Consider the following 57,671-nt stretch of genomic DNA (forward strand, 5'->3'; position numbering starts at 1 on the left):
TAGAAACAGCTGCACATCGTTTTGTATCCCCTTGGGCGGTTTCTTTCTCTGCTGTCTGTTCGAGCCAGTACACCAGGAGAATTTCGTTGAACGATCGTTCGTCGGTCCCGCCGTTCGCGAGAATCAAGAGGGCAGCGCGGGCGGCCCTCAGGCGTCAGCCGACGCACATCCACACTCTCATCTGCCCCTCCTGCAAACGCCTCATACACGAAACCTTCATCGCCGCTTAGCCTTGATCCACCGACGGGTCTTTGGTGTGGTCCGTGCGCCTGCGGCGCGCGGACCATGGGGGTTTCGGGCGTGAGGTAGTCGCTGGTCTGCCCAGCTTTTCCACTGTTGTTCCTGGTCGTAGGGACTGTTTGCGTGTGTTCAGCAGGTCGAGAGTGTGGCGGTGGTGGCGTGCCATAACCGCTGCCAGGCAGCGACCCAGGGCCAGTGAGCGGGCAAGTGCAGCACGGGTTTTCGCTGCGGTCGTGTGAAACGAGCGGGAACGGCGATGATCTTGCGGCACAGTGTGGCACCGCGGGCTTTGCCCAGTCGCGGGTCGGCGAGCGTGCCGGCGGCGCGCAGCAGGTTGTGCGCGATCGCTGCACACAGCACCCAGGCGGAATTCGCGCCGAACCGTCCCGAGGGCATGTGCGCCAGCGGGCCATCGATCAAGTCCGCGAACACGGTCTCGATGACAGCGTGGCGGCGGTGGGTGATATCCGCGTCGACAGTCGGCTCGGCCGAGTCGGTGAAGAACGGGTGATACCGCCAGACCGGGAACAACTCGTCCTGGCGGGCGGCATCGCGGACGCGGCGCACGATCAACCGGGCGGTGATGCGGTCGGGCTTGGAAGCGAAAGCGGTATACGGGATTTCGGCGACCTCCGCGTCGGAAATCCACTCGCCGGTATCCGGATCCCGGACCGCGCCCGGATATCTCACCGGTGTCCACGCATCATCGCCGATCGCTGCGATCGCCCGCTGCACGGCACTGTTTTTCGTCAACACCAGCGAGAACCGGACATCCGCGCGGCGGCAGGCACCGACGACCGCGCGGATGCCATAGGCCGAATCGCCACGGACCAGAACCTCACCGGTGACCCCGGCTGCCCGCGCGGTCGCGACAGCTTGGGCGACCATCCGTCCGGCGCCCTTTCCCGAGCCGGTCTTCCCGGCCCGCAGGCGCATCCCCGCGATCACCGGCGCGGCGAGATCAGTGCTGATCGTGGCTGCCAGCGGTGAAAGTCCCTTGCGGAGAATGCGTTTGCCCGCGATCTTGGTGTGTCCATAGGAGGCGCCCTGCTTGGCATACCCATACACCGGGCGCAGCAGCGAGTCGATATCCACGAACGCCCGCACCCCGGCGCCCGGCAGCAACTCCACCCGCCGACACAGCTGGGCCAGATGCGCGCGCAGCACCGCCTCGAGCTGGCGAGCGTGGCCGAAAGTGAACTCCCGCAACAACGTTCCGATCGTCGAGGGCGCATACACGCGATCGAACAATGTCTTCATCCCGCCGCTGCGCAGCACGCCGACATCGTCGATGCTGTCCGCACCCGAACACATCCCCGCGATCAATGTGGCCAGCTTCGGCGCCGGATTCGCCGACCCCGACTTGATCCGTGAACCAGTAATCACCACCTTCTCCGACAGCGCCTCGACCAGCCCTGTTTGCTCGGCCAGCCGCATCACCGGCACCAGCCCGGCCAGCGACACGAGATTCTCATCGTCGAACACCGCCGACTCCGCGGCGAACCTGTGCGAAACTTGCACCCGAAGTGCCTTTCTGAACTGCACGATTGTTGCCTAGACAACAGCAATCATCGCAGCTCGAAGGGCACTTTTTCATTCAAACCCCACCAACGGACGCAAGCCCGTCGGTGAATCCAGGCTTAGTGAATCCCCCGGTGAGTCCGGAGACCTTCTGATGTGACAGCTCAACATTTTGCTCGGCTGAGTTCTGAGCGTAGTGGGCGGCCTCCATCTCCGCGGGCGTGATGTCCCCGCAGTACTGGTAGAGGCGCCACGACGATGCCGCGCCGCGAGCCGGCGACACGATCCCCGAATCCGAGCCGTCCGCCCATGCCCAGGCGGCGTCAGCAGCCCCGCCAGTGAATCGAACCTGCGACCGACTCGCCCCGCCTGCCGACCGCTGCTGGAAGCTTCCGAAAGCATAGTCCCTGAGCTGGTTGGCGGTCAGGGCGCTCGACGGACTTACTGTCGAATCAGCACAGCTACGGAGCGCCGCGCCGGTGGCGCAGCATTCCGCCGAAGTCGCTGACCAGCTGATCCATGGTGTGCAGGATCGGGCAGCGAGGATTCGGGTCAAGTCGGCTTGTTCGGACTCGGTGCGTATGTCGGCGCGGCAGATGATCCAGCCAGTGACCTGGCGCGACTTGGGCGCAGTGACGGGTGTTGCGGCGCACCGTCTTCTCGTCGAGGTTGAGCGCCCTGCAGATCGCTGTATTCCCTATTCCCTTGTCCCACAACGTATGTACCTCGGATCAAGATCAGCTCACCCGGATCATGATCGATCATTTCCCGCCAGTCTCCCAAAACATCGGCGCGCCACCAACTTTGTGCCATAGCCCGGGAGCTCCGGACGGGTGGACCCGACGAGTCCGGTAATCAGACGACTTCACCAAGTGCCGACACATCACCGCCGCGTGCCTCGCCCGGGCACTTCCGGACTCGGTTGAGGACGCCACGAAGCAATTGCCCAGGTGCTCAATCGAAGGGTCGCGGAAGGTGGCATAGAAAGCTGTTGTGGGGCAGTGATTTAAAGACAGAGAGGACAAGCAGGAAAATGGCGACCATCGAGCCATATCGCACCACAGTATGCACGAAGTCCTGCGGACTGGACATCGCGGCATGCCGCAAGCAAGGGCATACGAAGTATCGGGTGCGGTATCGCAAGCCGGACGGTAGGCAAACCGACAAGCGCGGGTTCAAGCGCAAAGAGGACGCGAAGACGTTCTCGAACACCGTCGAGGTCGACAAGCTGACCGGCAACTACATCGCACCATCGCTCGGCCGGATAACATTCGGCCAGCTGGGGACAGATTGGCTCGACGGACAGGTATTCGACAAGAAATCGTGGGAGACGCGCGTCGAGAGCATCTGGCGCGTGCACGTCGAGCCCTTCTGGGGTGCACGCAAGGTGGCATCGATCGATCGGACAGAGGTTCAGGCGTGGGTCGCGGGTATCGACCGGGCCGCATCCACAGTCGGCGACATCCACTCGGTGTTCGCGTCGATCTTGGACAATGCCGTGACACAGAAGCGGATTCCAACGAATCCTGCTCGGGGGGTGAAGCTTCCGAAGCGTCAGGGCCTCGATCACAACTACCTCACGCATATGCAAGTAGCCCAGCTTGCCGCAGAGTCCAAGCACCCGGAGATCGTGATGTTCTTGGCCTACAGCGGGTGCCGATGGGGCGAGATGGCGGCCCTGCGCCCGAAGGATGCCGATCTCGACCGCGGACGCATCACGATCACCCGGTCGGCCTCCAAAGTGAACTCACGAAGCGTGATCGGCACCCCGAAGACCTGGGAGATTCGGACCGTCGTCATACCGGCCGAAATCGCCGATCTCCTGCGACCGGTCGTCCAAGCGCAGCGTGATCCGAACGGCCTCCTGTGGGCGCGCCCCGATGGAGAGCCGATGCGTCCTCCGACCACTACTCACTGGCTCGGCGGTGCTGTGCGGCGATGCATCAACGCATCCTCGCAATGCGATCAGGACGGCACACCGAACGGCCCGGCAACGTTCCCGCGGGTGACTGCGCATCAACTCAGACACACTGCGGCGTCGTTGATGATCGCCAGCGGCGCGCACGTGAAGACGGTCCAGAGACAGTTGGGACACAGATCAGCCGAGATGACCCTCAACCGGTACGGACACCTGTTCGACAGTGACCTCGATGACGTAGCTGCCAGGATGGGCGCAGCGATGCGTACCGCCACCGGACGTGGTCAAAATGTGGGCACCGAACCACCGCAGGCATAAAAAGGACCCCTCACCTGCAGCGCAAACAAGCAGCTCACTGGAGCTGCCGGGAACCCGGCCTTGTTGCGCGAATCCGCAGGTAGAAGCATAATTCCGAATCGATCCGGTCAAGAAAAAGAAAACCCGCAGGCCGTTGACCTGCGGGTTTCCATAACGTGGAGCTGCCGGGAATCGAACCCGGGTCCTCCGCCGCTTCTCCAGGGCTTCTCCGTGTGCAGTTCGCTGTGTCTCTGCTTGGATCTCTCGGTCTTGCGAACGAGCCGAGATGACGATCCCAGTCGCTGTTGGTTGTCCCGTCCTACTCCGCGACCGAGCAGGACGGTGAGCCTTCTAGCTGATGCCAGGGGCCGGGCCGAAGGCGAACCCGGGCTGACAGACACGCTCTACTGCTTAGGCAGCGAGAGCGTAGTCGCGCTGATTGGAATCGGCGCTTATAGGGTTGCAGCGACGCTTACGGTGGTCTCTTGCCTGCACCGACACGCTTCCCCTGAATCGACGTACGCAGTCGAAACCGTTCAGCCCCGTACTTCAATCCAGTTGCCCGGCTGGTGACCGGGCTGTTCATAGTAACACCTTGCGCACACAGGCCATTCCCGACCACACCGGCGGGTCGGCGGTCGCGACCGGCGTCGGCGGCAGTCCCCCGTGCCAACCGCCTCGGCACACATGTCGCCGTGGAGACGAACCGCTCCCGGCGCACCGGTCACACCCAGCACACCAGCCATTCCCAGAACTCTGGACACCCCAGGCAGACCTGTCACTTCAGAGCACCCTGGCCACCAGTCACCGCAACCTGGCAGCCCCCGCCACTCCCCGCATCACCGCCACCGAACACGTCCACGCGACTACATACCGCGAGTCAGAGTCGCGATCCGCAGCCTCCAGCGCGGGCACACCTCAGAAATTACGATAACCGTACTATATGATTCTCGTACATCTGAGCGTACGATCGGTCGCATGAACGCAGACAGATACCGTCGGATGACCAACACCATCAACAGGCTCATCACCGGATTGCAGCGTGTGGGCATCGCCTTCGGGCCGATGCAGTTGCTGACCGTGACAGGGCGGCGCAGTGGACGATTGCTCACCTTTCCGATCGCGGTGAACGAGCTTGACGGAGGGCGATACATCTTCCAGGCGTTCCCGAAAGCCGCCTGGGTCGCCAATGTGCGCGCGGCCGAGACCGTCACCCTGACCCGTGGACGCAGGTCCACCACTGCCCGCCTGGTCGAGCTGCCGGTGGATCAGCGCGGTCCGGTCCTGCGCAATCTGGTTGCCGCCAGTCCGGCGAGTGTCGGATCGCGCTTCGTCACCACGGGACTGGCCGACGAGGCGACGCCGGAGGGGGTCGCTGCGGCCGCGGACCGCATCGCGGTATTCCGGGTCGAACCGGCCTGATTCGATTCGCCCCGGCCGGATCGGTGCACTGCCGGGTGCTCCGGTGCGGCCCCGACCGGATCGATGCGGGCAGCCCGGTTCGACCCGGCCCGATTCGTGCACTGCTGGGTGCTCCGGTGCGATCCCGGCCGGATCGGTGCACTCCGGGGGCGGATCGGCGCGACGCCACCGACGCACGCCGCGATATCGTATGAGTTTCATACGATCCGACGTGAGGACAGCAGATGGGCGAGCGAAGCTTCGGCGAACCCTCGTTCGAGGGTGTCGCGGAACCGAGTACCGGCGAGGCACGGGGATGAGCTCGGATGCCGACCGGACCGCGACGCGACAACACCGTCAGCTCACCGTCGCGGTTCGGGATGCTTTGCGCGACTTGAATATTCAGCTGTCGCTGCTCAATCGTCGCTTCGGCAACCGGGTCGAGCTCCGCGACATCGATTGGACCTGCCTGGATCTGATCAACCGGCACGGCCCGCTGTCCCCCACCGCGCTCGGCCGCCTGGCCGGGGTGCACCCGGCCACCCTGACCGGAATCCTGGACCGCCTACAGAAGGCGGGCTGGATCGTGCGCGAGCGCGACCCCGAATCGGCCGACCGCCGGGCGGTCACCCTGCGCCCGGTGCGCGACCGCAATCCTGTTCTGTTCCAGCTCTTCTCGGGAATGACCCAGCGCATGGACGAGGTCTGCGCCGAGTACACCGACGCCGAACTCGAGGTCATCGCCGACTTCCTGCGCCGCGCCGGCGCCGCCGGTCACGAGTCCGCGGAGGAATTGGGGCACTAGCCGCACGGCCGGACAAGCGATTCAGGCCGTGGCGATCAGCGCGACGGACCCCAGCGCCATCGCCATACCGATCTTCTGCAACGGTCCGGCGCGTTCACCGAGCAGGACCATGGCCAACAGGACCGTTGCCGCCGGGTAGAGCGAGCCGATCACGCTGATCAGGGACAGCAAGCCGGAGTGGAAGGCGTACTGCATGGCCACATTCGCCGCCACATCCAGAACGCTGACGTAGCACGCCAGCCGCAACGGCTCGCCGCGCGGCGCCCGGAACTGACCGGTGACCAGCGCCGCCACCCAGACGACCACGGTCGCCGCGACGCGCGCGTACAGCACCGGCCATACGCCCGACGCGGGCGTGGTCTCGTGCAGGCAGACGAAGGCGAGCCCGAACGCCACACCCGAGCCGATCGTCAGCAGTGCGACGCGACGATCGAAACGCAGTTTCCGGCCGCCGGTTATCTCCTCGGTGACGTCATCGGGCGATTCCTTGCTGACCAGCACCACCGCGATCAGCGCACAAGCGATCCCGACGTAGGCCGGCGGACTCGACCGCTCCCCGGTCACCATCCCGACCAGCACCGGAATACCGGCGACCAGCACCGCCGTCAGCGGTGAGACCACCGCCATCGGCCCACTGGCCAGTGCCGCGTAGAACCACCACACCGCCAGCCCGCTCGCCACCCCCGAGGCCACCCCCCACAGCGTCGAGGCCGTGTCGGAATGCCCGCCGACCAGCGGCGCGACGATCAGCAGAATCACCACGGAGAGCGGATAGGACACGATCACCACACGCAGCGCGGCAACCCGCCGAGACGCCACCCCACCCGCGAAATCGCTCACGCCGTACCCGACCGCCGCCAGCAGCGCCAGCAGAACTCCGATCAACGCATGCCCTTCACACGCCGCCCGAGCTCCCGAGTCACCTCCCGCTCGACCGTGCGGCGCGCCAGATCCTGGCGCTTGTCGTAGTCCTGCTTGCCCTTGGCCAACGCGAGTTCCACCTTGACCTTGCCGTCGGAGAAGTACATCGACAGCGGAACCAGCGTCTGGCTGCTCTCCTTGATCTTGCCGAAGAGCTTGTCGATCTCCCGGCGGTGCATCAGCAGTTTTCGGGTGCGGCGCGGCGAATGATTGGTCCACGTACCGTGCCCGTACTCGGGGATGTGCAGGCCCCGCAGCCACACCTCACCGTCGTCGATGGTGGCGTACGCGTCCACCAGCGACGCCTTACCCTCGCGCAGGCTCTTGACCTCGGTACCGACCAGCGCGACCCCGGCCTCGTAGGTGTCGAGGATCGCGTAGTTGTGCCGCGCTCGCCGATTGGTGGCGATAACCTTGCGCCCCTGCTCCTTCATGTACACCCTTCTAACACATCCGCCCTGGTGAGCGGCAATCGATTAATGCCCGCCCCACCGCGCGGTCACCTCGCCCGACCAGCTTACGGACCCGCGCGAACCACACCCACTGATCAACAACTCGTCGGCCCGAAAACGTCCGGGATACGAACATCACGTTGTCGGCGCAGAGCGCGAGGCCCGTGATCGAGTTACCCGCGATCCTGGCAGCCGCTCGAGGAAGCCGTCGCCGACGAAGGTACCGGTCGGAGAGGTCGTCACCCGCGAATGCGCTCGCTCGGGCGTGTGCGGCAACGACCTCAACGGACGACGGAACCCTCAGCAGACCAATACTTTTCGCGATACCGGCACAGTTCGAAGACTCGTTCCACCAGCGGGTAGTCGCGGCATTGACCGGTCCGCGAACCCCAGATCGCCGATCCGGTCGGGAATCAGGACGCGATCAACACGCCGGCCAGGGCGATCGTCGCCACCCAGACGGTAGAGGCGACGGCCAGGACCAGCGGGCGAGCGCCGACCTTCGCGATGGTGGATGCGCGGACTCCGCAGCCCAGGGCGAACATCGCGGCGGTCAGCAGGACGCTCTGCACGGTTTTGGCATCGTCCAGGATCACGCCGGGAAGCAGTCCGGACGAGCGGAGCAGAACGCAGACGACAAACGCGACGACGAACAGCGGGACGAGCGGCGGACGTTTCACCTCGACGTCCGCACCGAGCCGATTACGTTGGCGCACACTGAGAATCAGCATGACCGGTGCCAGCATCAGCACGCGCGCGAGCTTCACCACCACCGCCGCGCCCAGTGCCGCACCACCGATCGCGCTGCTGGCCGCGACGACCTGAGCGACCTCGTGAATCGAACCGCCCGCCCAGAGACCGGCAGTTCTGCCGGACAGGCCGAACGCGTGCGACAGCAGCGGTATGGCCGGAATCATCAGGGTGCCGAACAGGATGACCAGCGCGACCGCGGCGACCACCTCCTGCTCACCGGCATCGATGACGCCGTCGACGGCGGCGACCGCGGCGGCCCCGCAGATGGAGAATCCGCACGCGATGAGCACTCGCTGCGTCCAGCTCAGGCCGAGAAGTTTTCCGGCGAACATCGTTCCGGCGATGCCCAGGAAAACGATCGCGATCACGACGACGATCATGCCCCAGCCGAGATCGACGATATTCCTGAGCATGAGCTGAAGGCCGAGAAGTGCCACACCGACTCGGAGAAGTCGCTTGGCGGAGAACTGCAATCCGGGTTGAATGTGTTCGGGAATTCGCACTGCGTTCGTCAGTATCGCCCCGAGCACGATCGCAATGAGCAACGGACTGATGGTCGGCAGGAAATAATTCACCGTCACCGCGATCGCCGTGGCGAGGACGCACAGCGTCACCCCGGGAAGCAACGCGGCGATCATACGCGAACGGTGTGCTCGCGTAACGTCCCCGACCGCTCTTGCCTGTTCACCATTCACGCGAGTGCTCATGAATTCACAGTGGAGCATTACCGGTGGATCCGGAAGACCAATTTTTTACATGAGGCCATATCAGATGGACATACCCCCGGGCCGGGCTATATCGTCGACGCATGTCGAGGCGGTTCCCTGATTTCAGTGCGCTGGAGCTGCTGGTAGGCGTAGACGATTACGGGAGCCTGAGCGCCGCGGGCCGCAAGCTGGGGATTCCCCAGCCCAATGCGAGCCGAGTCGTCAAGCGGCTGGAGCGGCAGTTCGGTGTGCCCCTGGTCGAGCGCAAGCCCAGCGGATCGTCACTCACAGCGCAGGGGACCGTCGTCGCGCACTGGGCGCGCATCGTTCTGGCCGACGCCGATAAACTTCTCGACGTCGCGGAGGGACTGCGTATCGGACATTCCCCGGAACTCACCGTGGGCGCGAGTATGACGGTCGCCGAACATCTGCTGCCGCGCTGGCTCGGCCGACTTCGCGGATTGCATCCGGAGATAACCGTTCATCTCCAGGTCTACAATTCTTCCCGGGTATTCGAGCGAGTGATCAGCGGTGAATGCGGAGTCGGCTTCGTGGAGTCGCCGACGGTTCCAGCCGAACTGCACAGTATCGCGGTAGCCCGGGACAGACTAATCGTCGTCGTGCATCCGGAACATCCGTGGGCTCGAACCGGAAAACCGATTCCGATCGCCGAATTGGCCGCGACGCCGCTGGTGGTTCGAGAACCCGGTTCGGGTATGCGGAATACGCTGGACACGGCGCTACAAGAATACGACCGGGCAGAGCCGCTATTGGAATTGGGCAGTGCCGCCGCTATTCGCACCAGCGTATTGGAGGGCGTCGGGCCCGCGGTTCTGAGCACCTTGGCCGTCGGCGATCACGTGAGTTCCGGCGCCCTGCGAACCGTCGAGGTCGAGGGCTTGGACATGTCCAGACTGCTCAGAGCGGTGTGGCGCTCGCCGCGCCGCCTGGAGGGCCCCGCGGGCGAACTCGTTCAGCTGGCGTGCGGCGGGGCCCGGGACGGCGGGGATCCGGAATCGGAGTCCGACCGATAACCGACTCGGGACCGTCCGCCACCGGCGTCCCTGCTTTACTCTGGGGGACATACATGCGAACAATTCGGGACACCGAAAGGCGGGCATGAAGCCACTGGCGCGGTACGCGGCCTTGAACGATTACGTGGCTCTCGGGCAGTCCCTGGGCCTGGATCCCGCCCGGCTGCTCCGCGAGGCAGGGCTCGATCCCGCGAGTCTGAGCATGCAGGATCGGTGGGTGCCAGCCTCGGCCGTCACCGAGTTGCTGGAACACTCCGCCGCCGAATCCGGCCGCGAGGATTTCGGGCTGCTGCTCGCCGAACGGCGACGCCTGTCCAATCTCGGCCCGCTCGGCCTCGTCATCCGCGAGGAGCCCGATGTGCGCAGCGCACTCGAACTGATGGTCCGCCACCAGCATGCCTACAACGAAGCGCTGTACATCCGGCTCACCGAACGCAACGGCATCGCCAGCGTCCGCCTGCGTCTGGACACCGGCGAACGCCGCAGCACCCGCCAGGCCACCGAACTGGCGATCGGTGCGACGCACGGCATCCTGCGCGGATTTCTGGGAGCGAACTGGCAGCCCGCCGAAACCACCTTCACCCATCCCGCGCCGCGCGATCGCACCACCCATCGACGACTGTTCGGCCCGCAGGTGAAATTCGATCACGAGTTCACCGGAATGACCTTGTACACAACGGATCTCGACACCCCGAACCCGATGTCGGATCCGCTGCTGCGTCCCTATGCCCAACAGTTACTCGACTCGGTGAGCACGACGGCGGAGACGGCGGTTCGCGATCGGGTGCAGGAACTCGTGGAACTGCTGCTGCCGACCGGGCGTTGCTCCGCCGATCAGGTCGCCCGCAGCCTGGGCGTCGACCGCCGTACCGTGCACCGCCGCCTGGCCGACGAGGGGTGCACCTATTCGGAGATTCTCGACACCACCCGCATCGATCTGGCGCGCCGGGCGGTGGGGAATCCGGGACGCTCGTTCACCGAGATCGCCGGAATGCTGGGCTTCTCCAGCCCCGCCGGCTTCACCCGCTGGTTTCGCGGTCAGTACGGGTGCAGCCCGACCCAGTGGCGCCGGGATGCATCGAAAGACGCTGCCCACGAAGGGAATAGGTAGTCGGCCGAATTCACCTCGGCCACCCCGCCCCGCTCAGGCGTGGTGGGTGAAACCGACCTGCCCCGGCTTCCGGTTCGGCGCGAAACCGATCTTCGCCAACGTCTCGTCGGCATCGCGGTAGCGCTCGTCGAGCCGGTAGATCTGACGCGCTTCCTTACCGGTCGCCACCTCGCGGCCAAGTTCTCCGGCGATGCGGACGAGCTGCTCGATCTGCCGCACCGAGGTCATCTTCTCGCCCTTGCGGCCCCACAGCGTGTCCTCGTTACCGCAGCGGGTGTGCAGTCCCATGGCGATGGCCATGGTGTTGACCGGGAGGCAACTGCGCATGAGCGTCTCGAGCGTCAGCACGGCGCCATCGGGAACACGGCGGATGAACTCCATCATGTTGTACGGATTCGGGCCGTCGAAGCCGCCGCCGATGCCGACCCAGGTGACCATCATCGGACCGGTGTACCCGCCGCGCCGGATCAGCCGCTCCACGGTCTCCAGCTGCGGAATGCTGGAGAGCTGGAAGTGCGGCTGAATCCCGTTGGCCTGCAACCGCATCAGATGCTCCTCAACCCAACCGGGCCCCGCCGGGACGTACATTTCGCGATACGCCTCGTACACCTCCGGCCGGGTGAACGACGTACCGGCGATATCGTCGTCGGTCATCAATTCCACGATGTTCATCTGGCTGGTATTGATGGCGATGGTGACCTGATCCGGCTTCGGGTCCAATTCCGCGAGCATGTGACGGGTGTCGTCGGACAGCCATTTCGCATCGGCGCCCGCGCCCTCCGGCGCGAACGAGATGGACCCGCCGACCTGCAGGATCATCTCCGGAACAGCCTCGCGCAGGCGACTCAGCAGCTCGTTGAACTGCGACAGCCGCTTCGACCCCTTGCCGTCCAGCTCGCGCACGTGGATGTGCAGGACGGTAGCGCCGGCCTCGTAGCAGTCGACGGCCTGCTGGACGTGCTCGTCCATCGTCAGCGGCAGGTCGTCGCGGAAATCGCCGGGTTCCCATTCCGGGCCGTAGGGCGCGACGGTGATGACCAGCTTCTCCTGGTTCTCGGGGAACAGGGCGTCGTCGTGAAAGAACATGATGCTACTCCTTGCGAAATCTGTTGTGGTGAAATAAATTTCAGAACGGCTTGTCGCCGATGATGCCCGCTCGCTCCATCTTGCGAACAGCGGGGAAGTAGTCCTGGACCGCGTAGTGCTGAGTGCAGCGGTTGTCCCAGATGGCGAAGCTGTTCTCGGTCCACCGCCAGCGGACCTGATATTCGGGAATGCTCGCCTGCCGGATGAGATAGTTCAGCAGTTCGGACGCGCCGGGCGAGTAGTCGATGCCGAAGCGCACGTTCTCCGGGGTGTGGTAGTTGACGAAGTGCGTGGTGAAAGCGTTGACGAACAGCACTTTCTCACCGGTTTCGGGATGCGTGCGCACCACGGGATGTTCCGCGTCGGGGAATTGTTCGTGCAGCCGGAGGCGTTCCTCGGTCGAGCGCATCGCACCGAAACTGGCCTCCATGGAGTGGCGCGCCCGCAACCCTTCGATCCGCGATCGCACCCGGTCGGGCAGACGCCGGTACGCCTCGGCCATATTCACCCAGATGGTGTCGCCGCCGACCGCGGGCGTCCGCACGCAGCGCAGGACGCATCCCATCAGGGGCGCCTCCCGGAAGGTGGCATCGCAGTGGAAGGAGTTCTCGTAGTGTTCGGGTGCGCTGTCGAGATCCTTGTAGATGCGAACGAGGCCGGGGTACTCGGGATCGCTGCCCAGCACCGGATGATCCTCCAGCGGACCGAAACGTTTTGCGAGAGCGACATGTTCGGCTCGGCTGATGTTCTGGTCGCGGAAGAACAGCACCTTGTACTCGAGCAGCGCAGCTCGCAGCGCGGCGAACAGTGCGTCGTCGCGGGCTACCTCGCCGAGATCCAGATCGAACAGTTCCGCGCCGATGGTACAGGTCAGCGGCTGTATGCCGAACGGCGCAGATCTGGTCGAAATATCTTCGGGGGCAATGCTTGTCATGAGAATCCCTCCTGGTCAACGGTGAGTACCGACGAGCCGATGCTCGTTCCCTTCGCCAGATCGCGATGTGCGGCAACAGCATCCGCGAGTTCATAGCGTTGATGGATGCCGATGCGGATACGCCCCTGCGCCACGTGGGAGAACAGTTCATCGGCGAGTTCGGCGCGTTCGGCGGGATCGGCGATGTAATCGGCCAGGGCCGGACGGGTGACGAACACCGACCCTTCGACCGCCAACCGCATGGCATCGATCGGCGGGATGGGGCCGGACGAGGTTCCGAAACACACCAGAAGTCCGCGGCGCGCCAGCGAATTCAGCGATGATTCGAAGGTGGTGCGGCCGATGCTGTCGTAGACCACCCGCACGCCGACGCCATCGGTCAGCTCGCGAACACGTTGTGCGATATCCTCTTCGGTGTACACGATGACGTGATCACAGCCGTGGGCGCGGGCGATCTCGGCCTTGTGGGCGTTGGACACCGTCCCGATCACGGTGATACCCAACAGTTTTGCCCACTGGATGAAGATCAGGCCCACCCCACCGGCCGCGGCGTGCAGCAGCACGGTGTCACCGGATCGCAGTGGGTGGATGCGGCGCAGCAGGTATGCCGTCGTCAGCCCGCGCATGGTCATCGCCGCGGCGGTGTCGAACGCAACCTCGCGCGGGAGCCGGATCAGATGTTCGGCAGCCATCACCCGCTCGGTGCTGTAGGCCCCCAGCGGGCTGCCGGTGTAGGTGACCCGATCACCCGCGGCGAAGTCGGTCACACCGGGTCCGACGGCCTCGATCACGCCCGCCGCTTCCACGCCCATCCCGGCGGGCAGCGGCACCGGGTACAGCCCGGTCCGGAAATAGATGTCCGCGAAGTTCAGGCCCACGGCCAGGTGCCGAATCCGCACCTCGCCCGGGCCCGGCTCACCGACCTCGACGCGCTCCCATCGGAGCACCTCGGGCGCACCGGTCTCGTAGAAGCGAAAAGCTTGTGCCACAGCGTATCTCCTCGTTCGCCGAGTGGGGGCGCTCGCGCCCGCACGGCCGATGTCACCCGGCGCGCCCGCCCATCGGGCGGGTAGCGAATCTCGGTCCGCCGACCGCGTTGCCCGATGCGATCAACGGTAGAGGTCCGAACGAGGATTTTCTTACCTTTCCGGGACGCAGTTCTTTTCATATCGGGACAGCAGGTGCGTCACAACGGGCAGCCTTCATTCGCGCGCCCTGTCGGATCAGTTCGCGGACCCTGTCGGGTCAGCGAATCGGGAACAGCGCGCCCAGGTCGGCAATGGCGATTAACCGAGGCAGGCTGGACGAACTCGCCCATTCGATTCATTGATCGTCAGCCGATTTCATCCCTGGCTGCGTAAATTCCCCCGAAATCATCGAGTCCGCAATCAGGCTCCGGCTTGAATCGGCTGAATATGAGCGGCGGCAGCCCCGGACGCTTTGTCCGCATTGTCGACCGGATTACCGACGCTCCACGGCACCGAGATCTGCGTGGTTTCGTTCGGCGGGGTGACCGATACCTTCGTCGGAGTCCACAACGTCGTCTTCTCGCCCGGCGGCACGCTGCCCGAGGGGTCGATGTAGGAGATGACGCTGTGCGCGCTGGCCCCCGGTACGAGTGTCACCGGCGACGGGTCGCCGACCCGCGGAAGCGAGTAGGTCGACCCCGGTCCGACCAGATCGACGCCCGGGAAGCCGGACAGCACGCAGGCGTGCGCCGAGCGATTGGTGAAGATGAGCGGCAGATTGTAGTGCGTACCGGCGGCTCCGAGCTCGCCCTGAACGTTCACGGGAACCTCTTCCTGCGAGCCGAGCCGGGCCGAGAGCTCAGCGGTGTGGCAGGGCGCGGACGCATTCGACTCGTGCGCGGCCGACGCCGCGGGGGACGCGGCCTGCTGGGCGGTCGACATCTGCGGCGTCGTCCCCGGCACCGCCGAATCGTTCCCCTGACATGCCGAGACCGACAGCGCGAGCCCCGCCACGGCCACAACGATCCCCACCGAATTTCCGAATTTCACGCCACTCCCATAGATATTCGAACGAGGTTGCGCCAACCCCACGTAATTCCTGAATCCGTCGCAAACCTTACCGCCTCACCATCGAATCCACGGTGCAACGACCTGTTCGGACGGGAATTACTATATGCGCGACTTTTCACAGCCCCGATCTGTAAACGGTTTGTACCCGGCACGCGATATAGGCCGTCCAGCTGTGAGAAATATCGTGCCCGGAAGGTTCGCTCGGATACCGATTCCCGAAGATTCGCCGGCCGCGGCGAGACCGATCAGCCGGGATGGACCTCGAGATACAGGACCAGCAGCGCGATCCACACGATCAGCAGAACGATCGTAGACACTCGGGGGCGACCCGAGCGGCGGTAGGTGTGCGGCCGCAACCAGCCGGTGTCGACGATTCCTTCGATGGCCCGCGCGCGAACATCGCCGGGCTCGGGTGCATCTGATTGGTCCCGATCGGAACCACTCGATTGGGAGTCGCCGCCATCGGACTGATGGCTGTGGTGGTCCATGCCGGAACGCTATCCGGGCGCGCCCGCACGCGTGCGGAATTCGTGCGAATCGGAATGGGTTCGTGTGGTGACCGCGGGCGCGGGTCGGCTCATGCCGGGCGTATCTCCAGGTAGAGGGCCAGCACCGCGATCCAGACCGACATGAGTACCAGGGTGGACACCCGGGGCCGACCGAGTTGCTGCCGACGCGGCCACAGCCGGTGGTAGCGGGAGTGCCCGGGAGCGTCCGAATGCGACTCGGCATCGGGCCCTGTCACCGAGAGGGTCGGCCCCTCGGCGGGGCCTGCGCCACCACCTGTCACATCATCGTTACCGAGCGTCATATCAGAACGTTACCCACATTCCTGGTCGTGATAAACGGATGGTCCGTGCCACATTCAGTACGCATCGTCCGGCGGGGGCTCGAAATCCCAGTCCGGGGGCGGTTCGTGATCCCAGCCCGACGCCTCCGAAACCTGCTCCCGGGGCGGTTCCGGCCGGTCCGCGGCCCGGGTGCGCGACGACGCGGGAGCCGTGCGTGCGGTCGAACCGCCACGGGGACGCGCCGGGGCGGGAGTCTGGCTCGCCGCCGCGGGTGCGGATTCACCCGACTCCGGCTCCCCCGCGACCGTCTCCAGCACACCCTCGCCGTATTTGGCGAGCTTGTTCTCCCCGATGCCGCTGATCTCGCCGAGCTGAGCCAGACTCGCCGGTCGGCGGGCGGCGATCTCGCGCAACGTCGCGTCGTGGAATACCACGTACGCCGGAACGCCCTGTTCCTTGGCGGTGGCCCCGCGCCAGGCCCGCAGGCGCTCGAACAGACCGGCATCGGCCGGAGCCAGATCGGCGGCGGCGAGACGAGATGCCTTGGCGCGCGGCGCTTTCGCCGGCTTGACCCGCTCGGGTTCCCGCCGCAGCGCGACCTGACGGCCCTTGAACAGCACCTCCTCGCTGGCCTCGGTGAGCACGAGAACGCCGTAGTCACCGTGCACGGCCAGCAGGCCCTGCGCCAGCAGCTGGCGGATCACCCCGCGCCATTCGACATCGCGCAACTCCGCGCCGACTCCGAAGACCTTGAGCTCATTGTGCTTGTGCTGCAACACCTTCGGATTGGATTTGCCGACCAGGATATCCACGATGTGCCCGGCCCCGAAGCTCTGCCCGCGCTCGCGCTTGAGGCGCAGCACCGCGGACAGGGCCTTCTGCGCGGGCACCGTGCCGTCCCAGGATTCGGGCGGATTCAGGCAGGTGTCGCAGTTGCCGCAAGGCTCGCCGCTTTGACCGAAATAGGCCAGCAGCTGGGTGCGGCGGCACTGCACCGTCTCGCACAGCGCGAGCATCGCGTCCAGATGGAGGTTCAGCTGGCGGCGGTGTGCGGCATCGCCCTCGGAGGAGTCGATCATCTTGCGCTGCTGGACGACGTCATTGAGGCCGTACACCATCCACGCGGTGGACGGCAGTCCGTCGCGACCGGCGCGGCCGGTCTCCTGGTAGTAGCCCTCCACCGATTTGGGCAGGTCGAGATGGGCGACGAAGCGCACATCGGGTTTGTCGATACCCATCCCGAACGCGATGGTCGCCACCACGACCAACCCGTCCTCCCGCAGGAAACGCGACTGGTTGGCCGCGCGGGTGCGGGCGTCGAGCCCGGCGTGATACGGCACCGCCTCGATGCCGTTGCGGGTGAGGAATTCGGCGGTCTTCTCCACCGAATTGCGCGATAGGCAGTAGACGATGCCCGCGTCACCGGCGTGCTCGGAGCTGATGAAGCTGAGCAACTGCTGGTCGGCCCGGTTCTTCGGCTCGATCCGGTACTGGATGTTGGGGCGGTCGAAACCCGCGACGAAATGTTTCGCACCGGTCAGATCCAGGCGCTCGGCGATCTCGCGGCGGGTGGCCTCGGTGGCGGTGGCGGTCAGCGCGATACGCGGCACATCGGGCCAACGCTCGTGCAGCACCGACAGCGCCAGGTAGTCGGGCCGGAAATCGTGGCCCCACTGCGATACGCAGTGCGCCTCGTCGATCGCGAACACCGACACCTCGGCTCGGTCCAGCAGTTGCAGCGTGGATTCCAGGCGGAGCCGCTCGGGGGCGAGATAGAGCACGTCGAGGTCACCGGCGAGGAACTGCTGTTCCATCGTGCGGCGCTCGTCGGGGTACTGGGTGGAATTCAGGAAGCCCGCGCGCACGCCGAGGGCATTGAGCGCGTCGACCTGATCCTGCATGAGCGCGATGAGCGGTGAGATCACCACACCGACACCGGTACGCACCAGGGCCGGAATCTGATAGCACAGCGATTTACCGCCACCGGTCGGCATCAGCACCAGCGCATCGCCGCCCTCGATGACCTGCGTGACGATGTCGTGCTGTAGCCCGCGGAAACTGTCGTACCCGAATACGCGCCGCAGAACCTGTTGCGCCGCATCGGGTTCGGCCCCCGCGCCGGATTGATCGATCAGCGAATCGGCCACCGTCTCGAGCGTCTCCTGCGAACTCACCCCCGACATCCTACGGATCCGCGCCGCACGCGCGAGCACTCTCCCACAGCCGCACCCGCTCCATACCCAACGCACCCGCTCCGAAGGCCCGAGCGGGTGCGTGAGAGTGCAAGGGGTGCGGCGCTATTCGCGCACGTAGTACCGCAACGTGCCGTACGCGGTCGCCGCGGCGAATACGATGCCGACGGGAACGATCGTCATCGCGACCAGCATGACGTCGTCACCGGTGATGCGCGGGAACACCTTCGATTCGAACAGTGAACCCAGTGCCTGATCGATCACCAGCGGCCGCGCCACGAGCAACCCGACCACCGCCAGCGCCGAGCCGACGATCGCCGCGGCCACCGCCTCGAGCAGGAACGGCAACTGCGTATACCAGCGGCTCGCGCCGACCAGTCGCATGATGCCGACCTCCTCCCGCCGGGTGAACGCCGCGATCTGCACCATGTTCGCGATCAGCAGCACCGCCGCGAACGCCTGCAGCACCGCCAGGCCGAACGCCGCGTTGCGCAGACCGTCGAACAGGCTGACCAGGCGGTCGACCACATCCTTGTCGTTGCGCACGAACTTCACACCGGGCCGGGCCTGGAATTTCTGCAGGATGCTCGGATACGCGCCGGCGTCGGTCATCTTCACGCGCATAGAGGCCGGAAGCGGCGACTGTGCGACGTAGGCGGCCAGCTCCGGCTGATCCTTGAACGTCTTCTCCTTCGCCTCGCGGATCGCGTCCGCGCGGTTGAGGTACTGCACCGACACCACACCCGAGGTGTCCTTCAGATCCGCCAGCAACGTCTTGCAGGGATCCTTCGAGCAGTCCACGTCGGTGGCGGACACGGCGTCATCCAGGTACAGCCGCACCTCGAGCCGGTCCAGGAAGTACTGCTCGGTCTTGTCGGCCATCTTCACCGCGAGCAGACCGCCGCCGAGCATGGTCAGCGAGACCGCGGTGGTCAGGATCATCGCGATGGTCATGGTGACGTTGCGGCGCAGGCCGTTGAGGACCTCGCTGAGTAGGAAGGCTCCGCGCATCTACCGGCCCACCCCGTACACGCCGGTCGCCTCGTCGCGGACCAGGCGACCGCGATCGAGCTCGACCACGCGCCGGCGCATCGCGTCGACGATGTGGTTGTCGTGGGTCGCCATCAGCACCGTGGTGCCGACGCGGTTGATCCGTTCGAGCAGGGTCATGATGTCCTGACTGGTATCTGGGTCGAGGTTGCCGGTGGGCTCGTCGGCCAGCAGCACCAGCGGCCGGTTCACGAACGCCCGCGCGATCGCGACGCGCTGCTGCTCGCCGCCGGACAACTCGCTGGGCAGCCGGTCGGCCTTACCGGACAGACCCACCAGATCCAGCGCCTCCGGCACCGCGCGATTGATGAACTTGCGGTTCTTGCCGATCACCTCGAGCGCGAAGGCCACGTTCTGCTCGACGGTCTTCTGCTGGAGCAGCCGGAAGTCCTGGAATACGCAGCCGATCCGTTGCCGCAGCTTGGGCACCTTGCGCCCGGCCAGCCGGTCCACCCGGAAGTCCGCGACGTGGATCTCCCCCTCGGTGGGGCGCTCCTCCTTGAGCAGCAGCCGCATGAACGTCGACTTACCCGATCCGGACGGCCCGATGATGAACAGGAACTCGCCCTTTTCCACCTCGACCGAAACATTGTCCAACGCGGGACGCGTCGAGGTTTTGTATGACTTGGTGACGTTCCGCAGGGTGATCACGAGGTGTCAGTGTAGCCAGCAATGCAAGTCCACTCTCGGCACACACCCGGTAATTGCCCCGTGGCGCATTCGGGTCACCTGGCCTGCGTGGATGAAATCATCGATTTCTGAATAGTATTGGCAATTGGTGAGAACCCGCTGTGATCCGGCGTAGCGGGCTTGACGAATACGTACAAAACGAACGTGGCGAACCAGACGGCGATCAGGGCCGCGGTGGATTTACGCAGTTTCACTCATGCCCTCCCGGCGCAGGGCCGCGGCCACCCGTACTCTGAGCTCGCGGCCGACTTCGAACTGTTTCCCCGGCAGCGTCCGGGCAACCATACGGATGTTCATCTGGTCGACGGTGAGATCCTCGAGTCCCATCACCGTGGGCTCGTCCAGCAGCAGCGATTTCAGTCTCCGGTCGGCGAACGCCTTCGAGCCGACGTCGTGCAGGATCTCGTTGACCCTGGTGATGTCGGAGGTCACCGGAACCGGCACGTCGATCGCGGCGCGCGCCCAATCCTTCGACAGATTGGTCACTTTCACGATCTGACCGTTCGGGACGATGATCACCTCGCCGTCCGGATTGCGCAATGTGGTGATACGCAAGGTGATGTCCTCGACGGTCCCTTCCGCGGGGACGGTCTGACCGGTGACCGCGATGCTCACCACATCGCCGAATCCGTACTGCCGCTCGGTGATCAGGAAGAATCCGGCCAGCAGGTCCTGCACGATGCGTTGCGCACCGAAACCCAGCCCGGCGCCGATGACCGCGGCCGGAGCCGCCAGTCCGCTGATCGGAAAGTCCAAGCGCTCCAACACTTGCAGCGCCACCAGGAAATACATGATGGACAGCAGGACCCAGGTGACGACCTGCGCCAGCGCGTGCCGATGTTTGGCGGCCTCCGAGCGGACCAGCGAATCACTGCCCACGAAGCCCGCATCGATCCGCCGGATGATCCGATCCCGGACGAACTGGGCGAAGCGGCCGAACAGCACCGCCCCGATCACGTAGAGCACGATCTCCAGACCGCCCGAGCGCGCCCAGGCGCCCACTCCGGCGATCGATGTCCCAGCGGCGAGACTCGCGGTCATCCCCTCACCTCTGCCGGCCCGAGACCGCTCCCGCCAGAATCTGCCATGCTGCCACCGAAACACACGCCCAACAGGTTACTACGCCACTCCCGCCGACCGAAACGTCGTGATTGTGCCGTGATTGGCGCGAAAGCGAGCAAACCGCGGATTACTCCTCCGCGCCCTGACGCATCCGCCAGCGGATTCCCTCTTCGATGAAGCCGTCGATCTCACCGTCGAGTACTGCTGTCGGATTGTTCACCTCGTAATTGGTGCGCAGATCCTTGACCATCTGATAAGGGTGCAGCACATACGAGCGCATCTGGTTCCCCCAGGACGCGCCCTCGGTGGTCTTGAGCGCGTCCATCTGGGCGCGCTCCTCCTGACGCTTGCGCTCGAGCAGCTTGGCCTGCAGCACGCGCATCGCCGAAATCTTGTTCTGCAACTGCGACTTCTCGTTCTGACACGTGACCACGATGCCGGTCGGGATATGCGTGATGCGGACCGCGGAGTCGGTGGTGTTGACGCTCTGTCCGCCGGGGCCCGAGGAGCGGTAGACATCGACGCGGATGTCGCCCTCGGGAATGTCGATGTGGTCGGTGGTCTCCACGACGGGCAGCACCTCGACCTCGGCGAAGGAGGTCTGGCGGCGGCCCTGGTTGTCGAACGGGCTGATCCGCACGAGCCGGTGCGTGCCCATCTCCACCGACAGCGTGCCGTAGGCGTACGGCGTCTTGACCGCGAAGGTGGCGCTCTTGATCCCGGCCTCTTCCGCGTAGGAGGTGTCGTATATCTCTACGCCGTACTTGTGCCGCTCGGCCCACCGCACGTACATCCGCATCAGCATCTGCGCCCAGTCCGCGGCATCGACGCCGCCCGCTCCGGAACGGATGTTGACCAGCGCCTCGCGCTTGTCGTACTCACCCGACAGCAGCGTGCGCACCTCCATCGCCTCCACGTCGGCGTGCAGGGCGGCGCGTTCGGCGTCGGCGTCGGCGAGGGCCTCGACGGCCGAAGCGCCCTCCTCGGCCTCTGCGAGTTCGTACAGCACCGGCAGATCGTCCAGGCGCTGGCGCAGATCGCTGACGCGGCGCAACTCGCCCTGGGCGTGCGAGAGTTCGCTGGTGACCTGCTGCGCGTGCTCCTGGTCGTTCCACAGGTCCGGATCGGCGGCCTGGTGTTCGAGTTCATCGATGCGACGACGCAGCTCGTCGATGTCGAGCACCGACTCGACCGTCTTGAGAGTCGTGTCGAGTTCGGCGAGATCAGCGGTGACGTCGGGATGCACGATTTCCCAATCTACCGTCCGTGCTCGGCACGATGAAATACGACGTCGGCGGCGCTGTCCGGGACGCGGTACGCGCGGTGCGCGGCGATCGGATCCACCACGCCGCACGTGTGCCGGATCAGCCGCGCGGACAACGCATTCCGATTGCCGGGACGGTCCCGGTGAGTGAGATCGAATCGCGTGCGGCGCTTGTAACCTCGCAGGGTGGAGGGCGGAATCGCCGTCGACGAGGAGGTTGTATGAGAGCGATGGGCACAGCCGCACAGGTATCCGGCACCGGTGGGGCGAGTTCGCTCGCGCCGCGCACGACGGAGCCGAGCGCCAGCGAGGTGGAGTCGTGAGTGTTCTCGCGGTCACCGGCAGCGCGTCGGGTATCGGCGCGGCGGTCGTCGCGCATCTGGAGAAGGCCGGACATCGCGTGATCGGGGTGGATCTGCACGACGCCGACGTCACCGCGGATCTGTCCACCGCCGAGGGACGCGCGCACGCGATCGCCGAGATCACCCGGCTCAGTGCGGGCGCCCTCGACGGTTTCCTGCCCTTCGCCGGGGTCGCCGCCGCCACCGGACGGCCCGCCGATCTGGTCGTCTCGGTCAATTACTTCGGAGCGATCACCGTCCTCGAGGGCGTGCTGCCGCTGCTGCGCAACTCCGACTCGGCCTCGGTCGTGCTGGTGTCCTCCAATTCCACCACGACACAACCGAATTGGCCGGTCGACCTGGCCGAGGCGTGTCTGGCCGGAGACGAGGAACGCGCCCGCGAGATCGCGAACTCCTTCGGCGAGTGGGGGGCGATCCAGTCCTATCCGGCCACCAAGGCCGCCCTGGCCTGGTATGCGCGGACCCGGTCGGCGGAGCTGATCAAGGACGGCATCCGGATCAACGCCATCGCACCCGGCATCATCGACACCCCGATGACGCAGGAGGGCGCCACCGATCCGCTGACCGGCGAGGGCATGAAGGGTTTCCTGGGCGCGACCCCGATCGGCCGGGCCGGGCGGCCGGAGGAGATCGCCGAACTGGCCGGATTCCTGGTCTCGGATCGGGCCTCGTTCTTCGTCGGCTCGGTGATCTTCTGTGACGGCGGCATCGACGCGGCGTTCCGCGGTAAGGACTGGCCGGCGGTGTGGAGCTTCGAGCAGTCCTGATCGCCCCCGGTAGCCTGAGGCCGTGACCGACCACACCGCCGATCTGGATCTCGCCCTGCATCTCGCCGAAGAGGCCGACGCGATCACCCGCGCCCGCTTCGGGGCGCTGGACCTGAGGGTCGACAGCAAGCCCGATCTGACGCCGGTCTCCGACGCCGACCTGGCCGTGGAGAAGGCGTTGCGGGCGACGCTGGGCCGGTACTGCCCGCAGGACGCGGTGCTGGGCGAGGAGTTCGGCGGCAACGCCGAATTCTCCGGCCGCCAGTGGGTGATCGACCCGATCGACGGCACGAAGAATTTCGTGCGCGGCGTTCCGGTGTGGGCGACGCTGATCGCGTTGCTGCAGGACGGCGTCCCGGTGGTGGGCGTCGTCAGCGCGCCCGCCCTGTTCCGGCGCTGGTGGGCGGCCACCGGCTCCGGTGCTTGGACGAGCGTCAATTTCGGTGAGCCACAAGCGATCTCGGTGTCCAGGGTCGCCGAACTCGGCTCGGCCAGCCTAGCCATCTCGAGCCTGTCCGGCTGGCGCGATCTGGGCTTGCGCGATCACCTCGTCGGGCTCACCGACGAGGTCTGGCGCACTCGCGGCTACGGCGATTTCTACAGCTACTGCCTGCTCGCCGAGGGCGCGGTCGACATCGCCACCGAACCCGAGGTCTCGCTGTGGGATCTGGCCCCGCTGGACGTGCTGGTCCGCGAGGCGGGCGGCACGTTCACCGCGTTGAACGGCGCTCCCGGCCCGCACGGCGGCAGCGCCGTGGCGACCAACGGCCTGCTGCACGACCGAGTGCTCGAGCGCCTGGAAAAGTGAGCGATCGCCCGACCGGTTCAGTCGTCCCAGGGGGTCCACTGTTCGGTCGAGATGTCGAATCCGAACGGGGCACCGATCCGGATCGTCTCCCCGAAATCCCAGGATCGAATTTCTTTGTACATGCCGGATCTGCGCTCGGGCATGCCGTACAACGTGGCCTTGGCGGCGCGTGGGTCGCGGTCGATCAGCAGGTAGTACGGGATTCCCGAATGCGCGTAGCCGCTCCATTTCGTGCCCGCTGGGCGCCGACCGGCCTTCGGCTCCCGGTCATTGACGGCCGTGGAAATCGACGTCACCTCGACCACCAGGTCCACCTGATGCGGCAACAGGTGTTTGGCCTCGCTCGCCCGCGCCTCACGCAGGATCGGCTCCTCGAGCAGGATCAGGTCCGGAATGTAACCGTCGCCGATATCGAACATGTTCAGATCGGTTGTCTGCACCGAGCGCCAGATGAATGCCGGATCGGCGAGTTCCGCCGCGAATACCCCGCGCTCGACATCCCGCACGATCCCGTTGTGACCAACGGTCGGACCAGGTGACACAACGATCTCCCCACCGATAATTTCGACCCGGGTGCCATCCTTCGGCAGATGCAGATAGTCGACCAGCTCATCGCGAACCCACATCAAGTAGGCAGAGTCCGGCAGAACATAGTGAGCAATCGCCTCGACGCCCATGTCCTGTACCCCTCTCGCAACAGCCGGACCCGCACGAAGCTTACCGTCCCCCACGACAAGCCACCCCGGCCCGGCATGCGCGACCGACAACAGCATGCCCCCTTTTCGCGCACTCACCGCGTGCTGGACCTGCTGGCCGAGCTCAAACCCGGGCGAACCCTGCCGGTGAACGTCGAGTACTACGCAACCGATCCCGTAGTCCGGCGCGATCGGAGGCCGCGGATCTCCGATCACAACCTGCCCGATCGCTCGCCTGTGAGTTGCTCCAAGGTGCCTGCGGCGTCACCGTGGCCGCTGACACACCGGGGCCCGCCGATCGCAGGACCGAACTGTCCGAAACCCTCCGGCCGGATCCCGCCCACGGCGATCCGGCCGGAATGCGACGGCGGGCCGGCCGTGATCACCCCGGGTTCCGGCCGGTCGGAAGGTTCAGTGCGGCCGCTCGGCAGGCATGAAACCCCGCAGGGGAATCAGCCGCGCAATGGGCCCGGACCGGGGTGTTGTGGTCGAGATCGCGGTGAATGTGCTCCCGGTTGGCCTGGTTCTTACTCTGGAGTAAGATAGACTTACTCACAAGTAAGAAGCTGGGACCACCCGATCACCCCCACCACCCCGAAAAGACTGGTGATTATGAGCACTCGAGACACCGCAACGAAGCGACGTCCGGATTCCGCCGTCGGGCTGAACCCGGTCAAGCGTGACTGGATGGGCGCGGCCATGCGGGTCATGACGACCATCACGGGCTCGGAACTGGCCGAGAAGTACAACTTGCGCAAGCCCATCGAGCGGATGACCTACGAGGGCACCAAGACCGGATTCCGCACCCTGGGCGCGGCCACCCGCGCCTTCGGCAAGGTCGCCGGTGGCGGCAAGCCGAAGCGCCTGCCCGCCAACGAATCCCGGCACAAGGACTACTTCGACCTCACCCCGTCCGATGAACAGCAGATGATCGTCGAGACGGTGCGCGACTTCGCCGGGGAGATCCTGCGCCCGGCCGCCCCCGACGCCGACGCCGCCACCAAGGCGCCGCAGGATCTGCTCGAGCGCGCAGCCGAGCTGGGCATCACGCTGATCAATGTGCCCGAGGAGCTCGAGGGTGCGGCCACCGAACGCGGTGCGGTCACCAATTCCCTTGTGGCCGAGGCGCTCGCGCACGGCGATATGGGCCTGGCGCTGCCGATCCTGGCCCCTTCGGGTGTCGCGGTCGCCCTGTCCCAGTGGGGCACCGACGCGCAGCAGAAGACCTATCTGGGCGCGTTCACCGGCGAGAACGTGCCGCAGTCCTCGGTCGTGATCAGCGAGCCGCGGGCGTTGTTCGATCCGTTCGCGTTGTCCACCAAGGCCACTCGCTCGCCCAGCGGCTACCGGCTCAACGGCGTCAAGAGCCTCGTCCCGGCCGCCGGTGACGCGGAGCTGTTCATCGTCGGCGCCGAACTCGACGGCCGCCCAGCGCTTTTCGTTGTCGAGTCGAACACTCCCGGCGTGGTGATCGAGGCCGATCCGAGTATGGGTCTGCGCGCCGCGGGCCTGGGCCGGTTGATCCTGGACAACGTCCCGGTCGCCACCGACGCGCTGCTGGGTGACGGCGATGCCGCACAGCACGCCGAGGACTACGCCGACGCGGTGCGCCTGGCCCGGCTGGGCTGGGCCTCGCTGGCGGCCGGCACGAGTGGGGCCGTGCTCGACTACGTGAAGCCCTACGTGAAGGAGCGCGAGGCGTTCGGCGAGCCGATCGCGCATCGCCAGGCCGTGGCCTTCATGGTCGCCAATATCGCCATCGAACTGGACGGCATCCGGCTGATCACGCTGCGCGGCGCGTCTCGCGCGGAGCAGGGCCTTTCCTTCGCCCGCGAGGCGGCCCTGGCCAAGAAGCTCGCCACCGACAAGGGCATGCAGATCGGCCTGGACGGTGTGCAGCTGCTCGGCGGCCACGGGTACACCAAGGAGCACCCGGTCGAACGCTGGTACCGCGATCTGCGCGCCGTCGGCGTCGCCGAGGGCGTCGTATTGGTCTGACAAGACCCCGAAACCGAAGTCGTGCGGGTAGCCCCGCGACCCCCAAGCCCCTTGATGGAGCCGAATCCATGATCAATCTCGAACTTCCGAAGAAGCTGCGGGCCAGCGCGAATCAGGCCCACCAGGTCGCCGCGCAGATCTTCCGCCCGGCCTCGCGCAAATACGACCTCGCCGAACACGATTACCCGGTCGAGCTGGACACCATGGCCGCCATGGTGGAGGGCCTGGCCGACTCCGGCACCCAGGACATCTCCGGGGCGACCGGCGGCCGCAAATCCGAGACCAAGGCCGACGGCGAGGACAACTCGCATGCCACCGAGCTGCTCGGAAACTCCAACGGCGGCAATATGTCCGCACTGCTCAACGCCCTGGAAACCTCCTGGGGCGATGTCGGCCTGATGCTCTCGATCCCCTACCAGGGCCTCGGTAACGCCGCCATCGCCGCGGTCGCCACCGACGAGCAGCTCGAGCGGTTCGGCAAGGTGTGGGCCGCGATGGCCATCACCGAGCCGTCCTTCGGCTCGGACTCGGCCGCGGTGACCACCACCGCCACCCTCGACGGCGACGAGTGGGTTCTCAACGGCACCAAGATCTTCGTCACCGCCGGTTCGCGCGCCACCCACATCGTGGTGTGGGCCTCGGTCGACCGCAGCAAGGGCCGCGCGGCCATCAAATCGTTCGTCGTGCCGCGAGATGCCCCGGGCCTGTCCGTCGCCCGGCTCGAGCACAAGCTCGGCATCAAGGCTTCCGACACCGCCGAATTGCGGCTCGAGGACTGCCGGATCCCGAAGGACAACATCCTGGGCAGCCCGGAAGTCAACGTGGAGAAGGGTTTTGCCGGGGTCATGCAGACCTTCGACAACACCCGCCCGCTCGTTGCCGCGATGGCCGTCGGCGTCGGCCGCGCCGCACTCGAGGAGCTGCGCACCATCCTGACCGAGGCCGGTGTAGAGATCTCCTACGACACTCCGGCGATGAACCAGCATGCCGCCGCCGCGGAATTCCTTCGGCTGGAAGCGGATTGGGAGGCCGCGTACCTGCTGTCGCTGCGCGCGGGCTGGATGGCCGACAACAAGAAACCCAACTCGCTCGAGGCCTCCATGTCCAAGGCCAAGGCGGGGCGCATGGGTACCGATGTCACCCTCAAGGCAGTCGAACTGGCCGGCACCCTGGGCTATTCGCAGCGCACCCTGCTGGAGAAGTGGAGCCGCGACTCCAAGATTCTCGACATCTTCGAAGGCACCCAGCAGATCCAGCAGCTCATCGTCGCCCGGCGCGTGCTCGAACTCAGCAGCACAGAGCTGAAATAGTCTGTTGCACAAGACTAACCGGTGCGGGCGACTACGTAGCCCGCACCGGTTTCTCATTCCGGCGAACTTCGACCGGATCGTGATCCGGGCCAGGCCGTTGTGATTCGGCAACACCCGGACGCTCCCAGCCGCCCCAACCGCTGGTGTTCCCTTACAGGACAACATGATTACCGGCGACGGTCGATGCTTCCCGGCCGGATTCGGTCACCGCAGCGGTAGCCGAGAGTCAGTCCTGTGACCGTATCGGCACGGAATCACCGGTCGGGCTGTCCACTCCGATCTCCTCGGTGGCTGGGAAGTCGGTGGACTCCGATGCCGACGCTGACTTGCGCTGCGCGATCGCGACGCCGAGCAGGCACAGGATTCCGCCGAGAAGGGCGAGGGCCGGCGGGAACTCACCGAGTACGGGCCATGCCATCAGTACGGTGAGGGACGGGACGATGTAGGTCGTCGCGGCCAGGCGGCCCACCGGCATGTGCGACAGGGCGTAGGACCAGGTCCAGAAGGCCAGCGCGGTCGGCAGAAGGCCCAGATACACGACTGCCGCGAGGTTTTCCGCCGACGCGTGGCCCACGTCGGTCACCAGCTGACCGCTGAAGGGCAGACAGGCGATCGCGCCGATGGCGCTGGCGTATGCGGTGACCTGTAGGGGCGAGGCATGCGCGAGAGCGGGTTTCTGGAGGATGGCGCCGAGAGCGTGACCCGCGGCGGCGGCCAGGCACAACAGCGCGCCGGTTATCGCGGTGCTTCCGCCGCCGCTGGCGACCCCGGCGAGTATCGCGCCGACGAAGGCCACCGCGATACCGATGAGCAGAGGGCGCGGAAACCCTTCGCGGAGAAACAGACCCGCGAGCAACGCGACGAACAGCGGGCCCGTGCCGACCAGCAGGGCGGCAATTCCGGCATCCGTATGCTGCTCACCCCAATTCAGCGCGACCATGTAGAGCCCGAACCAGAACACGCCCATGCCCACGATCCCCGGCCACGCGGCACGTGGCGGCAGTCCCTCCCGTCTGGCCGCCACCACGGCGAGCAGCACGATGGCTCCGATCAGCAAGCGCCCCAAGGCCATCGAGCCGGGGCGGAAGCTCTCGCCGGCGTGGCGGATCGCCACGAACGCCGAGGCCCACAGCACCATGGTGATCAGCGATGCGGCCGTCGCCCGGACAGCGGTCGTCTTATCGCGCGTCATTCGTTACCTCCCGCAGCTTTCGACGGAGAATTTTTCCTGTGGCGTTGCGTGGCAGAGCGTCGACGAATTCGACATCTTCGGGGACCTTGTACCAAGTCAGCGATCCCTCGGCGGCCGAACGGATCGCCTCGGCCAGTTCATCTTTCGAGTCCACGTCGGGCTCGGCGACGACGTAGGCACGCAGGCTCGTCACACCGCTGTCCCGCCGCACGGCGCATACCGCGGCCTCCCGGACACCGGCGACACCGGTGATCAGATCCTCCACCTCCGTAGGATGCACATTGGCTCCGGCGACGATCTCGATATCGTCCACCCGGCCGAGCAGCCGCACCACGCCGTCGTCCACCCGCGCCGCGTCACCGGTCGTGAACCACTCGTCGGGACCCAGCCGAAGCGGCGGCGCACTGCCCCGTCGCACGCCCGGACCGATTGTCGGACCGCAGATCTGGAGCTTGCCGACCGAACCGTCCGGCACCGGCTGCCCGGCGTCGTCGATCACCCGCAGGCCGTACGGCGGCAGGATGCGGCCGAGGCTGTGCGGATGGCTGTCCTGCGGACCGTCCGCCAGCACCGCGTGCCCGATTTCGCTTGTGCCGCAGATGTTCACCAGCCGGGTCCCGAGCAGTTCGCGCAGCCGGTCCTCGATGGGACGGGGCAGCATCTCACCGGCGACGAGCGCCAGACGCAGTCGGCTCAGGCGAGCGGCGTCGGGGTGGGCCAGCATCCGGGCGTAGAAACTCGGCTGAGCGTAGAACACACCGACCCGATGACGTTGCAGCACCGACAGTGCGCTGGCCTCGTCCGCCCGCTGCGGCGTGAGCACCACCGCCGCACCGCGCTGCAACGGCAGAAGCACCGAATTGCCCAGGCCGTAAGAGAAATACATCCGCGACACCGAGTAGCAGACCTCGCCCTCCTGCAGTGACAGCACACTGCCGATCGCCTGATCGAAGTGCAGCGCATCGCCGTGGACGTGGAAGCACAGGCGGGGCGCTCCCGTTGTGCCGGAGGTGAATACCGCGAAGGCCGGGGCATCGGCCGAGACCGCCTCGGGAACGTTGTCCAGATCCGCCGGGCCGCCGTGTTCGGTCAACTCCGGCACCGTCACCGTGCGGCCGTAGAAGGCATTCCGCAGGAAGGGATCGACGACGACCAGCGCCGCTTCGGCTATGTGCTCGGCCGAGCGCAGTTCCTCGGCGTGGAAGAAGGTGTTCACGGGCACGGCCACCGCACCGATGCGCAGGGCGGCGAGAAACGTCGTCACGAAGTCGATTCCGTCCGGCAATGCCAGCAGCACCCGGTCCCCGTGCCGAATGTCCTGCTCGCGCAGGCCCTCCGCGATCCGGCGCGCCCTGTTGTAGACCTCGCCGTAGGTATAGTGTTGCGTGCCTTCGATATACGCGGTCCGTTTCAGCCAGCCGTTACGCGCCGCGAGGTACTCCAACCACACGGCCAGGTTGCCGACGTCCACGCCGGCCGCGGGCACGGCTGCGGATATCTGCGTCGAGGCGGTCATCTGCACACCCCCTCGATCTCCACGAGCAGATCGGCCCGGCACACGTCGACGTTGAAGTACGCGATCTCGGAGTGCGCGGGGAACACCAGGGTGCAGATGTCGCGTACGACCGGAACATGTTCCCGATCGCGCACGTAGACCTTGATCTGGTCGAGGTCCCGGACGCCGTACCCGCCGCCCTTCACTCCGTATCGGCTCAGGTTGTCGCTGCCGACGAGCACATCGATATTGCGCAGGGTCTCCACGGTCTGCCATGCGACGTCGTCCACGTGCGCGGTGTCCTCGCCCAGGATGCTCGCCGTACCCGAGACGAACAGGCTTCCCGCGCCCTGCCCCTCGAGGAAGGTCGCCCGTGCGAAACTCGGAGACTTCGGCCCGTACCGGGACGGATACTCGTAGGCCGGCGTCTGCCGCGGATTCTCCAGGTGCACAGTGCGACCCGGCTTCGTGGCGAAGAAGCACAGATCGACGCCGGGGCTCAGGGTGCCGATTCCGGTGGCGGCCGGCAACTGCGGAAATCGTTCGTTCCAGGCGGCGAACGCCTCGGACCTGCCGACACAGAAGTCGCGGTAGATCTCGACCCCGTCCGCGTTCGGGCTGGTGATTCCGCCGATGAGGTTCCACATGCGGACCAGCTCGGTGTAACCGCGCTCCCAGGTGAATCGCAGGGCGTTCTCGTACATTTCGCGCACCCGATCGCGGTAGACGGGTTGCGGCTCGAGACGTGCCGCGTAGAACAGATGCTCACCGTCCTCGGCGAAGACGGCCGAACCGTCCTGGCCGACTCGAACCGGCAGTTCGGTGCGCCAAATCTCTTCGGCCGGAACATCATTCCCGCTGGCCATATGGGTGGTCAGGCGCGGGGCGCCGCCGACCAGAGCGGGCGCGGCGGGCGCGGCGGCGAACTTGATCCGCCCGAGGATATTGCCCCGCGCTGCTCGGGCCGGTTCGAGCGGTTCATCGCAGCGGACCAGGTCGGACCACAGGCCCTGCACACGGTCGCCAGATCGTTGGTGACTCATGGAAAACTCCCGATACTCATGACATGAAAAGATTCTGTAATGGTCAGAGCGGAAAGCCATGACCTATCGCCTGCCATTGATGTTTCAACAGCAGGTCGTTCCGGATACGATCCGACCGGTATTCGGCCGTCGGGCGATCAGTCGTTCAAGATTTCATCGTCCGCATTCTGGTCAATTCCGGCGACGCGCGACGACGCGTCGCCGACGCACCGACGTGGCGAGCACATCGAGCAGAGCGACAGTTTCGGGAAATCCGATACACGCGTCGGTGATGCTCTTTCCGTATTCGATCGGTGCGGATTGCTTTCCCTCCAGCAGGAAGGATTCGATCATGACGCCGACGATGCCGCTCTGCCCGCTCGCGATCTGTTCGCCGATATCGGTCACGACGGCCGGCTGGCGTCGATGGTCTTTACCACTGTTGCCGTGCGAGGCGTCGATGACGACTCGTTCGGGCAGCGCGGATTCGCCCAGGGCATGCAGCGCCGCCTGCACCGAGTGCGCAGTGTAGTTCGGCCCGGAGGAGCCGCCGCGCAGTACGAGATGCGCGTACGGGTTGCCCTGGCTGCGGTGCACGACGGGGATGCCGTTGACGCCGATACCGGGAAATATGTGCGATTGAGCGGCCGCCTGCATGGCGTTGATCGCCGCCTCGACATCGCCGTCGACGGTGTTCTTGCAGCCGACCGGCATCGGCAGCCACGAGGCGAGCTGCCGGTGCGGCTGACTGGTGACGGTCCGAGCCCCGATCGCGGCGTAACTGAAGACGTCCGCGAGATAGGAGGCGACCAGCGGATCGACGAACTCCCCGGCGAGGGGCAGCCCGGTCGCGGCCGCGTCGATCAGGAATTGCCGGCCGATCCGCAACCCTTCGGAGAGGTCGCCGCTGCCGTCGAGACCGGGATCGTGCACGAGCCCCTTCCACCCGACGATCGACCGGGGTTTCTCCAGATAAGCCCGCAGGACGACGATCAGGTCGTCGGTGAAGGACTGTGCCGCCGCGGCCAGTCCGCGGGCATAGTCGAGCGCGGCGACGGGGTCGTGGATGGAGCACGGGCCGACGATGACGACGATCCGGTCGTCGGCCTTGTTCAGGACGTCGCGCAGCGCGGCGCGATGCAAGCGGATCTCGGCCGCCCGCGCGGGTACGAGCGGGATATCGGCGGCCACCGCACCCGAAGTGGGCAGGAATGTGAGCACAACGGGTGAATCCCGGGCCGTTCCGATGGAAGGTTCACCAATGCGACTTTCGGCGAACATGAGGACTCCCTAGATGAAATTATGATTTTGCAGGACGATCGATCAACGAGCTGATGACATTCGGCGATAAATGGCTTCGAGCAATATGCGGGCAGGGCAGGCCTCGCCGACCACCCGGATTCGCCGACAACCGGAGAAAATGGCACGACAAAATCGCGTACCCACCCTGCGACTGTACAGCCGCATTCAGAGGAGCGAGCCGCGCACGGGCGGATCGTCACCGAGGCCGTAGAACAGTAGAGCTATCCGATACTCCGGAATCAACAGCATTGAATCCTCCAAGTGTGCCGCTAGCACCGGCGCCACATATGACGGCTTGGCAGGTCTTCAGGGATGTTACGCCAGTCAGCGTAACATGCCATCATTCGGTGTAACAGAACAAAATTCAACGTGCCATTATCTAGCGGCATGACGCGTCAATTCTCCTGCGCCGGAGAGGGATTGCCGCTCCTGGGGTTCGTCGACCGATCTGCCGACGCCGCGAACGAAGTCCCCACGGGAGCATCCCCGATCAACCATACAATCCGAAATACCGTGTGCCACAAGAAAAAACCGGCGCGAGTCCAGTTCTCGACCCACGCCGGTTCGCTGCGCCCGAGATCATGCGATCGACTCGGACCGTCATGCCTATTCGATCGGAGCGGTGCTCCTGCGCCGGTAACACCGCACCTTCACTGAACACTCGAACCCTCTGGACGCCAACAGTTTTCGCTCTCAGCAACCGTAGAGTTCACCGATGCCCTCGGTGGGAGTCTGCTCCCTCAGGCAGCCGAAGGGCAGTATGCCGGCGTCGCTGATGCGGACCGCTGACTCGGTGGACTTGTCCTCGCAGACCAGTCCGCTGGAATCCATGCGACAGGTGTAATCGCCTGCGGCGATGCGTGATCCGTACGGGAGCTTGTTGCCGTAGCCGCGCACGAACGGTCCCGGATCACCGTGCATGGACCCCACCGACGCCTTCGTACCGGTGAAGTCGATCCAGTTGGCCACGTACTCGCCCTCGCCACTGCGGGACGGTTGGGCGGGCGGGTTCCGCAGATCCACCAGACAGGACAGGCCCGGCATGCCCTCCTCGGAATCGGTGGTGCACTTGATCTTTCCGGTGGGACTGGTGAACGCGACATCACCGCCCTTCAGCGGTGTGGCCGTGCCGTCCTGGGTCGTCGCGGTGGCGTACTGCGCCGCCTCGGCCGCGCGACCGCCCCGCACCCAGGCATCGACCGCGGCGAAGGACGCCCCGCGCCCCGGCGCACCACCGGACGACGCTGTGGTCGAGGCCGCCGCGGAGGAGGTGGCCGCCTGGCTCGGCGGAACGGTGTGCGCGTGCTGATCGGTGGGCGTCGAACAGCCCGCCACCAGAAGTACGAGCGCTGTCAATGCCGCGATACGCATGAGCCCACCCTAGAGGCACAGCGCAGTCCCAGCGAAAGCGCCGCGCGGCACGGCGAACCTGTCGTACCCACCTGCCATGCTGAAGCGAGTGAGGGGCGGCAGATCGAAAGGGGGGCTGACACATGCGAGTTCGGGCACGTCCCGCGAAGCCGATCCTGCGACAGGATCGCGCCGACCGAACAGTTCCGACCCCGTGTCGATTCCGGGGACGTTCGTTCGACGGGTAGGTGAAGGGGCCGAAAAACGGCCGCACAACCGAAAGGACGCAAGCATGCGAAAGATCGTGGCGTTCGAACATCTCACCCTGGACGGCTTCGCTTCGTCGAGGCAGGGAACGGGGTTCGAATGGACCCACCGCGCCTACAGCGAGGAGCTCGCGGAGTACACAACCCACATCCAGGCCGATTTCGACACCGCCGTCTACGGACGCGAGACCTACCTCGGGATGTACGGCTACTGGGCGAATCAGCCCACCGAGGAGAGCTCCGCGCACGAGCGCGCACACGCGCAATGGGTGAACGCCCTCGACAAGATCGTCTGCTCGACCACGCTGGCGTCGGCCGAATGGAACAACACGCGCCTGATCACCGGGAATCTCGCCGAAGAGTTCGCGCGGCTCAAAGCCCAACCGGGCGATACGATTGCGATCTACGCCAGCCCGAAGCTGGTGCACTCGTTCCTGGATCTGGGCCTGATCGATGAGTTCCGGATCGTCGTGCACCCGGTGGTCATCGGTTCCGGCACCCCGTTGTTCCCGGAGAAGACGACGCTCGACCTCCGGTTGACTGAATCGAAGTCGTTCGACTCCGGTGCGGTGTACGTCCGCTACCAGGTCGCCTGAGCAAAGGACATCCGATGCGACATCTACTGCTGATCCGCCTCGATCCGGCGGCCCAACCGGTCCAGGGCCCGGATCCTTCGCTGGCCGAGGATATGGACAAGCTACTCGAGGAGATGACCAAGGCGGGCGTCCTGCTGGACACCGCCGGGCTGTGGCCGCTCGACGAAGCGGTGCGGATCCGGCTCTCGAACGGCGAGCTGACCGTTCTGGACGGCCCGTTCACCGAATCCAAGGAGATCATCGGCGGCTACTGCCTGCTACAGACCCGCTCCCGGGACGAGGCGGTGGAATGGGCATCCCGATTCCTGCGTGTGCACGGACCCGAGTGGACGATGGAGATCGAGGTCAGACAGTTGGACCAGTCGTGAGCCCGCACCGACGATGAGTACCGAGCCCTCGACCGCCCGACGGGCGGTCGAGGCCGCCTGGCGGATCGAATGGCCGCAGTTGGTGGCCGGATTGACCCGCGTCGTCGGCGATATCGACACCGCCGAGGAATTCGCCCAGGACGCGCACGTGGCAGCGCTGGAACAGTGGCCGCGCGAGGGCGTGCCCGCGAATCCGGGCGGCTGGCTCATGGCCGTGGCGAAACGCCGTGCGGTGGACCGGTTCCGGCGCGATGCGACCTTCGCCCGCAAACTGGCGCTGCTCGGACGGGACCTCCTCGACGAGCAGAGGTCGGGATTTCCCGGCGCCGACGCGACGATCGGCGCCGGGATATCCGACGACATGCTGCGCATGATCTTCACGACCTGCCATCCCGCACTCCCCCGCCAGGCTCGCGTGGCATTGACCCTGCGGATGGTCGGCGGCTTGACGACCGAGGAGATCGCTCGCGCCTACGTGGTGACCAAATCGACTGCGGCACAACGGATCGTACGCGCGAAACGCGCCATCAAAACACTTCGCATCCCATACGAGGTGCCGGAGGACAGCGAACTGGCGTCGCGAGTGGACGCCGTGCTCGAGGTGATCTATCTGATCTTCAACGAGGGATACGCCGCCACCTCCGGCGAGGGCTGGATGCGCGGCGAACTCTGCGACGACGCCCTGCGCCTGGCGCGCATCCTGACCGCGCTGCTGCCGTCCGAACCGGAAGTGCACGGCCTCGCCGCACTGCTCGAATTGCAGGCATCGCGGCTCGATGCGCGCAGCGACGTCGCCCGGCGCCTGGTGCCGCTGTCCGATCAGGACCGCTCGCGCTGGGACCACCTGCTGATCCGCCGCGGTTTCGCCGCACTCGCACGAGCACACATAACCGCCCGGGAACGCGCCGTGCCGCCCGGCTCCTACGCACTGCAAGCCGCGATCGCAGCCGCGCACGCCTCGGCCCGCACTACCGAGGACACCGATTGGCAGCGCATCGCGGGGCTGTACGCGCTTCTGGCCCAACGCCTTCCGTCACCGGTCGTGGAACTCAACCGCGCCGTGGCCATCACCATGGTGCACGGCCCCGCGGCCGGACTCGAACTCGTCGAGGCGGTCGAACAAACCGGCATGCTCGACGATTACCACCTGCTGCACGCGGTGCGGGGCGACCTGCTCGCCCGGCTCGACCGTCGCGACGAGGCGGCCCGCGAATTCCTCCGCGCGGCCGAACTCACCGCCAATACCGCCGAACAAGCGCATCTGCGGGCACGCGCCGACGACTGCGTGACAGACACGCCGCGCAACTGAGCTCCGATTTCACCCCCGACACAGTTGGCCGAATTTCTGCATCCCAGCCCGCATCCGGCTGCTACCGTCCACACCACTCGGTCGGTAGACGTGCGGGCTCGCACGGTAGGCGCGTGGAGGTGGTCGCAGGTGACGTCGGTTCTGGAACAGTTGCAGCGCAAGGTGATTCACGCGGTCGAGACGATTCGCGGCGTCAACGTTCTGCGGGAGCGCGGCATCATCGATCCCGGCAATCTGCAGGAGACGCTGCGGACCGCCAGGGAGGGCGCGGTCCTCGGATCGCAGGCGACCGCGGTGCGTCACGCGGCGCGGCTGTGGCCCGACCGCACGGCGGTGGTGGACGAGCGCGGTTCGCTGACCTACCGCCAGCTCGACCAGCAATCCACCGCCCTGGCCCGCGGCCTGCAGGGGATGGGCATCACGCCGGGCACGGTGATCGCCATCCTGGCCCGCGACCACCACGGCCTGCTGCTGGCGATGGCCGCGGCGGGCAAGGCCGGTGCGCGGGTCGCGCTGATGAACACCGGCTTCGCCAAACCGCAGTTCGCGCAGGTGTGCGAGCGGGAGAAGGTCAAGGCCGTGCTGCACGACAGCGAGTTCGTCGGCCTGCTCGACGCCCTCCCGCCGGAGCTGCCGCGGGTACTCACCTGGGTGGACGACGGTCACGAAATCCCTTCCGGCGCAACCACGATCGAGCAACTCATCGCGGCGAACCCGACCGACGAACTGCCGCTTCCGGAGAAGGTCGGCGGCTTCGTCATCCTCACCAGCGGCACCACCGGCCTGCCCAAGGGCGCACCGCGCGGCAAGATCTCGCCGATGGCGACGGTCCAGGTGGTCGACCGGATCCCGTTCCCCCGCCAGGGCACCATGATGATCGTCTCGCCGATCTTCCACAGCACCGGCCAGGCCACCTGGCTGGTCGCGGTCGCACTGGGCAACACCGTCGTCACCACGCGCCGGTTCGACGCCGAGGACACGTTGCGCAAGATCGCCGAACATCGGGTGGAGATGCTGGTGGCGGTGCCGACGATGTTGCACCGCATGGTCGAACTGGATCCCCGGATCCGCCAGAAGTACGACCTGACCTCGCTGAAGTCGATCGTGCTCGCGGGCTCGGCCCTCTCGCCCGAACTGACCGTGCGGGCCACCGAAGCATTCGGTCACGTGCTGCACAACCTCTACGGCTCCACCGAATGCGCCGTCGCGACCGTGGCGCAGCCGCAGGACCTGGCCATCGCGCCCGGCACCGCGGGCCGCGCGCCGGTGACCTGCGAGGTGGTGCTTTTCGACGACGACGGCCACCGCATCCACGGCACACACGTCACCGGACGCATCTTCATCCGCTCCGGCGCTCCCTTCGAGGGCTATACCGATGGACGGCACAAGCAGATCATCGACGGATATATGTCCTCCGGCGACGTCGGACATTTCGACGAACACGGCCTGCTGTTCGTGGACGGCCGCGACGACGACATGATCGTCTCGGGCGGCGAGAACGTCTTCCCGCAGGAAGTGGAGAATCTGCTGCTGGAGCGTCCCGACGTCTTCGACGCCGCGGTGGTCGGCGTGGACGACGCGGAATTCGGTAAGCGGTTGCGCGCCTTCGTGGTCGCCGAGCCGGGCGCCACACCCGACGCCGAGGAGATCAAGGCCTATGTGAAGGGCACGCTCGCGCGCTACAAGGTGCCGCGCGATGTGATCTTCCTCGAGGAACTCCCCCGCAACACAACCGGCAAGCTTCTGCGTCGTGAACTGATCGAGTATCGGATCACAGAGTAGGTTCGGCCACACCGGTTAGGGGTACCGTCGGTTACAGAGACGCTAACCACATATGAGCAGGTCTGCTTGCTAGTGTTAGCACGCACTGGATCTCGATGTTGCGGTCAGCCCGGCGCAGGTCAGGCGGGATCGCGGAAGGTTGTACCTATGTCAGCTGTCCTTCCGTCGGCAAGCGCCACCCTCCGCAAGGTGGGGGATTTGGTCCTGGGGGCCAATACGATGCGCAGGCGTGGGCTGTTCGATCCGCTGCGGCCCGACCATGCCGTGCGCTCGGTCGTCGCGATCGGCAAGTACGGCCCGTTCGCGGGCGTGGTCGCGCATTCCGCGCAGACCCGGCCGAACTCCCCGGCCATCGTCGACGAGCGCGGTGAGCTGACCTTCGGCGAACTCGACCGGCAGTCGAACGCGCTGGCACGCGCGCTGGGTGCGCAGGGCATCGGCGAGGGCGACGTGATCGCGGTGCTGGCCCGCGACCATCGCGGCCTGGTGCTGACGCTGCTGGCCACCGGCAAGCTCGGCGTGCGCGCGGTGCTGATGAACACCGGATTCGCCAAGCCGCAATTCGCCGACGTCGCCCTCCGCGAGAAGGTCAAGGCGGTACTGCACGACAGCGAGTTCGTCGACCTGATGAGCGCGATCCCGGATTCGGTTCCGCGCATCCTGACCTGGGCCGACGAGAAGGACGGCGTCGATCCGTCGGTGCCGACGCTCGATTCGCTGATGGCCGGCCAATCCGCCGATCCGATGAAACTTCCCGCGAAGCCGGGCGGCATGGTGATCCTGACCAGCGGAACCACCGGCACCCCGAAGGGCGCGCCGCGAGACAAGGTGAGCCCCTTCATCTCCGCGCAGCTGGTCGACCGGATTCCGGTGCCGCGCGACGGCACGATCCTGATGGCCGCGCCGATCTTCCACGCCACCGGACTGTCGCAGTTCACCATCGGCCTGGCGCTGGGCAACCGAATCGTGTTCCAGCAGAGGCGATTCGATCCCGAGGCGACGCTGGCCAACATCGAGAAGTACCGGGCCGAGGAACTGGTCGTGGTGCCGACGATGTTGCAGCGCATGCTCGATCTGCCCGCCGAGGTCCTGAGCAAGTACGACATGTCCTCGCTGAACGTCATCTTCGCGGCCGGTTCGGCGATCCCGCCGGACGTGGTGACCCGCAGCCTGGACTACTTCGGCGACTCCCTCTACAACGTGTACGGCTCCACCGAATGCGCCGTGATCACCGTGGCTACCCCGCCGGAATTGCGCACCGCGCCGAACACCGCGGGCAAGCCGCCGGTCGGCATCCGGGTCGCGCTGTACGACGACCAGCGCAAACGGATCACCGAGCCGAATGTGACGGGCACGATCTTCATCGAGAACGCGCACTCGTTCAAGGCGTACACCGACGGCCGCACCAAGGAGACCGTGGACGGCATGATGTCCAGCGGTGACGTCGGCCACTTCGACGAGAACGGTCTGCTGTTCATCGACGGCCGCGACGACGACATGATCGTCTCCGGTGGTGAGAACGTCTTCCCGCAGGAGGTCGAGCATCTGCTCGCCGACCGGGCCGACATACTGGAGGCCGCCGTCGTCGGCGTGGACGACCGCGAATTCGGAAAACGCTTGCGCGCCTTCGTCGTTCCCGCCCCAGACTCCAAACGCGACGTGCAGGAGATCAAGGATTACGTGAAGGCGAACCTGGCCCGGTACAAGGTGCCGCGCGAGGTGATCTTCCTGGAAGAGCTCCCGCGCAACGCCACCGGCAAACTGCTGCGCAAGCCGCTGGTGGAAATGAACGTCACCGCGGAGTAGCGCCCCCTCACCGATGGCCCGGCGTTACCGTCTCGGTATCATCCTCGGGTGATTCTCGACCCCGGCCGGTCCCCGGCCCGCGATTCGGCTGCGGCGCAACAGCGTCGCGGCGCGATCGCGCGGCTGCGCGGGGGATCGGCCGGAGCCGTATCTGGTGCGCTGGCCATCGAGGCGCACGGCTGGGCCGCCGGAGCCATGCCGCTGCGGTCGAACACGCTGCTGCTGCTCGTCGTCGCCTGCGCGGTGGTGGGCGCGCTGGTGACGACGCTTCGCCCACTGCGCACCACCCGAACCGGCCTGGTCACGGCACTGATCGGCGGGCAGCTGCTGGGCCACACGGTGATGTCCCTGGACATGTTGGACATGTCGCATCCGGGCTCGCTGTGGAGCCCGGCCATGCTGGCCGGGCACTTCGCGGCCGCATGCGCCGCCTCGGTCGTGATCCACGGCGCGGAGGCCGCCTACCGAATCCTCATCGCGGCACTGTCCCGTGCCCTGCCGGTGCTGGTGCACCCGCCCGCGACTCCTCCCCCGTCGCCGCTGCCGACCACGCACCGCGACCGCGTCATTCACCGAATCTTCGCCGCGAACCTCTGCCGACCGCGTGGTCCACCCCTCCCGGCCTGATTCCACATTCACCCGTACACCCGTGCGCACGAACACTTTTCGCGCGTTGCGCGGCTCGTTGATGATCCCCCGGCCGCCTGTCGAGGGCCTCGATCATCGTGCCGCCGGGTGAATCCTCGCACCACACAATCGGATCGAACGCACGTCACACCGGATTCGTTGGGACACACGCGCTCTCTCGCTCCCGCATGCCGACGGGAGATCCGCACATCACGAAGCGTGCGGTGGAACCGACGGAACGCCCTGCGGCGCAACTTCTGTAGCTGTGCCGACGAGCGTGCCGGTCGCGAACGTCAACGGATCGCCGTTGATGCTTCGTCCGATCGCACACGCCCCACCGGGCATGGATCGGGCACAACCCGGTTCAGCGTGATCGGCCGATTCGGCCCGACTCGGTAGCGCCGGACCCCATCCGGACGCAACCGCGTTGTCCTGCATCGACATCGACGAGCAGACAAATAGCCGCGCCGGCACTGTCCGGTACGACCGTGAGCCATCGGGACCGTCCGCATCGTGCGATCGAGATGTTTCCGACCAGGAACACCCGATCGCAATGGCGGCGGACGTCAGGTCGATCCGACCGATCGGGGCACTGCCGAGCCTCGTCGATCCGGCGACTCCCATCCGGGACTCCGCCGCGTGGTGCACGGTGAGCGTGCCTGCCGGAACGCCCACCACACCGAAGACGTCCGCATATGAGGGGCCGACGTCCTCGCACATCGAGGATTCACCCGGACGGCCGCGCATCCACGGGTGGCAACCGACCAGGAGCAAACGCCGTGAGCACCACAAATCCCCCAATCCCCGACGCCACCGCCGAACCGCCCACTGAATCAACCACCGCCGCGAGCGACGATTCCCAGGTCACACGACCGAGCGCACAGGCAGATGCAGCGCTCGCCGATGATCATGCATCGCTGTCGAAGAGCACACCGCATGCCGATCAGGCGAACGGCCCGCACACTGCGCCGATCGGCACCTCGCCCGAGGGGCACCCTGGCGAACCGCTCGAGCAGCCAACCGGGTCGATCGCGACCGCGGGCGTCGCATGCGAGACTCCGGCGGACGCCGATCTGGATGCTGCACAGGACGTCACGTCGAACACCACGGCGAGATCGGTTGAACCGTTTGCCGCGCGGGCGAATTCGCGCAACGCACTGGTAGCGCTGGCGATGCGGTTGCACTTCTATGCCGGGGTGTTCGTCGGGCCGTTCATTCTGATCGCGGCGCTGACGGGGGCGTTGTACTCGATTTCGCCGACCGTCGAGTCGATCGTGAATCGCGGTCTGCTGCATGTTGATTCGAGTGGCCCGGCGCGGCCGCTGGCGGATCAGGTGGCGGCGGCTACCGCTCAGGAGCCGAAACTTGTTCTGGCGGCGGTTGATCCGGCACAGCATGCGCGAGACACGACTCGGGTGCTGTTCAGCGATCCCTTGTTGGGTGAGTCCGAGAAACGTGCCGTGTTCGTGGATCCCGTGACCGCGAAGCCGGTCGGCGCGAGTGTGGTGTACGGCAGTACGGGGGCGTTGCCGCTGCGGACGTGGATCGATCAGTTGCATCGGAATCTCCATCTGGGACAGCCCGGTCGGCTGTACAGCGAGACGGCCGCGTCCTGGCTGTGGGTGGTCGCGCTGGCCGGGCTGGTGGTGTGGATGCGCAGGGCGGGCGCGCGATACCGAGGGCTGCGGCGGCTGACGTGGCCGGATCTCGGCCGCAAGGGACGTCTGCGCACGATGAATTGGCATGCGGCAGTGGGAGTGTGGGTGCTGGTGCCGCTGCTTTTCCTGTCCGCGACCGGCATGACCTGGTCGACGTACGCAGGCGCGCATGTCGACGCGCTCAGAGCCCGGTTGAGCTGGACGACGCCGTCGGTGAGCACCGCGCTGCCGGGATCGGGCACGAAACCGGGAACCACATCGAGCATGCCCGGCATGGACATGCCTGGGATGGATATGCCGGGCATGAGTATGCCGGGCATGGACATGTCCTCGGGCACCTCCGGCGGAATGCAGCCCCCTTCCACCGACCGAATCGCCCAGGTGGACAAGGTATTCGCGGTAGCGCGCGGCCACCACGTCGACGGACCGGTCGAAATCACCATCCCGGCAGCGGATCACACGGCATTCGTGGTGAAGGAACGCCGAATCTCCGGCGTACTCACCCAGGACGCGATCGCCGTCGACGGCGTCACCGGCGACGTCACCGACACCGTGCGCTACGCCGATTGGCCGCTGATGGCCAAGCTCGCGAACTGGGGCATCGCCCTGCACATGGGCATGATGTTCGGCCTCGCCAATCAGTTGTTGCTCCTGCTGACGATGATCGCCCTGATCACCGTCGTCGTGCGCGGCTACCTGATGTGGTGGCGCCGCCGCCCCCAGCGCACGCCCCGATTCCCCTTCGGCACGCCCCCGCGACGCGGTGTCCTACGCGAAATCCACCCGGCAATTCTCGCAGGACTACTCGTGATCGCCGCCGCCATCGGATGGTTCGCCCCCATGCTCGGCATCACTTTGCTCGGCTTCCTGATCATCGACATCGCAATCGGTGCGGTGCGACACCTGCGCACGACCACTTGACCTGATCGTCGCAGGGCGCGACCTCACGACCCGCCGGAAGCTCAGGGCGGTGGCCATCACCCACGCGATGGCCACCGCCGCTGCGGGCTTTCGCGAGCCCAGCCAGCGCACGATCGCCAACTCCGGCTGAAGCAGCCGCCGACGTCGGTCACGTTGAGGCGGGCCGTGTTCCACCTTCTGGAAGTTCAGCCCTTCGAGGTCGACGCCCAGTGCGTCGAGGCAGGCGGCGCTGATCTGGGCGAAGCACTAGTCCCAGAGTCACGCGCCGATGCGGTCGGCCAGGATTTTCCGGCCGGGGCCGGTGAGTTCACCGAGGACGCTGGGGCGGCCGGTGATGGCCAGGAGTAGGGCTTCGCCGGTGCCGGTCACCTCCGGACCGGTGCCGTGCGACCAGTCGATGTCGTTGGCGTGCAGGCGAAGTCCGCGGATTCGGTGCCATGCTCCGAGTCGTGGATTGGGGAGCGTGGCGTCCAGGACACGAGTCAATCGATCGGTCGGGATCTGCCGTGGGATACCCAGGGGGCGGCGGATGTCCTGGTGGTGGATGGTGCCGTCGACCAATGCGATCATGCCGCCGAATCCGGCGGTGAGGCCGCGCGGCACCAGATGCTCGCCGAGGAATTGCAGAAGCTGTTCGGGGCCGAGCAAGCTGAACTCTCGTACACCAACGTCGTTGGCGTACAGAAACTTTCCCTTGGCGAAGCGCCGAAGCAGACCCCAGCGCCCGAGTTCCTCGTAACTGATCATGTGCGCCACCACATCTCGGATCCGCCAGTCCTTGCAGAGGGAGGGCTGCTCCCACTGTTCGGGCGTGAGCGTGGCGAGGAATTCGGCCAGATCGGCTCGCTCGAGGCGAGCCATCTCCATATCGTTCACGCGGGATCGCCTCCCGTGGAACTGTTTTCGGCGGTCTTGGCGAACAGCTCCAGCAGCGTGCTCCAGCCGCCGCCCTGCTCGGTGATGGTCCGCGCGATGGCCTCGCCTGCGACGAGACGATCCGGGTGACGATGTTCCAGCGTCACCGTGGTGCCGTAATCATCTGCGGCGAAACGGATTTCGACTTCGCTTGCCCGCGCCGGATCCGGGTCGAACTGCCAGTGCCCGTTGATCTGCCAGGTCACCACCAGCCGATGCGGCGGCTCCCATTCCAGTACCCGGCCCCAATCACATTCGACGCCGTCCACACCCCGCTCGTACCAGCGCCCGCCGACGCTCGGCTCGAGAAATCACATCGGCCACTTCGGACCGCCCGATGTGATATCCCGAGGGCCACCAGCTGCCGAACGACTCGGTGAAGAATGCGAACGCGCGGTCGAGCGGCAGGGCGACCGTGGCCGCACCCTGCGATATCGGAACAGCGGGTGTGCTCATCAGGGACTCTCCTGTTCGGGATCGGTAACCGCAGCGTCGGCGGTCTTCTGAAAAGCGGTGAGCGCGTCGTCCCAGATCCGTTGGAAATACGCCTGAATCGCGGCGAGCCCCTCCGGATTGATCCGGTAGATGCGCCGCGTGCCCTCGGGCGTGGCCACCACCAACCCGCCGTCCCGCAACACCCGCAGATGTTGCGACACCGCTTGCCGGGTGATCGGCAGCGACTCCGCGAGCTCCCCCACCGACGACGGCCGCCGAGCCAGACGCTCGAAGATCGCCTGCCGCATCGGATCGCCCAGAATCGCCAGATCCACATCTCTGAAAGCGGACACGTACGTAAGTGTACGCTTTCAGAGCATGGTGGCAAGTGGTTCCTTACTCCGGAATACGCTGCTCGAGGCGGCTGCCGCGACCCATCGTGACCGACATGATGTCGCTGGGCGCGTCCAGTTCGATGCGGTGCCAACGGCCGCGCGGGACGATGACGGCGGTTCCGGCCGACACTACGCATTCCCTTTCGGGTTCATCCGGCCGTCCCGCACGGAAGCAGAGGCGGATGCCGCCGGTCAGACAGGCGACGATCTCCTCCGCGTGGGGACTCGAATCGCCTCACGTCCAGACGATCTCGATGCTCTCGATGTCTACTGCACCGCCGGTTCGCTGCGCCGATCAGCGGACCTGTTACACCTACATCACAGCTCCCTCGTCCGACGGCTCGAAAACCTCGGCAGATCAATGAGTTTCAACCTCACCGATCCAGCAGGACTCATGCGAGCCGGACTCGCCCTGACACTGTGGAGATTGCTCGGCGATGGGCACGGTTGACAGTTCACAACCGTCCGGCAGGCCGCTGTGCGACGGAGCGCAGTCACTCGATCGGCCTGCCGGGTATGTGACGTCGACGATGTGCTCTCAACGCCTCGTAGGAACCGGGCGTTCGATGGGTGTACGTTTCCGGAGCACCGCTGGAGTGCCCGCACAGGGCGATGATCTGTAAACCGTTGGTGAGCAAGAAAGTTGCTTCCAGATCGAGGTGTTCCAAATCGGGGACGAAGATGGCTTCGCAGTTGTGCCCCAGGGTTTCGTGCAGGAGGCGGTACATGCGAGCGTCGTCGCGGGCGGTGAACCAGATCGTGCGGTCCACGGTGTAGCCGAAGCGGCGGGCCAGCGACTTACATTGTGTCTCATGCCATTGCCAGCAGGGCGACAGATCCTTGCGGTAATAGATCAGCGCCTTGGGCGGCGGCTCGATGAACCTCACCGCGCCACCTCACGATGCGCATCCGCTGTCACCGCAACCGAATCCAAGACAGCGGCTTGCCAATACCCTTGGCCCGCAACGGCTCCTGCGGCAGTGCTCCGTAAGGAGGATTCTCGGTCGCCAGCACCGCGCGGCCCGTATCGGTGATCTCGAACCGATCCACACCCCCGATTCGCGAGACCTTCCGCACCAGGAACCGTCCGGAAAGTATCGCCAACGCACGCCGAGTCTCGTTGCGCCGCAACCCCGCCGACTCCGCAACCCGTCGCTCGGCAACCATCCCACCCCAGTTCAACACCCGCAGCACCCGAGCCTGCGCCACGTTCAGGGTTCGTTCTCGCTGATCCACACGAAGCAGATTGCTAGCGAAAGGTGCATCGCGATACGACAACGCATGAGATCTCCTAGGAAAAAGTGGAACTACCTGCGAAGATCCCGATCGCGTCCTAGAATCCGTCCCGGAGCGGGACGATATTCAGCAAAAATCGGGACGCCTGATCATGGGGGTTTACAGGAATGCCGACCAGGCAACGCACTGTCCAACCGGACACGACGTTAACTCGCCGCCGACTGGGCAAGGCCCTACGCGAGGCCCGCGAAGCATCGGGGTACAGCCTCGCACTGCTGGCCGACGGCCTTGAAGGTTTCAGTAAGTCGGCCCTCAGCCGTTTGGAACGAGGCGAGACCGAGAAGATCAAACCTATAGAGGTCGAGTACATCGCTCGGTTCTTGCAGATGCCGGAAGAGCGGAGTGCTTAGAGGTTGCTCGACTCGCGGCCGGTCGGATCGGCGTGCGCGACTCGAAGAACCCCGACGGCCCGGCACTCGTCTTCACCCCCGACGAGTGGACATCGTTCACCGCTGGCATCCGAGCCGGAGTGTTCGACTCACCCGCCTGATCACGATCGCCCCTGGGACTCCGCGACGGCCTGCACTTCGGTGAGTGTTCGCCGCGCGAGCTCACCGAACTCGTCGTCGTTGGCCGGGTCGCTCCAGCGCTCGTAGGCGATCTTCCAGGCGACCCCGCACAGTTCGGCGGCGACGCGGGCGGTCAGGTCGGGAACGCCTCGGCGCTCGAGCGCGTCGATCATTGCTGCGGTGAGGCCGAGTCCTTTGAGCGCCTCGCGTTCTCGCAGTTCGGGGTGGGCGGCGATCACGGCCTGTCTGCGGGCGGCGAACTCGCGACGTTCAGGAGGGAAAGCTTCTCTGCCGATCACGTCGAGGGCATGCGCTACCGCGTCGAGCGGGCCTGCCTCGGGCGGAGCCTCGGCGATCCCGTCGGCGACCAGTTCGGCCATCGTGCCGCCGCCGAAAAGCACCTCCCGCTTGTCGGGGAAATGCCTGAAGAAGGTGCTTTTGGTGAGCCCGGCACGCTCGGCGATCCCAATCACCGTCGTGTTGTCGTAACCCCGCTCCTCGAACAGCTCGAGGGCCGCGACGACGAGTCGCTGTGATGCGTTGGGTTGCCAGCGAGCCATGGGAACAGTATAGCGGGACTTAGTCCCGTCACCCGAGGTATAGTAATGGCACCAAGTCCCGTTACTCTTCTTTGGAGGTCCACATGAGCCGAGCCGTCATCTACGAGACGTTCGGAGGTCCCGAGGTACTGGAGCTGCGGGAGGTTCCGGAACCGCACGCCGGTCCGGGCGAGGTCCGCGTCCGCGTCACGGCCGCCGGTCTGAATCCCATGGACTGGGGTATTGCCTCGAACCCCCAGGCCGCGGCCCAGTTCGGCATCACCGTGCCGTCCGGCTTCGGGTACGACCTCGCCGGTGTGGTGGACGAGGTCGGCAGCGGCACAACCGGTTTCGCTGTGGGCGACCGTGTCTACGGCGGTGCGATGGGTCGGGCCGTCGCCGATTTCGCGGTGGTCGATACGCACGCCGGGGCGGCCGAGATGCTCTGGCATACGCCCGACGGCATCAGCGACGAGGTGGCGGCCACCCTTCCCGTAGCGGGTATGACCGCCGCCGCCGCGCTGGCGGCGATCGACCTGCGCTCCGGCGACACCCTCCTGATCGGCGGCGCGGCGGGCGGTGTGGGCGTGTTCGCCGTACAGCTCGCGAAGCTCGCCGGTGCCAGAGTGCTCGGGACGGCCTCGGAAGGCACGTTCGAGTTCCTGCGCGGATTCGGCGCCGAGCCCCTCACCTACGGCCCCGGACTGGCGGACCGGGTGCGCGCGCTGGCCCCCGAGGGCGTGAGCGCGGCCACCGACCTGTTCGGCACCGAAACCGCCGAAACCGCTCTCGCACTGTGTGTTCCGCCCGAGCGGATCGCCACCATCGCCGCGGGCCCCACCCCTCCCGGCGGCGTGCGCGCGGTCGGCGGATTCGACGCGAGCCCGGACGCGATGGCTCGTATCACCGACGCGATCCTCGCCGGAACGATCACCGTGCCGATCGCCGCGATCTTCCCGATCGAGAAGATTCGCGACGCCGTGACACAACAAGCCGACCGCCACGTCCACGGCAAGATCGTGGTCATTCTTTGATCAGCACGGAATTCCTGGTAGCTCAACTCACGCTGCCCTGTGCTTTCGCGAGCAACTCACAGTTCTGAGCCGCTGTCGGTTGCGGCGGCGGAAGGTTGCGTCCCGAGCGACGCCACCACCTCGCCGTAGCGGAGCCCTCGATCGCTCGGCCTCCGTACTGCACAGAGTTCTTGCCGCCCTGGAACGTTCAAAAGATGGTCTTGGCCAGGCCGCCGTCGACGTTGATCGTCGTTCCGGTGATGTAGGCGGCCTGGTCGGAGGCGAGGAAGGTGGCGAGGGCGCCTACCTCGGCGGGGATTCCGAAGCGGCGCATGGGGATTTCGGCGACGTCTTCGGGTTGCGGGCCTTCGGGGTACACCGCGCGCATGCGGTCGGTCAGGATTCGGCCCGGGGCAATGCAATTGACGGTGACGCCCGCAGGGCCAGGTCGGTGGCCAGGGATTTGAGGTAACCGGCCAGGCCGGGACGGATCGCGTTCGACAGCGCGATCTGCGGCATCGGCTCCTTGACTCCGCTCGCGGTGATGGCCACGATCCGCCCGGCGGGACTCTGCTCGAGGTGTGGAAATGCCGCGCGAATCAGGCGAACAGCCGGAAGGTACAGCGATTCCAGGGTGTCGCGCAGATCCTCCGGAGTCACCTGGGACGCGGTCGCCATCGACGGACCACCACTGTTCCACACCACAATGTCCAGCCCGCCCGCCCACTCCACGGCACGCCCGACGACATCCGCGGCGGTCGAGGGCTCCGAAAGATCACCGGCAACCGGCTGCCCGCCAATCGGTTCGGCCTGCTCGACCAACACATCCTCGCGCCGGGCGACCATCGTGACCCGCGCGCCTTCCCCAGCCAGCGCCCGGGCAAACCCCAACCCCAAACCGGACGACGCCCCACACACGATCGCCGACCTACCCGATAGCCCCAAATCCATTGCCCCACTGCCCTTTCGACATGTTTCCCGCACACTACCGCAGCACGAGACTCGGACCGCCCGGCTCAGCTCATACGCGCAGTTCGGGAACGCTGGCGCCGCTGCCAACCGCCACCCGCTTCGTCGTGGTCGGTGGCCAGGCTCCCCAGGTGTGCCCACTGCGCATCGATCTCGATCCGGTGCTGCCATGCCGCGCGGCCGAATTGACTGAACCAGCCGACGGCCCATTTCACCGACTGGTACGCGGTCATTCCGGGGCTGCCGATGCGACCGCCCACCGAGGAGATCTGGATGATCCGCCCATGCCCTTGTTCACGGAGGATGGGCACCGCGGCGGCCCCTCCTCGGCACGGGCCGCTGGGGATCCGAAATCCGCGTATCGCCCTGTGGGCTCGCAAGCCGGCGTTCCAGGGCGGTGAACGCCGCGATCGCCTCAGGGGCTTCGAAAGCGCGGTTGCGGCGACCGATACTCAACTGCTTCAGAATGCCTGCCGCAGTGAGGCGTTCAACCGCGGAATTGGCAGCGGGGAAGCTACGGCCGATCAGTTCGGCGGCTGTCGTGACGGTCAGAATCGGCGCACCGACGAGTTTACCCAGTAGCACGTCGACAGCCGAGTTCGCTCGCACAGGCGCCAGCCGTTCGCGCCACGAACGTTGCAGCTCAGCTGCTTTGGATTCATAGACGGTCGCGTCCTCGGCCGCGCGAGCACAGGCCGCCGCAAACCTGGCAATCCAAATGTTCATCCCCTCGACCGCCTCCGGCGAATCGGGATCACCCATGTATCGATAGTTGGTCAGGCCATCGATGTACGCATCGCTCCAGGTCGCCAGAACCAGCGAAACCGGGACGAGGACCCTCCCGACAATGCCGCGGCGGCGAAGAATCATGTGGATCAATGCCCGCCCGGTCCGGCCATTGCCGTCGATGAACGGATGGATCGTCTCGAATTGCGCATGGGCGATCGCCGCTTGCGCAACCGCCGGGAGGTCTTCGCTGTTACAGAAACCGACGAGATCCGCCATCAATTCCGGCACATCCTCCGGCGGGGGCGGCACGAACGCAGCAGCGCAGGGATTGAATGAGCTGCCCCCAATCCAGTTCTGCACTTCCCGATAGCACCCACCGTGTTCAGCCAGCCCAGTACCAGCGAGCAAACGCTGATGAACCTCGCACAGCAGCTGTTCGGTAATCGGCTCGCCCGGTCCGGCCGATTCGACGGCCACAGCCATCGCATCGATATTCGCCAGCACCTCAACCGCTGTCACATCCGAGGACTCACCTTCCAGCTCCCGGGCAGCGTCAGCGCGCAGCAGACGTCGCGCACCGATCTCGAGTCCTTCGATGCGCGACGACGCGATGGCTTCGGCACGCAACAGCAACCGTGACAGCGCCTCGGTCTCCACCAGCGCCCGTGCTTCGGAGTCCAGTCGAGTGATCGCGATCTCGGCCTCGGTCACGTCGGCAGCAACGTCACCGGACAGCGTGATCTCGCGGTTCATCAGCCTGTCGGGCAGGTATACCTGATACATGCCGGAACCTCGATCCCTGCGCGATATGCCGCCACCGTCCAGATTGCCAACCCAACGATGTCGAACAAGCTTGGACATGTCACCTCCTTATTAAAGGTTACGCCATAACCTTTAATAAGAAGAGCGGTAATTAAACTTTCCGACAGGGCACGGCCGCTCGGTGACAGCGCGGGCTTCGCCGCCCCACGCGCGCGAGGCGGCTGGGTCGTCGCCCAGCTCTCCGGGCCGAAGACCCCGTAGTGAATATCGGTCGGCCGGGACGTCGTGATCCAGTAGGGCGTCGCGCGGGCTGAGCATGAATAGCATTGGACCACAGAGGGATAGGCGGGTGTCGGGGCGATGGACATGTCGGTCGGGTCGGCTCGACCGCGGCGGAGGGTGATCCCTGGGGGACATGATCGGACACCCGATCGGCGACGGACGACACTGGACATGACTCGGCCTCGACGACGCGCCGCACCGGCGCGGACGAACGCGCGGTTGGCCGAATACTCTGTGGGACTACCGGACTCGGAAGCTGTCCACCGCCAACTGAACGAAACTCCGGACGAGCGGATTCGACGCCTTCGCGGGTTGGGCTACGACCAGGTGGCTCGGGGGGCGGTCGCGGAAAGGGACGACGATCAGGCCTGCGGGGAGGGGCTGGTCGAGGGGGGCCAGGGCGGAGGTCGCGTTCCACAGGACGGCTTGCAGGCATTCCTGGATGGTTCGCACGGTCGGTGACGCGGCTTCGGGCGGGCCGCCAGTCCAGTACGCGGACCACACCGGGTCGGCGTTGTCCGGGAGGCGAACCCAGCGGCGGCCGGTGAGATCGGTGGCGGAGACCGAGTCGCGACCGGCGAGCGGGTCGTCTTCGCGAAGTACCACGCCGACGGGGATGCGGCGCAGGATGCGCGTGCCGATTCCGTTGTCCTCGAAGGGGGTTCGGGTCAATGCGACGTCGACCAAACCGGCGCCCAGGCCTGCGGTCGGATCACCGAGATCGCTCTCGCGGATGCTCACCTCGATCGACGGATGCCGGGCCCGGAATCGGGTGACGAGCGTTCCCGCGACGAGTTCGGCCGTATCGGCGAGCGTGCCGATCGTGAGGGTGGTGGCGCCGGCCGCGGCGCTCACGCGGGTGCGGAGCAGGTCGGCGTGCTCCAGCAGGGCGGCCGACTCGTCGTACATCACGGTCCCGGCGGGCGTGAGGGTGACGCCTTTCGACGTGCGTTCGAACAGCGTCACGCCGAGTTCGTCCTCGAGTTCCCGGATGGCGCGGCTCAGCGGCGGCTGCGTCATGTGCAGGCGACGCGCCGCACGGCCGATGTGACGCTCCTGCGCGACGGCCACGAAGTACCGGAGCGAGCGAAGGTCCACCGCAATACGATACCCATCCGGTATCGGATGTGCGGAAAGAGTGTTGGACGCGATCCTCACGCAGCGAGAAGTATCGAAATCAGCTCGCCGACAAAGGAGTTCGATATGACCAAGCAAACCCTCACGATCGGATGCTACCGATACGACACGACCTCGGCGCTGTTCGACGGCGGCGTCGAAGTCGACGACGCCGAGATCGTCATGCGCACAACACCCACTCTGCCGGAGATATTCGAACGAGCGGTGCGTAAAGACGAATTCGACTTCGCGGAACTCGGCCTCACGTTTTACCTGCGACTGCTGGAGGACGGGCTGCCGTATATCGCGCTGCCGATATTCCCGAACCGGGTATTCCGGCATTCCTGCGTCTTCGTCAACGCGCACAGCGGAATCACACACCCGGCCGACCTGACCGGCCGGACCATCGGCGAATTCGGCACCTACGGGCAGGACTCGGGCGTGTGGGCCAAGGGAATCCTGATGGACGAGTACGGATTCGAACCCGCCGCGAATCGCTGGGTTGTCGGCGGGCTCGAATATCCCTCGGCCCCTTTCGATTTCATTCCGCACCCGCATCCCTCGAGCGTCGAGGTGGCCCCTGCCCCGCTCGACTCGACATTGAACGCGATGCTCGATGCCGGTGAGATCGACGCATTGTTCTCCGCGAACGTCCCGCAATGCGCGCTGGACGGATCCCCGAACGTCAACCGTCTGTTCCCCGACTTCGAACCGCTCGAGCGCGACTACCACCGCCGCACCGGAATCTTCCCGATCATGCACACCATCGTCGTCCGCCGGGGCCTGCTCGAAACCCGCCCCGAGCTCGTGCACAAGGTCTACGACGCCTTCTGCCGCGCGAAAACCGAAGCCGCCGAACGCTACCGCCGCAATCGCAGGCTGTACCAGGTCCAAACCATGGTCCCGTGGATGAACGCCCTGATCGAACGCAACGAGGCCCAGTTCGGCCCGGACGCATGGCCCTACGGCATCGCCGCCAACCGGACCACCCTCGACACCTACCTGCGCTACCACCACGAACAGGGCCTGTCCCCCAGCCGCCCGCGCATCGAAGATGTCTTCGCTCCGCAATTCTTCGACTCCGATCCCGTCTCACGGGGATGATTGCGAATCATGTCCGTTCGCGCCGAAACTGTCACCGCCCGTGGGATTCCCGACCGATCGGACAAGTAGGCGTTCGGAACCGGGCCGGCCGCGATCGGTCGGATAACGAAAACGCACGGCATGCGGAGAGTCGTCGTGGCATGGCCGAAGAGATCGATAACAATGCTGCCCCATGACGGACACGGCCGAAAACGGGTTGACAACTCGGTGGGCAGACCGGGTTCATAATGCCCCTCGAACGGGATTCAGGCCCGATATCGAAGGATTGCGCGGAATCGCCGTTTCGGCCGTCGTGCTATTCCATGCCGGAATACCCGGAGTCAGCGGCGGATTCGTCGGCGTGGATATCTTTTTCGTCATATCCGGCTTCCTGATCACCGGAATCCTGTGCCGCGAGGCCGCGGCCACCGGCACCCTCGCGCTGGCCCGGTTCTACGGGGCACGCGCCCGTCGGCTGCTGCCCGCGGCGGGCATCGTACTGGCCGCCACCGCGATCGGCGCGGCGATACTGCAACCGCCGCTGCAGGCCCGCCAGGTCCTCGGCGACGCGATCGCGAGCGCGTTGTACGCCGGGAACTACCGGCTCGCCCTGCACGGCACCGACTATCTCGCCGCCGACGCGCCGCCCTCGCCGTTCCAGCACTTCTGGTCACTCGGCGTGGAGGAACAGTTCTACCTGCTGTGGCCCGTGCTGATCATCGCGACGGCCTGGCTCATGCGGCGACGGCGAGCCGGATCGGCCGCACCGCTGCCGTACCTGATCGTCCTCGCGGTCATCGCCGCGGCGTCGTTCACGATCTCGCTGATCTGGACCGGCACGCTGCCGCCGTGGGCCTTCTTCTCCCTGCCCGCCCGGGCGTGGGAGCTGGCCGTCGGCGGCATGGTGGCGCTCGCGGCCGTCGTGTGGTCCCGGTTGCCGAAATCGGTGGCCCTGGCGGCCGGATGGACCGGTGTGGCGTTGATCGTCGTGGCCTGCGCCCACCTCGACGGCAGGACGCCGTATCCGGGCGTCGCGGCGCTGCTGCCGGTCGTCGGCACCGCCCTGGTGATCGTATCTGGTTGTGCCGAAACACGATTCGGGATCGGCCGGGTCCTGTCGGTGACGCAGGTGCGAGCGGTGGGCACCCTGTCCTACAGCTGGTATCTGTGGCACTGGCCGGTATTGCTGCTGGCGCCGCTGACGCTGGGCCACCCGCTCGGACGACTCGGCGCGATCGGCGCGATCGTGATGGCCGGCGGACTCGCCATGCTGACCTACTGGACGATCGAGAATCCCGTGCGCTTCGCCGCGTCGTTGCGGAATTCGGCCGTGCGCAGCCTCGCCTGCGGCGGCGCGTGCACCGCGGTCGCCGTGAGTGTGGCGCTGGCGCTGCTCGTGCTCGTCCCGGCGCCGGTCGGGCACGGCGCGGCAGCGCCGTCGCTGGTCCTCACGCCACGCCCGATGTCGCCCGCTCCCGCCCTCGACCCTCACGACGAGGCGGTCCGGCAGCTGATGGCGCAAGCTCAGTCGGCTGTCGAAGCCTCGACCCAAATCCGTTCTGTCCCTTGGAATCTCAGTCCATCGCTCGGCGACGCGCCCGGCGACAAGGCCGACGTGTTCAACAACGGCTGTGTGCGCTCCTGGCGTGAGGTGGGCCAGCCCGAGTGCGCCTCGGGCGACCCGAACTCGGCCACCACCGTGGCCTTGGTCGGCGATTCGCATGCCGCGATGTGGAATCCGGCGCTCGAGCCGATCGCCGCGGCGCGGCACTGGCGGCTGGAAACCCTGTCCAAGGTCACCTGCCCACTGCTGGACCTGCACATCACCAGCCCGTATCTGGGCCGGGAGTTCACCGAATGCGAGCAGTGGCGCGGCCAGGTCATGGCCCGGCTGCGGGCCGAACATCCGCGGCTGATCGTGGTCGGCATGTCGCGACGCTACGGCGGCGACTTCGGCTTCGTCTCCTACGACCGCGCCTGGGTCGACGCGCTGGCCCGCCTGGTTGCCCAGCTCCGCGCGATCGGCTCGACCGTCCTGGTCCTGGGGCCGATCCCCGATCCGCACACCACCGTGCCGACCTGCCTGTCCGGACATATCGACGACGCCTCGGCATGCGAACCCACGCGACCGGTCGCGGTGAACGACGCGGGCGTCGCGGCCGAGCGGAAAGCGGCCGAGGCCGGCGGCGGGCAGTATGCCGAGCTCACCCCACTGTTCTGTACCGCCGTGAGCTGCCCCTTCATCGTCGGCAACACCCTGGTGTACCGCGACGACAATCACCTCACGGTCAGCTACGCCCGTGTACTCACACCGGTCATCGGCGCACTCACCGACCGCGCACTCGCTCATCACTGAGCTGCCGCGCTGACGAAAGCCATTGCGGCAGATCGGCATCACCGTCGACCATCGCTCCCCGTCGCGCGGGGGACGCGACCGGGCCGTGGTTCAGCTTTCCGGCGCCGAAGACCTCGTCGTGGATCTGGTCACCGGGGCAGTGTCCACACCAGCGCCATGGTGAACGGGTGTCCACGCAGCGCCGCCCACTTGGGTTTCGCTGCCAGCCAGGCATCGTCGACCAGTGCCTCGGCGACCTCGGCGAGCTGCCAACCGGCTCCCACTCCGGCTGCCACGTGCTCGCTGAACAGGTGCAGGTGTGTGCTGATCGCCAGCGGCTCACCGGATTCGGGCGTGTAGTGGGTGGGCATCCCGGTCACCATCATGAACTGCGGGTGATAGCTGACCAGGACGAAGGTGCCGCCCGGCGCGGCCAGCCGCCGCGCCTCGGCGTAGTACGGCGCCAGGTCGGGCAGATGCTCATCGATGAGCGAGGAGATCACCAGATCATAACCGCCGCTTGCCAATCCGGTGTCCCGCACGTCGGCCTGGGCGAGGGTGGCATGCGCGCCGCGAACACGGGCCAGCGCCAGCATGCCCGCGCTCAGGTCCACGCCGTCGATGTCGGTGATACCGCGCCCGCGCAGCCAGCCGCCGGTGCGCCCGGTGCCGCAGCCCAGGTCGGCGGCACGGCGGATCCGGCGCCAGTCCGGGTGGCGCAGCCGATCGAGCAGCGCGAGATCCATCTCGTCCATGACGGTCTGCTCGTAGGTGGGCGCCCACCCGTCGTACCCGGTGGCGACGTCGACGGTGCGGTAGTTGCGGCGATCGAAGTCCGCGAAGGACGGCATGCGCAGCAGTATCGCGTGCCGGGGCCGTTCTCGGCCAAGCATTTTCCGGGCACGGCCCGGGCACGACTCGGCCGCGACGGCACACCGCACCGTCGCGGCCGATCGCGTGATTACCGCGTAGTCGCCCGATTACTCTGTGGGACTACCGGATTCGGTGTGCCGCGGCACCTGGGTGGGCCGCAGGCGAACCCAGATCAGGAACCCGGCGGCGATGATCGCCATGACGATCCCCGACCACAGGTTCGTGTTCCAGCCGCCGCTGCGTTGCAGATCCGCGGCGCTGTGGTTGACGGCCCCGACGATGATCAGGACGACGCCGTAGATGCCCAGCAGCGCGCCGACGATGGTGCGGATATCGAAAAGCATTGCGTCACTTCCTAACCGAAGACGATGTTCAGCACGATGACCAGGACCAGAGCGATGCCCGCGAGCAGCACCGGGCGCTGATACCAGGGCAGCGACGCGGCGTCGGGATCACTGAGCGTGGCCTTGGGCGTCTCGGAGTACACCAGCCCGACCAGTTCGGCAGCGGGCTTGGGC

57 protein-coding genes, 1 other RNA gene and 2 pseudogenes (1 of these 60 running past the window's edge) are annotated in these 57,671 nt (G+C 66.2%); 22 read left to right on the plus strand and 38 right to left on the minus strand.

Annotated elements, in window-relative coordinates:
- Positions 1-369: 369 nt before the first annotated feature.
- Positions 370-1,761: an IS1380 family transposase gene (locus tag NM2_RS29940; protein ID WP_067675649.1), complete on the minus strand. Its 1,392-nt coding sequence runs from the start codon at positions 1,759-1,761 to the stop codon at positions 370-372.
- A 1,033-nt stretch (positions 1,762-2,794) separates the two neighbouring features.
- On the opposite strand from NM2_RS29940, the gene NM2_RS29950 reads away from it, so the two are divergent.
- Entirely contained in the window at positions 2,795-3,997 is a 1,203-nt protein-coding gene (locus NM2_RS29950) for a tyrosine-type recombinase/integrase (protein WP_084531699.1), read from the plus strand.
- A 153-nt stretch (positions 3,998-4,150) separates the two neighbouring features.
- Here the strand turns inward: NM2_RS29950 and ssrA are convergent.
- Positions 4,151-4,520, minus strand: a transfer-messenger RNA (tmRNA) gene (gene ssrA / locus NM2_RS29955).
- 434 nt (positions 4,521-4,954) lie between these two features.
- Between ssrA and NM2_RS29960 the strand changes: the two genes are divergently transcribed.
- Both NM2_RS29960 and NM2_RS29965 read left to right on the plus strand, forming a co-directional pair.
- The gene (locus tag NM2_RS29960) at positions 4,955-5,398 is read left to right on the plus strand and encodes a nitroreductase/quinone reductase family protein (protein ID WP_084531700.1); all 444 of its coding nucleotides are present in this window, start codon (positions 4,955-4,957) and stop codon (positions 5,396-5,398) included.
- Positions 5,399-5,693: 295 nt separating this feature from the next.
- Positions 5,694-6,182, plus strand: coding sequence for a MarR family transcriptional regulator (locus tag NM2_RS29965; RefSeq protein ID WP_067675657.1), 489 nt, complete (start codon positions 5,694-5,696; stop codon positions 6,180-6,182).
- A gap of 21 nt (positions 6,183-6,203) precedes the next feature.
- On the opposite strand, the gene NM2_RS29970 is transcribed toward NM2_RS29965, so the two are convergent.
- The 3 genes from NM2_RS29970 to NM2_RS29980 form a co-directional block, all read right to left on the minus strand.
- Positions 6,204-7,067, minus strand: a complete 864-nt coding sequence (locus NM2_RS29970; RefSeq protein ID WP_174575697.1) for a DMT family transporter — start codon at positions 7,065-7,067, stop codon at positions 6,204-6,206.
- Positions 7,064-7,537 (minus strand): SsrA-binding protein SmpB, encoded by a 474-nt coding sequence (gene smpB / locus NM2_RS29975; RefSeq protein WP_067675859.1) that lies wholly within the window; start codon positions 7,535-7,537, stop codon positions 7,064-7,066. The genes NM2_RS29970 and smpB overlap by 4 nt, the downstream gene beginning before the upstream one ends.
- Before the next feature lie 431 nt (positions 7,538-7,968).
- Positions 7,969-8,946: a YeiH family protein gene (locus tag NM2_RS29980; RefSeq protein WP_245718282.1), complete on the minus strand. Its 978-nt coding sequence runs from the start codon at positions 8,944-8,946 to the stop codon at positions 7,969-7,971.
- Positions 8,947-9,116: 170 nt separating this feature from the next.
- Here NM2_RS29980 and NM2_RS29985 point away from each other — a divergent pair, with 170 nt between their 5' ends.
- Both NM2_RS29985 and NM2_RS29990 read left to right on the plus strand, forming a co-directional pair.
- Entirely contained in the window at positions 9,117-10,049 is a 933-nt protein-coding gene (locus tag NM2_RS29985; protein WP_067675660.1) for a LysR family transcriptional regulator, read from the plus strand.
- An 85-nt stretch (positions 10,050-10,134) separates the two neighbouring features.
- The gene (locus tag NM2_RS29990; RefSeq protein WP_067675663.1) at positions 10,135-11,160 is read left to right on the plus strand and encodes an AraC family transcriptional regulator; all 1,026 of its coding nucleotides are present in this window, start codon (positions 10,135-10,137) and stop codon (positions 11,158-11,160) included.
- A 33-nt stretch (positions 11,161-11,193) separates the two neighbouring features.
- On the opposite strand, the gene NM2_RS29995 is transcribed toward NM2_RS29990, so the two are convergent.
- The 12 genes from NM2_RS29995 to prfB form a co-directional block, all read right to left on the minus strand.
- On the minus strand, positions 11,194-12,246 hold the full coding sequence (locus NM2_RS29995; RefSeq protein WP_067675666.1) for a beta-keto acid cleavage family enzyme: 1,053 nt from the start codon (positions 12,244-12,246) through the stop codon (positions 11,194-11,196).
- Positions 12,247-12,286: 40 nt separating this feature from the next.
- Entirely contained in the window at positions 12,287-13,180 is an 894-nt protein-coding gene (locus NM2_RS30000; RefSeq protein ID WP_067675671.1) for a TauD/TfdA dioxygenase family protein, read from the minus strand.
- Positions 13,177-14,169, minus strand: a complete 993-nt coding sequence (locus NM2_RS30005) for a quinone oxidoreductase family protein (protein ID WP_067675674.1) — start codon at positions 14,167-14,169, stop codon at positions 13,177-13,179. Before NM2_RS30005 ends, NM2_RS30000 begins: the two co-directional genes overlap by 4 nt.
- Before the next feature lie 399 nt (positions 14,170-14,568).
- Positions 14,569-15,180, minus strand: a complete 612-nt coding sequence (locus tag NM2_RS30010; protein ID WP_169816257.1) for a DUF4232 domain-containing protein — start codon at positions 15,178-15,180, stop codon at positions 14,569-14,571.
- Positions 15,181-15,464: 284 nt separating this feature from the next.
- Positions 15,465-15,707 carry a WLR motif membrane protein gene (locus tag NM2_RS30015; RefSeq protein WP_067675680.1) on the minus strand — a complete coding sequence of 81 codons (243 nt, stop codon included), beginning with the start codon at positions 15,705-15,707 and terminating at the stop codon, positions 15,465-15,467.
- An 89-nt stretch (positions 15,708-15,796) separates the two neighbouring features.
- The gene (locus tag NM2_RS30020; RefSeq protein ID WP_067675684.1) at positions 15,797-16,030 is read right to left on the minus strand and encodes a WLR motif membrane protein; all 234 of its coding nucleotides are present in this window, start codon (positions 16,028-16,030) and stop codon (positions 15,797-15,799) included.
- Positions 16,031-16,084: 54 nt separating this feature from the next.
- The gene (recQ, locus tag NM2_RS30025; RefSeq protein WP_439956939.1) at positions 16,085-18,184 is read right to left on the minus strand and encodes a DNA helicase RecQ; all 2,100 of its coding nucleotides are present in this window, start codon (positions 18,182-18,184) and stop codon (positions 16,085-16,087) included.
- A 123-nt stretch (positions 18,185-18,307) separates the two neighbouring features.
- A complete protein-coding gene (gene ftsX / locus NM2_RS30030) occupies positions 18,308-19,213 on the minus strand; it encodes a permease-like cell division protein FtsX (RefSeq protein ID WP_067675690.1) in 906 nt (301 codons plus the stop codon).
- Complete coding sequence (gene ftsE, locus NM2_RS30035) at positions 19,214-19,903, minus strand: cell division ATP-binding protein FtsE (RefSeq protein WP_067675693.1); 690 nt, start codon at positions 19,901-19,903, stop codon at positions 19,214-19,216.
- A gap of 74 nt (positions 19,904-19,977) precedes the next feature.
- Positions 19,978-20,136 carry an Rv3103c transmembrane domain-containing protein gene (locus NM2_RS49450; RefSeq protein ID WP_157121397.1) on the minus strand — a complete coding sequence of 53 codons (159 nt, stop codon included), beginning with the start codon at positions 20,134-20,136 and terminating at the stop codon, positions 19,978-19,980.
- Positions 20,123-20,983 carry a mechanosensitive ion channel family protein gene (locus NM2_RS30040; RefSeq protein WP_067675696.1) on the minus strand — a complete coding sequence of 287 codons (861 nt, stop codon included), beginning with the start codon at positions 20,981-20,983 and terminating at the stop codon, positions 20,123-20,125. The genes NM2_RS49450 and NM2_RS30040 overlap by 14 nt, the downstream gene beginning before the upstream one ends.
- A 148-nt stretch (positions 20,984-21,131) precedes the next feature.
- Positions 21,132-22,250: a peptide chain release factor 2 gene (gene prfB / locus NM2_RS30045; RefSeq protein ID WP_067675700.1), complete on the minus strand. Its 1,119-nt coding sequence runs from the start codon at positions 22,248-22,250 to the stop codon at positions 21,132-21,134.
- 337 nt (positions 22,251-22,587) lie between these two features.
- On the opposite strand from prfB, the gene NM2_RS30050 reads away from it, so the two are divergent.
- Together NM2_RS30050 and hisN are read left to right on the plus strand one after the other, a co-directional pair.
- Complete coding sequence (locus NM2_RS30050) at positions 22,588-23,397, plus strand: SDR family oxidoreductase (protein WP_067675703.1); 810 nt, start codon at positions 22,588-22,590, stop codon at positions 23,395-23,397.
- A gap of 22 nt (positions 23,398-23,419) precedes the next feature.
- Entirely contained in the window at positions 23,420-24,205 is a 786-nt protein-coding gene (hisN, locus tag NM2_RS30055) for a histidinol-phosphatase (protein WP_067675707.1), read from the plus strand.
- Positions 24,206-24,222: 17 nt separating this feature from the next.
- On the opposite strand, the gene NM2_RS30060 is transcribed toward hisN, so the two are convergent.
- Entirely contained in the window at positions 24,223-24,831 is a 609-nt protein-coding gene (locus tag NM2_RS30060) for a Uma2 family endonuclease (protein WP_067675866.1), read from the minus strand.
- Positions 24,832-25,506: 675 nt separating this feature from the next.
- Here NM2_RS30060 and NM2_RS30065 point away from each other — a divergent pair.
- Both NM2_RS30065 and NM2_RS30070 read left to right on the plus strand, forming a co-directional pair.
- Entirely contained in the window at positions 25,507-26,898 is a 1,392-nt protein-coding gene (locus NM2_RS30065) for an acyl-CoA dehydrogenase family protein (protein WP_084531702.1), read from the plus strand.
- 68 nt (positions 26,899-26,966) lie between these two features.
- Complete coding sequence (locus NM2_RS30070; protein ID WP_067675713.1) at positions 26,967-28,208, plus strand: acyl-CoA dehydrogenase family protein; 1,242 nt, start codon at positions 26,967-26,969, stop codon at positions 28,206-28,208.
- 226 nt (positions 28,209-28,434) lie between these two features.
- Here the strand turns inward: NM2_RS30070 and NM2_RS30075 are convergent, their stop codons facing one another.
- From NM2_RS30075 to NM2_RS30095, 5 genes are all read right to left on the minus strand, one after another.
- Entirely contained in the window at positions 28,435-29,400 is a 966-nt protein-coding gene (locus NM2_RS30075; RefSeq protein ID WP_067675716.1) for a DMT family transporter, read from the minus strand.
- A complete protein-coding gene (locus tag NM2_RS30080) occupies positions 29,387-30,916 on the minus strand; it encodes a class I adenylate-forming enzyme family protein (protein WP_067675718.1) in 1,530 nt (509 codons plus the stop codon). The genes NM2_RS30075 and NM2_RS30080 overlap by 14 nt, the downstream gene beginning before the upstream one ends.
- Positions 30,913-31,938: an FkbO/Hyg5 family chorismatase gene (locus NM2_RS30085; RefSeq protein WP_067675720.1), complete on the minus strand. Its 1,026-nt coding sequence runs from the start codon at positions 31,936-31,938 to the stop codon at positions 30,913-30,915. The genes NM2_RS30080 and NM2_RS30085 overlap by 4 nt, the downstream gene beginning before the upstream one ends.
- A gap of 171 nt (positions 31,939-32,109) precedes the next feature.
- Positions 32,110-33,138 (minus strand): 3-deoxy-7-phosphoheptulonate synthase, encoded by a 1,029-nt coding sequence (locus NM2_RS30090; protein WP_218026018.1) that lies wholly within the window; start codon positions 33,136-33,138, stop codon positions 32,110-32,112.
- Positions 33,139-33,912: 774 nt separating this feature from the next.
- On the minus strand, positions 33,913-34,590 hold the full coding sequence (locus NM2_RS30095; protein WP_067675723.1) for a hypothetical protein: 678 nt from the start codon (positions 34,588-34,590) through the stop codon (positions 33,913-33,915).
- 271 nt (positions 34,591-34,861) lie between these two features.
- Here NM2_RS30095 and NM2_RS30100 point away from each other — a divergent pair, with 271 nt between their 5' ends.
- The 7 genes from NM2_RS30100 (at position 34,862) to NM2_RS30135 (ending at position 43,902) form a co-directional block, all read left to right on the plus strand.
- Positions 34,862-35,431: a dihydrofolate reductase family protein gene (locus NM2_RS30100; protein ID WP_067675726.1), complete on the plus strand. Its 570-nt coding sequence runs from the start codon at positions 34,862-34,864 to the stop codon at positions 35,429-35,431.
- Positions 35,432-35,445: 14 nt separating this feature from the next.
- Positions 35,446-35,799: a YciI family protein gene (locus tag NM2_RS30105; RefSeq protein ID WP_067675728.1), complete on the plus strand. Its 354-nt coding sequence runs from the start codon at positions 35,446-35,448 to the stop codon at positions 35,797-35,799.
- 13 nt (positions 35,800-35,812) lie between these two features.
- Entirely contained in the window at positions 35,813-37,108 is a 1,296-nt protein-coding gene (locus NM2_RS30110) for an RNA polymerase sigma factor (RefSeq protein ID WP_067675732.1), read from the plus strand.
- A gap of 129 nt (positions 37,109-37,237) precedes the next feature.
- The gene (locus NM2_RS30115; RefSeq protein WP_067675735.1) at positions 37,238-38,890 is read left to right on the plus strand and encodes an acyl-CoA synthetase; all 1,653 of its coding nucleotides are present in this window, start codon (positions 37,238-37,240) and stop codon (positions 38,888-38,890) included.
- A gap of 147 nt (positions 38,891-39,037) precedes the next feature.
- Complete coding sequence (locus tag NM2_RS30120; protein ID WP_067675739.1) at positions 39,038-40,696, plus strand: acyl-CoA synthetase; 1,659 nt, start codon at positions 39,038-39,040, stop codon at positions 40,694-40,696.
- A 48-nt stretch (positions 40,697-40,744) separates the two neighbouring features.
- Positions 40,745-41,323, plus strand: a complete 579-nt coding sequence (locus NM2_RS30125; RefSeq protein WP_067675743.1) for a hypothetical protein — start codon at positions 40,745-40,747, stop codon at positions 41,321-41,323.
- 779 nt (positions 41,324-42,102) lie between these two features.
- The gene (locus NM2_RS30135) at positions 42,103-43,902 is read left to right on the plus strand and encodes a PepSY domain-containing protein (RefSeq protein WP_305781661.1); all 1,800 of its coding nucleotides are present in this window, start codon (positions 42,103-42,105) and stop codon (positions 43,900-43,902) included.
- Between the two features lie 258 nt (positions 43,903-44,160).
- Here the strand turns inward: NM2_RS30135 and NM2_RS30140 are convergent, their stop codons facing one another.
- Genes NM2_RS30140 through NM2_RS52660 form a run of 5 tightly spaced genes read right to left on the minus strand, consistent with a single transcriptional unit; the run spans position 44,161 to position 45,777 of the window.
- On the minus strand, positions 44,161-44,769 hold the full coding sequence (locus NM2_RS30140; protein ID WP_067675874.1) for a maleylpyruvate isomerase family mycothiol-dependent enzyme: 609 nt from the start codon (positions 44,767-44,769) through the stop codon (positions 44,161-44,163).
- A 5-nt stretch (positions 44,770-44,774) separates the two neighbouring features.
- Positions 44,775-45,086: an SRPBCC domain-containing protein gene (locus NM2_RS51005; protein ID WP_218026019.1), complete on the minus strand. Its 312-nt coding sequence runs from the start codon at positions 45,084-45,086 to the stop codon at positions 44,775-44,777.
- Positions 45,067-45,273 (minus strand): SRPBCC family protein, encoded by a 207-nt coding sequence (locus NM2_RS51010; RefSeq protein ID WP_218026020.1) that lies wholly within the window; start codon positions 45,271-45,273, stop codon positions 45,067-45,069. Before NM2_RS51010 ends, NM2_RS51005 begins: the two co-directional genes overlap by 20 nt.
- On the minus strand, positions 45,273-45,605 hold the full coding sequence (locus NM2_RS30150; protein WP_084531705.1) for an ArsR/SmtB family transcription factor: 333 nt from the start codon (positions 45,603-45,605) through the stop codon (positions 45,273-45,275). Before NM2_RS30150 ends, NM2_RS51010 begins: the two co-directional genes overlap by 1 nt.
- Before the next feature lie 43 nt (positions 45,606-45,648).
- Entirely contained in the window at positions 45,649-45,777 is a 129-nt protein-coding gene (locus tag NM2_RS52660) for a hypothetical protein (protein WP_281182544.1), read from the minus strand.
- Between the two features lie 87 nt (positions 45,778-45,864).
- Here NM2_RS52660 and NM2_RS51960 point away from each other — a divergent pair, with 87 nt between their 5' ends.
- Entirely contained in the window at positions 45,865-46,098 is a 234-nt protein-coding gene (locus NM2_RS51960) for a helix-turn-helix domain-containing protein (RefSeq protein ID WP_084531714.1), read from the plus strand.
- Positions 46,099-46,141: 43 nt separating this feature from the next.
- Here NM2_RS51960 and NM2_RS30155 read toward each other — a convergent pair whose 3' ends face one another.
- Entirely contained in the window at positions 46,142-46,534 is a 393-nt protein-coding gene (locus NM2_RS30155; RefSeq protein WP_067675749.1) for a hypothetical protein, read from the minus strand.
- A 28-nt stretch (positions 46,535-46,562) separates the two neighbouring features.
- Complete coding sequence (locus tag NM2_RS30160; protein WP_067675752.1) at positions 46,563-46,883, minus strand: hypothetical protein; 321 nt, start codon at positions 46,881-46,883, stop codon at positions 46,563-46,565.
- A 167-nt stretch (positions 46,884-47,050) separates the two neighbouring features.
- Between NM2_RS30160 and NM2_RS53090 the strand changes: the two genes are divergently transcribed.
- Both NM2_RS53090 and NM2_RS30170 read left to right on the plus strand, forming a co-directional pair.
- Positions 47,051-47,293, plus strand: coding sequence for a helix-turn-helix domain-containing protein (locus NM2_RS53090; RefSeq protein WP_067675754.1), 243 nt, complete (start codon positions 47,051-47,053; stop codon positions 47,291-47,293).
- Positions 47,278-47,433, plus strand: a pseudogene (locus NM2_RS30170) (DUF397 domain-containing protein); the annotation flags it as partial. The gene NM2_RS53090 and the pseudogene NM2_RS30170, both read left to right, overlap by 16 nt.
- Here NM2_RS30170 and NM2_RS30175 read toward each other — a convergent pair.
- A complete protein-coding gene (locus NM2_RS30175; RefSeq protein ID WP_067675758.1) occupies positions 47,434-48,012 on the minus strand; it encodes a TetR/AcrR family transcriptional regulator in 579 nt (192 codons plus the stop codon).
- Positions 48,013-48,095: 83 nt separating this feature from the next.
- Here NM2_RS30175 and NM2_RS30180 point away from each other — a divergent pair, with 83 nt between their 5' ends.
- The gene (locus NM2_RS30180; RefSeq protein WP_067675761.1) at positions 48,096-49,025 is read left to right on the plus strand and encodes an NADP-dependent oxidoreductase; all 930 of its coding nucleotides are present in this window, start codon (positions 48,096-48,098) and stop codon (positions 49,023-49,025) included.
- Positions 49,026-49,212: 187 nt separating this feature from the next.
- Here NM2_RS30180 and NM2_RS50360 read toward each other — a convergent pair.
- The 4 genes and pseudogenes from NM2_RS50360 to NM2_RS30200 form a co-directional block, all read right to left on the minus strand.
- Positions 49,213-49,955 (minus strand): annotated as a pseudogene (locus NM2_RS50360) (SDR family oxidoreductase).
- 65 nt (positions 49,956-50,020) lie between these two features.
- The gene (locus NM2_RS51015) at positions 50,021-50,284 is read right to left on the minus strand and encodes an SDR family NAD(P)-dependent oxidoreductase (RefSeq protein WP_067675764.1); all 264 of its coding nucleotides are present in this window, start codon (positions 50,282-50,284) and stop codon (positions 50,021-50,023) included.
- Positions 50,268-51,563, minus strand: coding sequence for a Fic family protein (locus NM2_RS30195; RefSeq protein WP_067675768.1), 1,296 nt, complete (start codon positions 51,561-51,563; stop codon positions 50,268-50,270). The genes NM2_RS51015 and NM2_RS30195 overlap by 17 nt, the downstream gene beginning before the upstream one ends.
- A 423-nt stretch (positions 51,564-51,986) precedes the next feature.
- Complete coding sequence (locus NM2_RS30200) at positions 51,987-52,844, minus strand: LysR family transcriptional regulator (protein WP_067675771.1); 858 nt, start codon at positions 52,842-52,844, stop codon at positions 51,987-51,989.
- Between the two features lie 105 nt (positions 52,845-52,949).
- Here NM2_RS30200 and NM2_RS30205 point away from each other — a divergent pair, with 105 nt between their 5' ends.
- Positions 52,950-53,966: a substrate-binding domain-containing protein gene (locus NM2_RS30205; protein WP_067675774.1), complete on the plus strand. Its 1,017-nt coding sequence runs from the start codon at positions 52,950-52,952 to the stop codon at positions 53,964-53,966.
- 172 nt (positions 53,967-54,138) lie between these two features.
- Positions 54,139-56,301 carry an acyltransferase family protein gene (locus tag NM2_RS30210; RefSeq protein WP_084531707.1) on the plus strand — a complete coding sequence of 721 codons (2,163 nt, stop codon included), beginning with the start codon at positions 54,139-54,141 and terminating at the stop codon, positions 56,299-56,301.
- A gap of 128 nt (positions 56,302-56,429) precedes the next feature.
- Here NM2_RS30210 and NM2_RS30215 read toward each other — a convergent pair whose 3' ends face one another.
- The 3 genes from NM2_RS30215 to NM2_RS30225 form a co-directional block, all read right to left on the minus strand.
- Positions 56,430-57,131 carry a class I SAM-dependent DNA methyltransferase gene (locus tag NM2_RS30215; RefSeq protein ID WP_067675777.1) on the minus strand — a complete coding sequence of 234 codons (702 nt, stop codon included), beginning with the start codon at positions 57,129-57,131 and terminating at the stop codon, positions 56,430-56,432.
- A 129-nt stretch (positions 57,132-57,260) separates the two neighbouring features.
- A complete protein-coding gene (locus tag NM2_RS30220) occupies positions 57,261-57,497 on the minus strand; it encodes a hypothetical protein (protein WP_067675780.1) in 237 nt (78 codons plus the stop codon).
- Between the two features lie 11 nt (positions 57,498-57,508).
- Positions 57,509-57,671: the end of a sodium:solute symporter family protein gene (locus NM2_RS30225; RefSeq protein WP_084531708.1), read on the minus strand. 1,583 nt of this gene lie beyond the right edge of the window; only the last 163 of its 1,746 coding nucleotides appear in the window; its start codon lies beyond the right edge, outside the window; its stop codon occupies positions 57,509-57,511.

This window comes from Nocardia miyunensis NBRC 108239 (assembly GCF_001613065.1).
GTDB classification, from domain to species: domain Bacteria; phylum Actinomycetota; class Actinomycetes; order Mycobacteriales; family Mycobacteriaceae; genus Nocardia; species Nocardia miyunensis.

Coding starts and splice junctions, on each gene's coding strand:
- NM2_RS29950 (WP_084531699.1), top strand. CDS start 2,795: ATGGCGACCATCGAGCCATATCGCACCACAGTATGCACGAAGTCCTGC.
- NM2_RS29960 (WP_084531700.1), top strand. CDS start 4,955: ATGAACGCAGACAGATACCGTCGGATGACCAACACCATCAACAGGCTC.
- NM2_RS29965 (WP_067675657.1), top strand. CDS start 5,694: ATGAGCTCGGATGCCGACCGGACCGCGACGCGACAACACCGTCAGCTC.
- smpB (WP_067675859.1), bottom strand. CDS start 7,537: ATGAAGGAGCAGGGGCGCAAGGTTATCGCCACCAATCGGCGAGCGCGG.
- NM2_RS29980 (WP_245718282.1), bottom strand. CDS start 8,946: ATGATCGCCGCGTTGCTTCCCGGGGTGACGCTGTGCGTCCTCGCCACG.
- NM2_RS29985 (WP_067675660.1), top strand. CDS start 9,117: ATGTCGAGGCGGTTCCCTGATTTCAGTGCGCTGGAGCTGCTGGTAGGC.
- NM2_RS29990 (WP_067675663.1), top strand. CDS start 10,135: ATGAAGCCACTGGCGCGGTACGCGGCCTTGAACGATTACGTGGCTCTC.
- NM2_RS29995 (WP_067675666.1), bottom strand. CDS start 12,246: ATGTTCTTTCACGACGACGCCCTGTTCCCCGAGAACCAGGAGAAGCTG.
- NM2_RS30000 (WP_067675671.1), bottom strand. CDS start 13,180: ATGACAAGCATTGCCCCCGAAGATATTTCGACCAGATCTGCGCCGTTC.
- NM2_RS30015 (WP_067675680.1), bottom strand. CDS start 15,707: ATGGACCACCACAGCCATCAGTCCGATGGCGGCGACTCCCAATCGAGT.
- NM2_RS30020 (WP_067675684.1), bottom strand. CDS start 16,030: ATGACGCTCGGTAACGATGATGTGACAGGTGGTGGCGCAGGCCCCGCC.
- ftsX (WP_067675690.1), bottom strand. CDS start 19,213: ATGCGCGGAGCCTTCCTACTCAGCGAGGTCCTCAACGGCCTGCGCCGC.
- NM2_RS30040 (WP_067675696.1), bottom strand. CDS start 20,983: ATGACCGCGAGTCTCGCCGCTGGGACATCGATCGCCGGAGTGGGCGCC.
- NM2_RS30060 (WP_067675866.1), bottom strand. CDS start 24,831: ATGTGGGTTCGCGATGAGCTGGTCGACTATCTGCATCTGCCGAAGGAT.
- NM2_RS30070 (WP_067675713.1), top strand. CDS start 26,967: ATGATCAATCTCGAACTTCCGAAGAAGCTGCGGGCCAGCGCGAATCAG.
- NM2_RS30075 (WP_067675716.1), bottom strand. CDS start 29,400: ATGACGCGCGATAAGACGACCGCTGTCCGGGCGACGGCCGCATCGCTG.
- NM2_RS30080 (WP_067675718.1), bottom strand. CDS start 30,916: ATGACCGCCTCGACGCAGATATCCGCAGCCGTGCCCGCGGCCGGCGTG.
- NM2_RS30085 (WP_067675720.1), bottom strand. CDS start 31,938: ATGAGTCACCAACGATCTGGCGACCGTGTGCAGGGCCTGTGGTCCGAC.
- NM2_RS30095 (WP_067675723.1), bottom strand. CDS start 34,590: ATGCGTATCGCGGCATTGACAGCGCTCGTACTTCTGGTGGCGGGCTGT.
- NM2_RS30100 (WP_067675726.1), top strand. CDS start 34,862: ATGCGAAAGATCGTGGCGTTCGAACATCTCACCCTGGACGGCTTCGCT.
- NM2_RS30105 (WP_067675728.1), top strand. CDS start 35,446: ATGCGACATCTACTGCTGATCCGCCTCGATCCGGCGGCCCAACCGGTC.
- NM2_RS30110 (WP_067675732.1), top strand. CDS start 35,813: ATGAGTACCGAGCCCTCGACCGCCCGACGGGCGGTCGAGGCCGCCTGG.
- NM2_RS30120 (WP_067675739.1), top strand. CDS start 39,038: ATGTCAGCTGTCCTTCCGTCGGCAAGCGCCACCCTCCGCAAGGTGGGG.
- NM2_RS30140 (WP_067675874.1), bottom strand. CDS start 44,769: ATGGAGATGGCTCGCCTCGAGCGAGCCGATCTGGCCGAATTCCTCGCC.
- NM2_RS51010 (WP_218026020.1), bottom strand. CDS start 45,273: ATGAGCACACCCGCTGTTCCGATATCGCAGGGTGCGGCCACGGTCGCC.
- NM2_RS53090 (WP_067675754.1), top strand. CDS start 47,051: ATGCCGACCAGGCAACGCACTGTCCAACCGGACACGACGTTAACTCGC.
- NM2_RS30175 (WP_067675758.1), bottom strand. CDS start 48,012: ATGGCTCGCTGGCAACCCAACGCATCACAGCGACTCGTCGTCGCGGCC.
- NM2_RS30180 (WP_067675761.1), top strand. CDS start 48,096: ATGAGCCGAGCCGTCATCTACGAGACGTTCGGAGGTCCCGAGGTACTG.
- NM2_RS30195 (WP_067675768.1), bottom strand. CDS start 51,563: ATGTCCAAGCTTGTTCGACATCGTTGGGTTGGCAATCTGGACGGTGGC.
- NM2_RS30205 (WP_067675774.1), top strand. CDS start 52,950: ATGACCAAGCAAACCCTCACGATCGGATGCTACCGATACGACACGACC.
- NM2_RS30210 (WP_084531707.1), top strand. CDS start 54,139: ATGACGGACACGGCCGAAAACGGGTTGACAACTCGGTGGGCAGACCGG.
- NM2_RS30215 (WP_067675777.1), bottom strand. CDS start 57,131: ATGCCGTCCTTCGCGGACTTCGATCGCCGCAACTACCGCACCGTCGAC.
- NM2_RS30220 (WP_067675780.1), bottom strand. CDS start 57,497: ATGCTTTTCGATATCCGCACCATCGTCGGCGCGCTGCTGGGCATCTAC.